The sequence below is a fragment of the Nocardia sp. NPDC006630 genome (assembly GCF_040611495.1).
Classification (GTDB): domain Bacteria; phylum Actinomycetota; class Actinomycetes; order Mycobacteriales; family Mycobacteriaceae; genus Nocardia.
Map to the genome: position 1 here is coordinate 228,914 of NZ_JBEXOK010000004.1, position 57,671 is coordinate 286,584.

The following is a 57,671-nucleotide window of genomic DNA, read 5'->3' on the forward strand; positions in this document are numbered from 1 at the left end:
CAATTTCAAGCCGGTGACCGTCGGGTCGACCACCGTGTACGACCTGTCGGGTTACACGGGCTGATCTGCGGTACCGCGGCGAACCCGTCCACAATGCTGTGGGCGGGTTCGTTGTCGTCCGGGGCGGGTTTACGGCACCGGTGCGACGGCGTGGTCCGCGACCGGCGGCTGTTGCTGTCGTAGCGCCGAATGCCCTCGGCCGTAGGCGAAATAGACGACCATGCCCAGTGCCATCCAGAGGACGAAGCGCAGCCAGGTCTCGATGGAGAGATTGACCATGAGCCACAGACACGACAGCGCGGCCAGGATCGGGACCAGCGGCACCCAGGGGACGCGGAAGCCGCGGGGCAGGTCCGGGCGGGTGCGGCGCAGGATCGGGACGCCGATCGACACCAGTGCGAAGGCCACCAGCGTGCCGATATTGACCATCTCCTCGAGCGTGCCGAAGTCGACGAATCCGGCCAGCAGCGCACAGACGATGCCGACTATGACAGTCAGCCGCACGGGGGTGCCGTGCGGACCGGTGCGGGCCAAGCTCCGGGGCAGCAGGCCGTCGCGGGCCATGGCGAACAGCACCCGGGTCTGACCCAGGAACATGACCATGACCACGGTCGAGAGTCCGGCGAGCGCGCCGATGGAGATGATGTTCTTCACCCAGGTCGCGCCGTTCAGGGCGAAAGCCGTTGCCAGCGTGGCATTTCCGTCGGCGAGCGCGGTGTAGGGCACCATGCCGGTGAGGATCAGCGATACCGCGACGTAGAGCACGGTGACAATGGCCAGTGAGGCGAAGATGCCGCGCGGGACGCTGCGCTGCGGATCGCGGGTCTCCTCGGCGGTGGTGGCGACCACGTCGAATCCGATGAAGGCGAAGAACACCAGGCTGGCCGCGGCCAGCAGTCCGTACCAGCCGAAGCTGGTGCCGCCGGAACCGGTGAGGTAGGCGAACAGCGACTGCCGCAACCCTTCCGCCTTCGCCGACGGCTGGGACGGCGGAATGTAGGGCGTCAGATTCGAGGCCTTGAAGTAGGTGGCACCGACCACCAGCACCAGGGCGACCACCGCGAGTTTGATGGCCACCGCGATGGCCGACACCCGGGAGGACAGTTTGGTGCCGGTGGCCAGCAGGATGCCGACCACGGCGATGATGAGTACTGCGCCCCAGTCGAAATGGATCGAGCCCAGGGTGATGATCGGCGCGTGCGAGCCGAGCACCTCGCCCAGGTATTGCGACCAGCCCTTGGCCACCACGGAGACCGCGAGGGCGAATTCCAGGATCAGATCCCAGCCGATGATCCACGCGATGATCTCGCCGAAGGTGGCGTATGCGAAGGTGTACGCGCTGCCCGCCACCGGCACAGTGGAGGCGAATTCGGCGTAGCAGAGCGCCGTCAGCCCGCACGCGACCGCCGCGAAGACGAAGGCGAGCGATACCGACGGCCCCGCGACCGTGCCCGCGGTGCGGGCGGTGAGGGTGAAGATGCCCGCGCCGATGACGACCGCGACACCGAAGACGGTGAGATCCTTCGCCGTCAGATCCTTGCGCAACTTGGAATCCGGGTCATCGGTGTCCCGGATCGACTGTTCGACTGATTTGGTGCGGAACAAACCGCTTCTTATCGCCACTCTGGGGTCTCCTCTTTGAAACTGGGGCGTCGCTGTCAGATCGACCGCGGGATGGCATCGAGGCGGCGCTCGGCGAACCTGTTTGCCGCAGCGCCGGTTCCGATGCCCTCGGCCTTGGCGGCGCCGATGATGTCGCGGCAGCGGTCGAAGATGCGGGTCACATCCGATTCGATCTCGGCCGGATCGGCGGCGCGCAGCTCTCCGGCAACCTGCATGAGCCCGCCCGCATTGGCGACGAAGTCGGGCACCCAGGTGATACCGCGCTCACTGAGCGCATGCTCCACTTCCGGTTGTGCCAGTTGGTTATTGGCCGCGCCGCATACGAGTTTGGCCTCGATGACCTCGGCGCCGGCCGCGGTGAGGGTGCCGCCGAGGGCACAGGGTGCGTAGACGTCGACGGGTGCGGTGGCGACCGCGCTCAGCAGTCGCACGGCGGGATGCTGCTGCGAAATCCTGTGCAGTGCCGCATCGTTGACATCGGTGACGCAGACTTCCGCGCCGTCGGCGAGCAGCAGCGTGATGAGTTCGCGGCCGACCTTGCCGACACCCTCGACACCCACCGTGCGGTTGGCCAGCGATGCTGTGCCCCAGACGGATTCGGCGCCGGCGCGCATGGAGTGGAAGACGCCGAGCGCGGTCAGCCGGGCACTGTCGCCGGACCCGCCCGCCGCCGTGCTGCGACCGGTGACATAGCGGGTGTGCTTGCCGATCACATCGAGGTCATCGGTATCGGTGCCGACATCGCCGGCGGTGATGTACCGCCCGCCGAGGGTTTCGACGAAGCGTGCGTAGGCGGCGAGCAGCGCCTCGGTCTTGACAGCGGCCGGATCGCCGATGATGACGGCCTTGCCGCCACCCAGATCGACGCCGGAAGCCGCTGCCTTGTAGGTCATTCCCCAGGAAAGCCGCAGGACGTCCTCCAACGCCGCGGACTCGTCCGCGTACGGATAGAAGCGGGTGCCGCCGAGGGCAGGGCCGAGCGTGGTCGAATGGATCGCGATAATGGCCTTCAGCCCGGTCCTGTCGTCCTCGCAGAACACGACCTGCTCGTGGCGTCGCGCGCTCAACTCGTGCGAGCGTCCGAAAACGCCTGCCTCGGTGTGCATTACGGGCATGGATGATCCTTTCCGATGCCATCGTCACGGCGGCCTGGTGAGCCTTCGCGCTGTCATGGCTGATGTGTGCCGCTGTTGCGGCTGGGTGGGGCTGTGCTGGATGCGGCAAGGTTTTCCGGCCGCCCCTCATTCGCGGCCGGATGATTCCTTGCTCGGGGATGTGCGCGAGCGCTGGATCAGTGCTCGATGCCGAGCTCGCGCAGTCCTGATCGGTACAGCTCGACATTGGCGAGCTTGATGTCCTCGTAGCCGCGGACCAGGTCGGGGAGTGTGGCGGCCTTTGTTGCCGTGTCGTAGTTTTCGGTGCTCAGTGTGGTGGCCAGTCGTCGCATCAGATCGGTGTAGTGGGCGAGCAACTCCCGCTCCACCTTTCGGACGCGGGCGTAGCCGAAGGGGTCCAGCCGGGTGCCGCGCAGCGCCTTGCCCTTGGCGAGAACCTTCAGCGCCACATGTGATTTCGGTGCGAGGCCGATCTTCTTCTTGCGTCCCAAGGCGCGGAGCATCGGCGGGTGCAATTTGTAGGTGAGTCGTTCGCCGCCGGGCACCTGCGACTGCACCTCGGCGAGGAAGGCCGGATCGACCAGCAGGCGGGCGACTTCGTATTCGTCCTTGTAGGCGGTGAACTTGTGCAGTCCGCGCGCGACGGCCTCGCTGAATTCGGTGCGGGAGGTGACCGTTCGCTCCGCTGACCACACGGCCTGGACGGTGTCGAGGTATCGGCGGGCGACCTTGGCGTTCTGGTATTCGATCAGTTCAGCGGCGCGCAGTTCCACCAATCGCCGGACTTCGCCGTCGAAAGTGGTGCCTGCCAGCAGATCTGCAGGAACAGCGCGGATATGCGGCCGCGCCGCTGCGGTGGCTGCGGCGAAAGCGGCGGAATCGGCGATGGCTACGCGCCCCCAGCGGAACGCCGCGATATTGGCCGCGACCGCGACACCGTTGATGCCGATGGCCTCTTCGATGGCTGCGGCGGGCAGGCGTAGTCCGCCGGTTTGGAAGGCCGCGCCGACCATCAGGAAATTCGCCGCGGCGGTAGTGCCGAACAACTTCTCCGCCGCTGCCAGTGCGTCGAAGTGGCTCAGCGAATCCGCTACCGACACAAGGCGATCCAGCAGTGACTCGGTCTCCGGGTACGGGACCGACTTGTCGTACACCATGTCTCCGGTCGGCGTCCGGCTGGTCGAGGCGATAACCACGGTCCCGGCGGGGTTGCCGTACTGGAGGTTCTTGGCATCGGTCGCGGTGAGCAGATCGATCGCGATGACGCAGTCCGCGCTGCCCGGGGTGAGCCGGTTGGACGGCTCCAATTCGGTTGCCGAGAAACGCAGATGGGAGATGACGGGTCCGGCCTTCTGACTCAGCCCGATCTGATCCAGGCTTTCCACGTCGTATCCGGCGCGCAGGGCGGCGGTGGCCAGCACCTGATTGACCGTCACGATGCCGGTGCCGCCGATCCCGGCGAGCAGCACGTTCTGCGTGCCCTCCGGTGCACCGAGGCCCGGATCGGCCACTACGGGCGGCTCGACGGTCTTCCGAGTCTTCTTGCGGCCCTTCCTATCCGGTGTCAGCTCCACAGTCACGAACGATGGGCAGTCACCGTCCAGGCAGCTGTAGTCGGTATTGCACGAGGTCTGATCGATCCGGGTCTTGCGCCCGAATTCGGTCTCGACCGGTTGCACGGACAGGCAATTGGATTTCGCGCCGCAGTCGCCGCAGCCCTCGCATACGGCTTCATTGATCACGACCCGGGTGTTGCGGACGGGCAGGGTGCCGCGCTTGCGCTGCCGGCGCGCATCGGCCGCACAGTGCTGGTCGTAGATCAGGACGGTGACGCCCTTGATCTCCCGCAATGTCTGCTGCGCTTCGTCGAGCCGGTCGCGATGCCACAGCACCGTGCCCTTGGCCAGTGCCCGCCTATCGTGCCGCTTCGGTTCGTCGGCGCAGATGATGATCTGCCGCACGCCCTCGACGGTGAGCTTGTGCGTCAGCTGCGCGACGGTGAGCCCGCCCTCCACATCCTGCGCGCCGGTCATGGCGACCACTTCGTTCCAGAGCAGCTTGTAGGTGATGTTCACCCCGGCGGCGACGCAGGCCTGCACGGCGAGCTGTCCGGAGTGGAAGAAGGTCCCGTCGCCGATGTTCTGAAACAGGTGCGGCACATCGGTGAACGGCGCCTGGCCGATCCACTGACTGCCCTCACCGCCCATCTGGGTCAGTCCGGTGACCGCGCTGTCGCTGCGACCGGACATGGTCACCAGGGTGTGGCAGCCGATACCGCCGCCGCCGATCGATCCCTCGGGCAGTGCGGTGGAGCGATTGTGCGGGCATCCGCTGCAGAAGTACGGTGTGCGTTTGGCGGACAGCACCTCCAGTGGAAGTGGCGGCGGCGCAGCCTTTTTCAGTTCGACGTGGTCGCGCAGCACCCGCCGCAGCGGCCCGAGCAGCCGGCCGGGGGTCAGCTCGCCGTCGGCCGGCATGAGCAGCGCTCCGCGTCCGTCCTGCTTGCCCAGGATCCGGGGTGCGCCGACCGCGCCGTAGAGGATTTCGCGGATCTGGGTTTCGAGGAAGGCGGTCTTGTCCTCCACCACGATGATCTGCTCGAGGCCCCGGGCGAATTCGGTGACCTGATGCGCCCCAACGGGATACGGCATTCCGATGCGCAGCAGGCGAATACCGGCGCGGTGCATGACCGCCTCGTCGACACCGAGGTCGAGCAGGGTCTGGCGGACCGCGTCGAAAGTCGTTCCGGTGGCCGCGATACCGATCTTCGCCTCGGCCGGGTTCACCTCGATGACGTCGAGATCGTTTGCGGCGCCGAAGGTGCGGACCATCGCCCAGCGCGGACCGTACAGATCGGCCTCGGCGAGCACCGCGTCGGTCGGGGCCGCCATGGGCCGCTGCCGGTAGGCGAAAGGTTTTCCCTCCCAGTGCATCTCGGGTACCACGAGCGGGAGATCGGCCACCGAGGCATCGACCGTCCAGGCTCCGTCCGCGACATCGGCGACGATCTTCATGGCGACCACGCAGCCCGACGCGCGGGAGAGTGCGATCCCGGCCATGCCCAGGGTGATGATCTCCTCGGCATTGCGCGGGAACAGCACCGGTACACCCATGGCGGCCAGCGAGCGCTCACTCACCGCGGGGACCGTCGACGACTTCGATGCCGGATCGTCTCCGACCAGCAGCAATACCCCGCCGCGCGCATTGACCCCGTACATGTTGGCGTGCCGAATGGCATCGGTCGCCCGATCGACGCCGGGCCCCTTGCCGTACCAGACGCCGACCACCCCGTCGTGGGTCGGCCGCCCGGCGGGCAGATCGGCCTGGCTGCCCCAGACCGAGGTGGCCGCGAGCTCCTCATTGACCCCGGGCACGAAGGTGATGTCATGTTCGGCAAGCACATTCGGCATGCCGAGCAGCATCTTGTCGACTCCGCCGAGCGGGCTGCCCTGATAGCCGGAGACGAAGGTGGCGACCCGCCGTCCGGCCCGCATATCGCGGACGTGCTGCTCGACCAGCAGCCGGGCAATGGCCTGAACACCGGTGAGCAGGACCGGGCCCGCCCCGGAGCGATAGCGGTCGGCGAGATCGTACGGGGCGGCGGCCGGCTCGGCCTGCTGAGCTGAGGGGCAGGCAACGCTGGTCATGAACAGTCACCACACTTTCCACAACTCAGATCGTGAGCTGCAAACGAAAGGAATAGCTATCGGTGCTGCGCAATTTGCCGTGAATGTGTGATCTGTGTCAACAGACGGCCGAAATATTGATCAGACTGCTCAAAAGTGACCTGGGACACTCCGGCGCGCGCATCAGTCTGCTCGAGCTCCGCCGGATCCGTGGTCATCTCATGGTGTGTCCGGGTTGTCCGTCAGATGTTCGACAAGCGGGAGCGACCGGTACTGGATCGGAGTGGCCAGTGCCAGCATGGTTTCCGTGTGCTTCACGCCGCGGATGGCATGCACCCGCTGAATGATTCCGAGCAGATCCTGCTGCGATTGCGCCGCGATCCGCACGAGCAGATCCGCCCGCCCGGTCGTCGCATGCACCTCGAGCACATTCGGGAACTCCCGCAGCGCCTCGACAATGCTGTCCATCTTGTTCTGATCGAGCTCGATGCCCAGAAACGCGTGCACCGCGAACCCGATCGCCTGCAGATCCACATCCGGCGGATACCCGCGCACCGCCCCGGACGCTTCGAGCCGCTTCATCCTGGCCTGCACCGTATTGCGCGCAATCCGCAACCGCGCCGCCAGCTCCAGAATCGGCGCTCGCGGATCAGCTGCCAATACCTTCAGTAGCGCAGCATCGAGAGCGTCGATCTTGATGGTCATGCCGCATTATATTCGGCGGGGTCAGCGGGGCCCGGTGGTCCCGCGTGGGTGCAGCGTCGCGACGATTTCCGGTGGCGCCCCGGGGAGCGTGCGGCCGTCGGCCGCGTGCAGGGCCAGGTGTGCCAGATAGGCGGCGAGGCCCGCGATATCCAGATCGACACTCGTGATGGCGGGGCGGAAGAGTGCCGCCATGGGCGAGTTGTCGTGACCGATAATCGAAAAAGACTCGGGGACAGCTAGTTTCGCATCCAGCGCGGCGCCGACCACGGTGGCGGCAATATCGTCGTTGAAGCAGACCACCCCCGTGATGCCCGCATCCCGCCACTGTCGAACGGCGGCGGTCGCGGAGTCGTCGAGATGGTTCACGGCGCGAATATCGGGTGGCTCCAGCCCGAGTTCCGCCGCGCTGTGGCATGCGGCCCGGGCCCGGTTCGCCCCTAGCGCCGCGACTCGCGGATTGGTCGGAGACGCCACTGCGAGCCGGCGATGGCCCAGATCGTAGAGATGCTGAACCTGAACCCGCGTCGTATCCCCGACCGAGGGCACTTCCGCCGTCAGCCGCTGGTGCTGCGGCGACGGGACGATCGGGCCGATTCCCCACTCCCGCATGGTCGCGAGTTCGGCGGGCTGGAACAGTCCGAGGCAGAGGATGACGGCGGGATCCAGGGCTTCCCAGGCGCGGCGGGTGCGTTCGTCGGGGTGGAAGGTGTAGACGATCGGGCAGTATCCGGCCTGGTCGATGACCTGGCTCGCGGCATTCAGGCCGCTGGTCATGCTGAACGAGGTCAGCGGCCAATCGGGGACGGCCAGCAGGATGAATCGGCTGCGGCCGCGCGCCAGCGCCTGGGCGGCGAGATTGGGCCGGTAGCCCTGCCGGGCGGCCTCGCCGAGCACCCGCTCACGGGTGGGCTGCGAAATCGTCTGTCCCGGAGTGTTGTTCAGGACATAGCCCACGGTTGCCCGAGAGATGCCGAGGGATCGGGCGATATCGGCAGCGGTGACGCGTTTGGTCCCCACGAGCCTCGCCACCGCCTCTCGGTTCGATTCTTCTGGTACCTGCGTACCGGTTCCTGCAGTTCTCAGAACTTTATCAATCTCCTCGGGGGTGATTCGACGCTACGATCGATCCTACTTGCGCGCGCAAGTGACTTGTCCTCCGCTTCATCCGATCGACCGTGAGTAGGTTGTGCATGCCCGTCAACAGAAGACGATTCCTGTCCGCCGGTGCGGCCGTCGCCGCGGGTGCGGCGGTCGGCGCCCGTCCGGCCGCTGCCCGCGCAGGCAGTGCCGACCGGCCGAACATTCTGGTTGTCATCGTCGACGAAATGCGTGCGCCACAATGGTTTCCGGACACCCGGGAGCTGGACCGGCTGCTGCCGAATATTGCCAGGATCCGGCAGCGCGCGGTGTCCTTCGACCGGTACTACACCGCGTCCAATGCCTGCACTCCCGCGCGCGGCACCATGCTGACGGGCCTGTATTCCCATCAGACGGGCGTCATGCTGACGGCCGGGAACTCGGTGTCGACGCTGTCCCCGGGCTTTCCGACCTGGGGAACCATGCTGCGCGACCAGGGCTACGCCACCAACTGGTACGGCAAATGGCATCTGTCCGATCAGGCCGACACCGTGCCCGGCGGTATGGAGACCTACGGATTCGACGGCGGCACCTACCCGTCGCCGAACGGTGGGGCGGGTGTCGGGTTGAAGGCGGATCCGGGCACGGCGACCCAGTTCGTGGAGTGGCTGGACGGCAATGCCGGGGGCAGCCCGTGGTGCACGACCGTATCCTTCCTGAACCCGCACGACATTCTGTACTGGAACTCGGTTGTGCATGCGGGCGTGGATCTTCCGACGGTGTTCACCGGACTGCCGCCGAATTTCCAGACGGCGGAAGACATTCGGCGCACCCGCCCGGCACATCAGACGGCCTTCATCGAGTTGAGCAAGTTCGCCTTCGGGACCCCGCAGTGGGATGCCGCTGCGATGCCGGAGTGGGTACGTCTGCAGAACACCTACCTGTGGTACCAGCAGCAGGTCGACATCCAGATCGGCCGAGTCCTCGACGCCTTGCAGGCCCGTCCCGAGGTGGCCGCCAATACCGTGGTGATCTTCACCGCCGATCACGGCGATTACGCGGGATCACACGGTCTGCATGGAAAGGGCGGCGCGGCATACGAAGAGGGCATTCGCGTGCCCCTGCTGATACACGATCCGCGCGGGCTGCTGGGTAGCGGCTCCGCGTCCACCCGACCGCAGCTGGTCTCGAGTGTCGATCTCGCCCCGCTACTACTCACTGTGGCATCCGGCGGTAATCAATGGCGAGCGGACCCGCGCTACGCCCACCTGTCCGGTCGCGCCGATATCGCGGCGATCTGCTCCAATGCCTCGGCCCCCGGCCGACCGTGGGTCCTGCACGCGACCGACGAATTCTCTATCGAGGAGAGCACGCGCCCCTTCGACCTGGCCCCACCTGCCCACATCCTGGCCCTGATCACCCCCGACGCGAAGCTCGTCACCTACTCCCACTTCACCGACGGCACAGTCGATGCCGATACCACCCGCCCCCAGGAATTCGAACTCTACGACTACTCCACCGACCGCGGCCGCCTCGAGCTCGACAACCTCGCCGGAGACAACCCCCTCCAGCACCACCTGCAAGATCTCCTGACCAACGTGGCCATCCCCACCGAGGTCCAGGCCTCACTACCCGCCAACCTCCAAACTGCACACGAACAGGGTCTAGCCGACTTCCGCGCCCACTCCAACATCATCGCGAACCTCGCCGGAGGCGGAATGCGGTAGTCGCGCAACCGTTGTCCGGATCGGCACCGGTACGCTCAGCCCGAAATCGTTGTGCCTTGTGTGGGGGAGTGACTGCTCGGATGTGTTCGCCTCGGATTGTTCGGGTTGCTCATGAGGCTGCTGCGGGGGGAGTGAGTCGGCGGGCGTGGTTGGGGGCGGCCGGGCTGGGGGCGCTGGCTGCGATCGTGGGACCCGCTATGGCGAGTGCGGTTCCGGATTCGGGTGGGGCGGTGGTGGATCTGACGCATACGCTGAGTGCGGATTTGCCGGTGTGGCCGGGGAATTTGCCGTTTGCCTCGGTGCCGGTGGCCTGGCATGAGAACGGCGGGTTCGAGCAGCATGCGCTGGCGTTCTGGGAGCATACGGGGACGCATATCGATGCGCCGCTGCATCGGGTGGCGGGCGGGACCTCCGTTGATCGGATCGCCGCGGAGGATTTGGTGGCGCCGCTGGTGGTCATCGATATTTCGGCCCGGGCTGCTGCCGATGCTGATGCGGCGGTCACTGTTTCGGATATCGAGCAGTGGGAGGCGGCGCACGGGCGGATTCCGGATCGGGCGTTTGTCGCCATGTATTCGGGGTGGGAGGGGCGGCTGGCGAATGCGGGGGCGTTTCTCAATCTGGACGGCGAGGGGCGGCCGCACGCGCCGGGGTTCGGGGCGGCTGCCGCGCAATTCCTGGTGTCGCAGCGCAGCATTGTCGGCGCGGGGGTCGATACGCTGAGTTTGGACCTGGCCGCGGGTAAGGACTACGGCGCGCACACCGCGTTTCTCGGCGCGGGGCGGTACGGGGTGGAGATGCTCGCGAATTTGGCGCAGGTGCCGCCGACGGGTGCGCGGCTGGTGGTGGGCGCACCCAAGCACGCGGGCGGCACCGGTGGTCCGTGCCGGGTGCTCGCGCTGACCTGACGAGGATTCACCAGTCCGGACGATCCAGCGAAAGGCTGTGCCGGAAAAGGGTATTGGGGTCCCACTGCGCCTTGGCCGCCAGCAGCCGTGCGTGATTGGCGCCGTAGTAGAAGGTGTGCCACGGTACGCCCGACGTATTCCATTGCGCGTCGGCCAGATCCGGATCCGGGTAGTTGATGTAGCTGCCGCCGTTGGACTCGTCCGGCACCGGTGTTCCGCCGGTTTCGGCGTAGACATCGCGGTACATTTCGCGCGCCCAGGCGACATACCGTTCGTCGTCCCAGGGCAGCCGCCAGGCGGCGTGGATGAGCATCTTCATGAACGAGTCACGCGCCGGTACGGCGGTCGCGTCGGCGGCCACGGCATTGGTCGCGCCGCCGAAAGGCAGGAATTCCACCTGTGATTCGCCCACGAAGCGGATATCGGTGAGATAGCGGTAAAGGACTCGCAGCTGATCGGTCGAATACGCCTTGCGCAGATAGGCGGATTTGACCTTCACCCGGAACCCGGGCATCCCCTTCGCGTAGTAGACGCGGGCCACGGTATCGGCATAGGAGGCCTGTTCGAGCGGTAGCTGAATCGGTCCGGGCGTCACGCCCTCCCAGACGGCGGCGACAAATTCGTCGAACATCGATCGGGCATCGGGGACATCCGCATTCAGCAGCACCTGTATCTCGGATCCGGTGATGCCCGGCCGCAGCAGCAGCGGTGCGTACAGTGCGTTGAACGGATCGCCTGGCGCGCTGTGCTTTTCGAAGAAGCCGATGAAGTTGCCGACGAGCCGCAGGAACGATGTCTCGTCCGCGAAGGGCAGTACCAATCGGGTATTGAACATGCTGCCCGGCGCCTTCGGCAGCGCCCGCGCCGGATCGGATCCGTCGGAATCCTTGGAGCGCAGCAGAAATCGCGTCACCACACCGAAGTTTCCGCCCCCGCCGCCGGTATGCGCCCAGAACAGATCGGCGTTCGGGCCGTCCGCGGTCGCCAGTACGGTGCTTGCCGCACCACTTTTGTCGACGGTGACAACCTCCACGCCGTGCAGATGGTCGGCCACCAGTCCGAGCTGTCGCGACAGCGGCCCGTATCCACCCCCACTGGCATGGCCACCGATGCCGACGCCCTTGCAGATGCCCGCCGGAATCGTCACGCCCCAGGCGAGCAGTCGTTCGTACACGGTGCCCAGATCGGTTCCGGCATCGATCGAGAACGCCCGCTGGGTGTCATCCCATCCCACCGTGCCCAGCCGGCCGATATCGATAATCGACTGCGTCCGTTCATTATCGACAAAATTGTCGAACCCGTGCCCGCCCGCCCGCACCGCGATCCGCAATCCGTCACGCACCGATCGCTCGACCGCCGTACGCACTTCTTCGGCATCGGCGGGCAGATAGATCCGCTGCGGCCGCGCGGTGAATCGGCGGTTGTAGCCCCGCTGGGTGAGCGTGTCGTATTGCGGGTCGCCGATGCCGATCACCGCCGGTTCAGCGGCGCCGGCCGTCGGCAGTCGCAGGGTTGTCGCCGCCGCACCCATGGTGGACGCGGCAAGAAAACGGCGACGAGACAGCAGCATGGAACTTCCCCCAGTAGAGCACCGCCGGTTCCGGATTTCCCGGTGGCATAGTGATCGATTATGGGGGATGCGCGCTATTCGCTCTGCGCGGGGATCAATTCCTTCTCGGTGAGACCGATGCGCACGTGCACCGCGCGCAATGGTCGTGGCGCCCACCAGTTCCAGCGACCCATCAGGCGCATGAGAGCCGGGACCAGCAGGCATCGGACGAGCGTGGCGTCGGCCAGCACGGTAATGGCCAGCCCCAGACCCATGAGCTGGATGAAGGACAACCGCGAGAAGACCAGTGCGCCGAGGACGATGGCCATGAGCACGGCGGCGGCGGTGAAGATGCGCCCGGTGCGGGCCAAGCCCATGGCGACCGCATGGGTGTTGTCCTCGGTGGTGCCGCCGGAGGCCAGCCACTCCTCGCGAATGCGGGAGAGCAGGAAGACCTCGTAGTCCATGGACATGCCGAAAGCCAAGCAGAACATCATGATCGGGACATTGGCGACCAGATAGCCGGTGGGTGTGAATCCGAGCGGTCCGGCCAGATGCCCGTCCTGGAACACCCACACCATGGCGCCGAAGGCGGCGGTGAGGGAGAGCATGTTCATCAGCAGCGCCTTGAGCGGGAGCACCACACTGCCGGTGAACAGGAACAGCACGGTGAACATGGCGAGCACGATCCAGATCGCGGCAATGGGGACCTTCGCGCCGATGGCGTGCAGAGCGTCGAGGTTCTCCGCCGCCGCGCCGGCGAACATGGACGGCACCGGCGGGGGGACCGCGCGTAGGCGATCCAATTGTTGTTCTCCCGCAGTCGAATACGGATCCAGAGCGGTGCCTACGGCGAGAACCGCACCGGCATCGCCGAGCATCCCCGGTGGTGCGGATGCCAGCCGCTGTCCGCCGGCATAGGTTCCCGCCGCGGACAGCACCGCGGAAGCGTGTGGGACCTTGGACAATTCGGCAGCGTAGGCGCCGAGGGCCTCGGTGGTGCCGTGAAAGCCGGGCAGCACCACGGTGACGGCATCGGCGGGATTCTGTGTGAACTCGGTGCGCAGAATATCGCCGACCTCGCGGCTGGAGGTCGCGCCCGCGCGGATGGCCCGATCATCCGGTGCGCCGAATCTGATTCCGAGGAAGGGGGATCCGAGCAGCAGCAGAATCGCCAGCACCGCGAGCGAGATCGGCACCGCGCGCCGGGTGACGGCGGTGACCATGCGATACCAGACGCTCTCCTGCGGCGGCACCGTGCGCACCGGCCCGAGCCGCAGCCAGCGGCGCACGGGCTTGCGCAGATCCAGGGCATTGACCCGGTTCCCGAGCAGCGCCAGGATGGCGGGCAGCACCACGATCGAGGCGACCGCGGCCGCACCCACCACGGCGAGCCCGCTGTAGGCGAACGAGCGCAGGAAGAACATGGGGAACACGATCAGCGCCGCCAGCGAAAGCACCACCACCAGTGCGGAATACAGCACGGTGCGACCCGCGGTGCAGACCGCGCGCACCGCCGCCTCCTCCAGGCTGTTTCCGGCGTCGATCTCCTCGCGATATCGGGACACGATGAACAGGCTGTAGTCGATCGCGAGCGCCAGCCCCAGGGCGGTGGTGGTGTTCAGGGCGAAGACCGAGACATCGGTCAGTTCGGTGAGAATGCGCAGCAGGGCCATTGTGGTCAGGATGGACACCAGTCCGATGGCCACCGGCAGCAGCGCGGCCACCAGGGAACCGAAGACCAGTACCAGCACGATCGCCGACAGCGGAACGGCGATGGCCTCGGCCAGCGCCAGATCCTGGATGCTGACATTGTTGAGATCACGCAGGGTTGTCGCGTAACCGCCCGCCTTGACCGTCACACCGGAGAATTGCGGTAACGCACGGACGATTTCGTCGGCCGAGCGCTGCTGGGCGGTGTCGTCTCCGACGATGCGGGCGAGCACCAGCGCGATATGACCGTTCGAACTGCGCAGTGCGGTGCGCAGATCCGGCGCTGTGGTCCAATACGACTGCACCACAGCGATATCCGATCGTGCGTGCAATCGGTCGGACAGTGCGGCCCCGGCCGCCTTCGCCTGGTCGCTGTCCGCACCGCCGGCCGCATCGACGGTGAGAACGAAATTGGGTGCCGCGCCGCCGAATTCGGATCCGAGCAGTGCCGTCGCCCGCGTGGACTCGGCATCGGGGGGTGCGAAGCCGCCCGCCTTCACATGGCTCGCGACGGTGCTGCCGAGAATTCCGCACACAATGAGCGCCAGGAATGTCGCGGCGAGCACCGCCCGCGGCCGAGTGACCGCGAAGCGCGCGATCCGTTCCAACAGCGAACTCCCCATGGTCGCTACCTTTCTCGTCGTCGAGGCGGCGAGCCCCTAGCGCACCCGGGTGATCAGATCGATGCCGTCATCGATCGGCAGGGCCGTGCGCACGTACCGCTCCGGCCGCGCCGCCAGATACCGGTGGAAGTCGCCGATCTTGTCCGCATGCTTGGAGACATTGTCCGAGACAATCACCGCCCCCGGGGCCAATATGGGTTCGAGGATTCGAAATATGGGCAGGTGCAAGGGAATCCAGCCGTCCAGCAGCAGCAGTCCGACGGGCTCGGTGAGTTCGCGCAGGGTTTCCCGGGCATCGCCTACCAGAATGCGCGCCCGGTCCGCCAGGCCCGCGGCCGCCAGATTGGCGGCGGCCGTGGCGGCCTTGTGCGGGCTGAGCTCGGTGCCGATCACCTGTGCGCCGGTCTGCTGCGCCGCCGCGGCCAGGTACACCGCCGACATGCCGTACGAGGTCCCGTACTCGACAATGGTCTTGGCTCCGGTCGCCAGGGCGAGTTGATAGAGCAGCCGCCCAACCGGGCGGGCGACCGGCAGCAGCGCCTCCTCGGCAACGGTCGTAATCGTCTGCAGCGCAGTGCTGTCCGGTGTCGCACCGAGGTGCCCGAGCTCGGCGCCCACCGCACCGAGCAGCGCACCGTCGGTGCGCGCGTCCCCCTCCAGCCGCTCGAGCACGTCGACAACGCGCGCATCGAGGAAGTCCAGCCGGAGGTCGTCGGCGGTATCGATCATGAATGTCCTCCTGGAGATCCGTTGCCGGAGCCGATGAGCGTGGTCGCGGCCTCCGCGGCGATCCACTCGGCGGCGACGGCGGGTGCCACACCCGCATTGCGCAGCCGTTCGATGAGGGCTGCGGGCGGTGCGCCGCGACCCAGTGCCTCGCGAATCATCGGCGCGAAGCGGGCGCGCTCGACGGCTTCCCGGCGTTCGTCGAGCAGGGTGGTGGCCGCGGCCGCGGTGCCGGCCCGCAGTAGCGCGCCGAACTGTTCCAGTGCGACGGTGACCAGCGCCCGGACCGCCGCATCGGTGATCTCGGTGCTCCCGTCACCGCTGCGCAGCAGACTCGGCGCCGAGGCCAGCACGACCTCCGGCTGGTACAGCACGGAATTGCCCAGATAGGACAGCACCCGATTGAGATCGGCCAGTCCGCGCGAACCATTGCCGCGCGAGAGCGTGACCACCACCGGCAGTACCGCTTTCCCGCGCAGCGCGCCGCCGCCGTGCGGTCTCGACAGCCAGTCGAGCGCGTTCTTCAGCACTCCGGGTATCGACTGGTTGTACTCCGGCGAGGCGATGATCACCCCGTCCGCGGCGTCGACCGCCGCGCGCAGGGCGGCCACCCCGGGGTGATCCGGGTAGATGTCGATGTCCTCGTTGAACATCGGTACGTCGGCGAGATCCTCGAATACCCGATAGCGGCACGGGAACGGCAGCAGTGCGGGCACGGCGTCGAGGAACGCGCGATTGAAGGACCGGCTGCGCAGTGAGCCGGGTAGCGCGAGCACGCTGGGTATCGCCATGTCTCACCCGCCCGGCGGTTCGTAGCGCAGCTGGGTGAACTGCTCGATGTCGTACTTCTCCCGCAGTGCGACCACCGCCGCCGGATCGACCTTGTCCCCGGTCCGGAAGATCTCGATCAGTCCGTCGAAGTAGTGCTCGTGATCCGGTGGCGGGGAGGCCTGGAAGAACATCTTCGCGGGCTTGTCGGACACATTGCGGAAGGCGTGCGGGCAGCCGGGCGGGACGAAGAGCACGCTGCCCGCCTTCGCGGTGATGACGTGGTGATCGTCCTCCGAGGTCCATTCGGACCAGTGGCCCTCCTTGGACACCGGATCGAAGGCGAGGAATTCCAGCTCGCCCTCCACAATGTAGAACAGCTCCTCGGAGTGCGCGTGCCGGTGCGCTCCGACATCGAAGCCCGGCGGTACCAGCACCTCGAAACTCGATGCGGCGGTGGAGTGTTCGCCGGTGACCTTGAAGACCACCTCGTGCGCCGCGCTGATGAGTCGCTTACCCTCGCCCGGGGCGACATACAGACCCTGAACCGACATTAGACGTACCACTCTCCCAGCGAGATCTCGGCGGTGATGCCCGGACCGAATCCGGCGATGATGCCGCGCCCGATCTTCGGATTGTCGGTGTCCTCGAACAGCCGCCGCATGGCGTCCAGCACCACCGCGCTGGCGATATTGCCGTGCTTGGTGAGGGTTTCGCGGCTGTAGCGGAATTGGTTCGGCGCCACATCGAGGAACTTCGACAGGTCGTCGAGGATGCGCGGCCCCCCGGCGTGCACGATGTAGAAGTCGAGCATGCCGGCGTCCCAGCCCTCCGCCTCGGAGACCTGGCGCAGTACCGGGGCCAGCGGTTCCATGGTGCCGGGCACCCGCTTGTCCAGCTGGAAGTGGAAACCGGTGGCGCGCACGGCGTAGGAGATCCATTCGGCGGTGCCGGGAATCAGGTAGGAAGCATTGCGCCGCAACTCGATTCCCACATCGCCGGTGCTCGCGGTATCGGAGACCACCACCGCCGCCACGGCATCGCCGAAGAGCCCATTGGACAGCAGGGTGCCGACCGCGATATCCGTCGGCTGATAGCACAGCGAGCAGAACTCGCAGGCCACGATGAGCGCATTGGACCCGGGATGCGCCCGGCAGAAGTCGAGCGCCCGGGCGATCGCGGCACCGCCTGCGGCACAACCCAATTGGGCGATGGGCAACTGCGAGGTAGAGGGCCGGAAGCCGAGCTCGTTGATCATCCAGGCGGTCAGCGAGGGCATCGAGAACCCGGTGCACGACACATAGATGATGACGTCGATATCGCTCGCGGTCTTGCCGGCATTGGCCAGCGCCTCGGCGACGACGATCGGGACGTAGTGCTTGGCCTCGCGGTTGTGCACCAGATTGCGCTCCTCGAAGCCCGGATGCCGCAGCGTGAGTTCCAAGGGCTGCACGATATTCCGGGTCTCGACCCCGGTATTGCGGATCAGGCGCAGCGCCAGTTCCAGATCCGGGTTATCGGCGTGCATGCGCTCGGCGATGGTGAGCGTCTGCTCGAGGGTGACAACTTCCTCCGGGAAGATCACGGCGGGTTTGTGCAGGATCGCCATCCGACGATCTCCTTACTGGTTGTGCGATGGGCGGACGGCTCAGCGGGTCGCGAAGACCAGGGCGGCGAGCAGGACGGTCGTCCACCCCACCAGAACCGTGTGCGGGGGAGCGAGTTTCGACCGGAGGCGCAGCGCGACGATGCCGTCCTCGAGTGATTTGCCGCGGACCGCGAGTGCGGTCTTGCCGACAAATCGCACGCCCAGCAGGCACGCGATCAGATAGGGCACCAGGCCCCAGTTGGGTCCGGCCATGACCAGAATCGAGGCGGTCACCAGACTCGCACCGACACAAAGCATGACGACACCGAGGGTGAGCGCGCGGGTCAGTCCGAGCGCCCGCACGTAGGTACGGATCGAGTACAGCACGTCCTCGGGGAAGTCCTCGGCGTGGTTGATGACGATGATGCCGATATTGGTGCAGGCGAAACCGCAGATCACCCCGACCGCCGCCCAGGAGACGGGTTCGTCGAAGGCGCGCAGGACGAACAGCCCCGGCAGGATGAAGTACACCGCCAGCAGGACCGGCAGCTGCCAGATGCCGCGCCCGTTGAGATGCAGCGGCGGCAGTGAGTAGCCCATGCCCAGCAGCGCCCAGAGTCCGCCGATGAGCAGCAGATCCAGATGCCCGGTGCGGTAGGTCAGATAACCCTCGATCAGAGCCACCGCCAGGCTGGTGACCGCGATCTGCCGGACCACCGACCCGACGCCGAGGCCGTAGACCGCCTGCGACAGCCGGGTCTTGTAGATGGCGTCCATCTCCCGATCGGCCAGGCAGTTCGCCATATTCCCGACCTGAATCGAAAGAATCACCACCACTGTCGCCAGCAACATGTTCAGTGACAACAGTTCCCGCGCGGAATGGGAGACCAGCAGTGCCGGCACCAAGGGCACGGTCAGCGTCAACGGCAGGAATTCGACGCGGCGGATGCGCAGCCCGTAGATCAGCCACGTTCGGGCAGTCGGTTTTTCGGGCGCTTCGGCACCGTCGTCGGTCAATATCTTGACCCATTGTGCCGAAAGCGTTTGTGTTGCGGGATCAATATCCGTCATTTCGACTTTTCTCCGTATAGCAAGATTCTGTCATGCCGGGCGCCGGCCTCCAGAAATCGCCACGTAGCGGGCGGAAACCTGATATGGGCACGAAAAGGCAAGTACCAGAGAGTGTTTCAGAGAATCGGCCGGGAGCTGCGTGAGCGCTGAACCGGCTCGGATGAGCACAGGAGTGCCGCGAAATCAGCGTGACACACGATCTGCGTTTCCGTCAATAGAAACGGATTCTGTTGACGGCGTCCGCCGAGTGTGTCACGCTGAATTTGCGCCATTCGTGCGTACATTCGCCGATTCGCATCAAATCCTGGAACAGGCAACCGATTTCACCGGGCCGTTCCATTTCCTCGATTCAGCTCTCGCCCACCGGCCACAGTTCGGCTGCGGGATTCCCGCACGACCGCGCGGTTCCGCGACAGCGACGGAATGGAGACCAATGACCGTCGAAACAATGCTCCCGGCACCCGGCGACCTGGGTTCCCTCGTCCAGAAGGCGGTGGACTCGGTCGAGATCGATCCGGGCCGAACCAGATTCCCGCGCCCGGTGCTGGAGCACCTGGGCGAGGCCGGTGTGCTGCGCCGGCGCTGGACGCCCCTCGGCAACGGCGCGGGTGATGTGCTGTTCGGCGTCCGCATGGGTGAGGAACTGGCGGGGCGGGCCCCGGCCGGTATCGCCATCGGCGTCTCACTGCATACCGAGACCGTGCTGTCCATGCTGCATCGCTTCGGTACGTCGGATTACCTTGCGGGACTGCGGGAGCGGGCCCTCGACGGGCAGGCGGTGGGCTGCATCGCGGCCAGCGAGCCCCGGGGCGGCAGTGATCTCTCGGCGGTGTCCTGCCTGGCCACACCGACCGGCTCGGGCTGGTCCATCTCCGGCCGCAAGAAGTACGTATCCCTCGGCGCCGTAGCGGATTTCGCGATTGTGCTGTGCCGGATCGCGACCGCCGCGGGCGTCCCGACCGAGCGGCACGCGACCATCGCGGTGCCGCTGAAGGATGTCGAAATCGTGCGCGAGCACGAGAAATTGGGCACTCACGCGCTCGACACCGTCGTGGTGGACTTCGATCACGTGGAGGTGGACCGCGAGGCCACCGTCGGCCGCGCCGGGCTCGGGGTGCTCAATCTGAATTACGGCCTGTCCTTCGAGCGGCTGGCGATCTCCGCCCAGGTGGCCGGGGGCTGTGCCACCGCCATCTGCCTCGCCGTCGAACATGCCGAGCGGCGTGAGCAATTCGGCAAGCGGCTGCGCGAACATCAGTACATCGCCTTCCGGCTCGCAGAGCTGAAGGCCGAGACCGAAGTGCTCTCCGGCGCGGTGCAGACGCTGGCCCGCGATGTGATGTCCGGACCGCTCGATCGCCAGCTCATGAGCCGCATCGCCGCGGTGAAACTGTGTGCCGCCCGGGCGGGCGAACGCCTGATCAGCGAGGCCATGCAGGTCTTCGGCGGCCCCGGCTATCTGCCCCGGGAGACGCCGTTCGGGCAGTTCTGGAACGACATCCGGGTGTCCCGCATCGGCGCGGGCACCGACGAGATGATGCTGGCCATCATCACCGATTCGCTGCGCGGCAATCCCGACCTCTACGACCGGCTGGTGAGTATCTCGCAATGACTGTCATGATTTCGGAAAGTATTCCGCACCAAGGTATTTCCGCACCCAGACTGCTGGCTGCCGGGCTGAGCGGCCAGGTCGGCCGGGGACTGTCCGAGGCCGTCGCCCAGGCGGTCGCGCCCATGCGCACCACCGCGCTGGTGCGCCGCCGCGTGCGCGCCGATCTGGCGCGCCCCGGGGGCGTGAATGCCCAGGTGGTCGGTGACATCACCGAAAACTACTGGGCGCTGGGCGATTCCGACCTGGAGGCGCTCGGCGACGTGGACGCCGTGGTGAACCTGGCCGGCATCGTCGACTGGACCGCATCGCAGGCCGCGATGGATCGGGTCAACTATCTCGGTGCGATGAACGGTCTGGCCCTGGCGCGCAAGCTCTCCGAACGACTCGGGCGCCCGGTGCCGTATGTCTATGTGAGCACCGCGTATGTGGCGGGCACCATGTCCGGCTATATCGCCGAGGACCTGCATCCCCCGCACGAGGACCGCACGCCCTACGAACTGAGCAAGTGGTTCGCGGAGAACCATCTGATGCGCGAGGCCGCCGCGGACGACCACCCCGTACTGATCGTCCGGATCGGTGGAGTCATCGGTGGTTCCCAGTCGCATTCGACGACCCGCTGGAGTTCGCTGTATCAGCTGGTGGCGCCCATGTCCTCGGGCCAGCTGCCGGTACTGCCGGTGCGCCCGGGCGCCCGGGTCGACATTCTGCCGCGCGATGTCATCGGCGAGGGCATGATCCGGCTGCTGAGTCACGGCGCCGCAACCGGATTCCAGGCCTGGCGGGGCGGCGCGATCGTGCAGCTGTGCGCCGGTGAGTACGCGCCCACCATGGCCGCGCTGCTGGCCCTGCTGCAGTCCAAGGATGTCGAGGGCCGCTACGACCCGCCCCGGCTGATCACCGCCCCCGACCGCGCACTGCGCATGGCCGAGAACATGGGCCTCAAATACGCCAGGTGGAACCGGGAGATGGGCAATCGCCTGTTCGGCCTGCGCTACGTGTCGATCGACCGCATTTTCGAGAGGACCCGATTGATGGAACTGACCGACGGCTGGTGCCCGGCCACTTCGGTGGAGGACATCATCGATATCGCCTTCGGCCTCGGGGCCGCGGCCGAACCCGAGGTGCTGCCGTACCTGCCCCTGGGGAGGTTCGCATGAAGGTCCTGGTTATCGGCGCCTCGGGATATCTCGGCCGCGCGGTCGGGCGGGTGCTGGCCGCCGACGGGCATCGGATCATCGAGCTCAGCCGCGGCGGAAAGGCCTGCCACGGCACGGCTGTCACGGGCGATGTGAACTCGCCCGGTCTCGGCCTGAGCGCCGAGACGCTCGGCGAGCTAGGTGATATCGAGGTCGTGGTGTGCTGCTTCGGCTCGGTGAATATGGGGGCCGATCCGGCCGGCGTGGTGAACGTCCACGTCAACGGCACCCGCAATGTCATGGACTTCGCCGCGTCCGTCGATTCGGTGCGGCGGGTGGTGTACGTGTCCTCGGTGCTGGCGCTGGGCCGGGCGAGCGGACTGATCACCAATCGGGATCTCAGCCGCGGCCAGACCTTCCGCAACTGGTACGAGTACGCCAAGTATCGCGGTGAGCTCATCGCCCGCCGGGAGCGCCGGGTGCCGGTGAGCATTCTGCGGCTGGGCACACTGCTCGGTTCCGCGCCGTCCGAGGTGATTCCGCGGCACGGCGGGCCGGTCTCGGTGCTGCCGCACGTGCTCAGCGGTCTGCCGGTGCCGCTCGAGAACTGCGGTCGCTTCCCGGTCTATGCCGCCGATGTCGATATCGCGGCGGCGGTGATCCGCGATCTCGTGGTGAGCGCCGAACATCGCAGTGCCTGTACCTATTTCGATCCGGAACGACCGACCCTGGCCGCGGTGCTGGAGCGGCTGTGCCGCCCGTGGGGCGTACTGCCCAGGGTTGTCGACTCGTTCGGCCCCACCTGGATGCAGCGCGCGCTGACCCGGCGCTTCGGGGTGGAGGAGGAAGTCATGGACTATGCCCGCCCGCTGTTCGAATTCGATCCGTCGATCTTCGATTCGCTGCCGAATCCGGATATCGCGTCGAGGTCCGACTACATTGTGGAAACAGGTGTGGCCCTGCGTGATTCGGGGGTGCTGCGCTCACCATCCGCACTGGGTGAACTGCGACCCGCCGTGCTCGCCGCGCTGCCGTCAGCAGGGATGGGAGTACTGCGATGACCTTCCAGCACTGCCGGGTCGATACCTATGCGCATCCGAGTCTGCGGGTGTACTCGGCCGGCAACTTCGGTGAGATCGCGCCCAAGCGGCTCTCGCCCATGTCGTGGTCGCTGGTCGGCCGGCCGATGGAACTGGGCACCCGCCAGTTCATCCGGGACATCCTCGGCGCCCAGCGCTGGGCCACCGGCTCGAACTACGTCTTCACCGGCTACTTCAACTGCCGCCCGTACCACAATCTCACCGCCTACTGCCATATCGCCGAACACGTGAATCTGCTGACGCCCGAGGACGTTACGGCCGCCTACTTCGAGGGCATCGCACCACCGGTATCCGCGCTGGCGCATCGGCCCGGCGCGCTGCGGCGCAATGGCGCGACCGCCCGCATGCTGCGTGAACTGGTCGAGCTGCGGCCACGCGTGATCGAGCTGGAACAGCAGGTGTTCGACTACGAGCAGGAGGTCGACGCCGTCCTGGACGCCGACGCCGCCTGGCGCATAGGCGAATTGGCCGCGCGCGGCAACACCCTGCTCGAGCGGGCCTGGCATCTGCACATCATCGGCACTTCCGGATCGATCGCCGCGGAAGTATTGCAGCGCAATGTTGTCGGTCGGCTGGTGCGCGGCGGTAATCGAATCACCAACTGGCTCAAGGAACCCGCGGAGCTGCCATGGGGGCGCATCACCGAACTGGCCCCGATTCCGGACGGCCCGTCGCGCTTCGTCGAGCGGCCCTTCTACGAGATCGCCGACGACGCGCTGCCGTGGGCGGATTTCGTGATTCCGCCCATGGGGCACAGTGCTTCCGCGGTGCGCGACGAACCGGATCTCTCACCGCGTGAGGCGCTCATCGGTATGAGCGGGCGCTGGCGCGGCGCCGGAATCGACGCCACCGTCCTGTTCCTCGGCGATGTGATGGCGCTGCGAGAGCACAGCAAGTCGCTGGCCATGCGGCTGCTGCACGCGCATCGCCGCTTCGTCCCCGCCCTCGCGGCGCTGCGCGGCGTCGGCGCGGCCGATTGGCCGTACCTCACCATGAGCGAGCTGCGCGGTACTCCGCCGGACCGCGCCGAGATCGAGGCTCGCCGCGAAGCCTGTGAGGACGCGCTGGCCGTGGAAATGCCCGACTACCTGGATCTTTCGCCCGGCGCGCCCGCGGAATTCCAGCCCGCTCGCGAGCCGCGCGGCGTCTCGGCCGGGGTGTGCGACGGCATTGCCATCGGGCTCGGCGAGATGCCGACCATGAAGGGCGCGGTGCTGGCGTGCGAGAGCGCCGACGCCAATGTCATTCCCATCCTGCCGTTCGTCGGCGCGGTCGTGACGGCCCGCGGCAGTCAGTACTCACATATCGCCATCATCTGCCGCGAGCTCGGCATACCGGCGGTCGTATCCCATCCGCTGGCCGCAGACATCAAGCCGGGACAACGGGTGTACGTGAACGGAGACACAGGAGAGGTGCGAATTGTCCACTGAGAATGAAACTTTCGTCCTGATCGCCGATCCCGAGCAGGTGCTCGCGATCATCGAGGACAAGCTGGCCATCGGCCGGCCGCGCCTGGATCTGCGACTGACCGATTCCATCCGCGACGATATCGACATCGACTCGCTCTCGCTCATGGAGGCCATGACCCGGGTCGAGGAGGAGTACGGGATCGAGCTCATCGACAACGAGGAGATCCAGAATGTGGTCACCGTAGGCGATCTGGTGGCGCTCATCCAGCGGGTCTATCGGGCGCAACACAATCCGGATCCGGTCGGGGAGGCGCTGTGAGATCCATTGTCGACTGGATCGGCGAACGCGAGAACGAGGGCATCCTGCGCTTCTACACCGGGCGCGAATGGGAGGGCCAGACCTACGACGACATGGCGGGCGCCGCCCTGGGCGTCGCGGACTACCTGCGGGATCTCGGCGTCGTGCGCGGTGACCGGATCGCACTGGTACTGCCGACCTGCCGGGAATTCCCGAAGTTCTTCTTCGGGGCGCTGATCGTCGGGGCCATTCCCACCGTGGTCGCACCGGCAGGGCTGCCCGATAGCGGAGTGACCGGGCAGCTGTCCCGGCTGCGGGTGCTGGACCCGGTCGCGGTGGTGGCCGAGTCGACTACCCTTGCCGCGCTGCGGGAATCGGGCGTGCCGCTGCCACGACTGCTGATCGACTCGACCGCCGAGATGCCGATCGGCGGCAGTGCGACACTGAATCCGCCGATCGACGACGAGACGGCGATCATCCAGTTCACCTCCGGATCCAGCAGTCTGCCGCGCGCGGTCCGGATCAGCTCCCGGGCGGTGATCGCGCACGCGCAGATGCTCCGGACCGTGTTCCACGACCGCACCGCGCACAAGACCGCGAGCTTCGGCTCCTGGCTACCGCTGCACCACGATATGGGCCTGATCGGCACCTTCCTCTCACCGCTGCTCTGGGAGCAGGACACCTGGCTCATGCGGCCCGAGCACTTCGTGCGGCGACCGCTGCTCTATCTGGAATTGTTCGGCAAGCACGGCGTCAACAACTCCGCCATGCCGAACTTCGCGCTCGAGCGCATTACGCGACTGGTCGGCCGGGACAGCCTGCAGGGCATGGACTTCTCGAACTGGCGCACGCTGATCGTCGGCTCGGACCGGATCAATTTCACCGCGGTGCGCGCGTTCCACGAACTGCTGGCCCCGCACGGACTCTCGGCGCTGACCGTGAAGCCGGGCTACGGCATGGCCGAAACCACCTTGGCCATCACGGTTTCCGATCTCGACGATATGCCGACCGCATTGGCCGTTGACCACCGGACGCTCACCGATCACGCCGAGGTCGACGTGCTGGCGCGGCGCACCCTCACCGACGGCGAACCGCTGCCGCAGGGGGCGCACCTGGTGGTGTCCTGCGGGCGGGAACTGCCCGGCGCCCGCGTCACCGTCGTCGACTCCGATCGGCTGGCGCTGCCCGACGGGCAGGTGGGCGAGCTGGCGGTGCAGTCGCCCGGCCTGTTCAGCGGCTACCTCGACGAGCAGCAGCCCGGCGAGGCCGACGAGGCGCCCGACATCCACTACACCGGCGATCTCGGTTTCCGCAGCGGTGACGAGATCTACGTGCTGGGCCGAATGGGCAATGCGGTCAAGGTGAACGGCACCTTCATCACTGCGGAGGACATCGAACTGCTGATCGCCGAGCGGCTGAAAATTCACCACGACAAGATCAGCGTGGTGCTGCGCGATATGGAGATGACGGGCAAGGTCTCCAGTCTGGTCGTCTTCCAGCAGCGGGTGCCCGCGGACGGTGTGGACGCGGCCCTGGGCGTGCTGCGCCGGATGGGCCTGGAGTCGAACGGCGCGGCGCTGATCACCATGAAGCCCTTGGCGATTCCGCGCACCACCAGTGGCAAACCCCGCCGCGTCGAGCTCTGGAACGACCTCGTCACCGGCGTGAGTACCGGTAAGGAACTGTTCGTCGGCGTGGGTTCCCCACTGTTCGGCCTGAACCCCGTGGATGGTCATGCGCCAAGTCGTTGAGCGATTCGAGACACCGGAGAGTTCCCGGGCCCGCTTCGGCGGCAAGGGCTTCTTCCTGACCAAACTGCGCGATATGCATTACGCCGTACCGCCGTTCCGGATTCTGGAGAGCGCGGTACTGGATCGGCACGATATTCCGGAACGGGAGGTCGAGGAGCTGCTCGCAGCGCTGCGGGCCGAGGCCGCCGAGGTCATGGGCGTCGACCCGGCCTCGGTGGCCTTCGCGGTGCGCTCCAGCGCGCCGGTGAGTATGCCCGGAATGATGGATACGCTACTGGGCGTGGGTATTTCGCCCGCCGACGTACCCGCCCTGGCGGAACGGCTGGGCGGCGCGGATACGGCGTGGGACATGGTGATCACCGGAGCCCGCGGGCTCTGCCGCCATATCGCGGGCATCGAGACCGACGAGGCGGAGCAGGCGACCTTCGATGTGTACGCCCGGTTGGTCGCTGCCTTCGAGGGGGCTACCGGCCGGGAGTTTCCCGGCACCCCCGTCGCGCAGGTGAAGCTCGCGGTGGATGCCGTCGCGGCCTCGTGGAACAACCAGCGGGCCCGGGAATACCGTGCCGTGCACGGGATTTCGGAGCAGGACCGGCCCTCGGTGGTGATCCAGGCGATGGCCTACGGCACGGCGGGCAGCAGTAGCGGCAGCGGTGTGGTGTTCAGTCACGATCCGCTGACGGGGGTGCGCGGGCTGCACGGTGAGTTCCTGGGGGAGCGGACCGGTGAGTCGCTGGTCGCCGGCACCGCCACACCCGCCGCCGTGCAGCAGCTCGCCGCCGCCGTCCCCACCGCGCACGCCGAACTCACCGCCTACACCGATGAGCTGTTCAGCTGGCTCAGCGTCATGGTCGAGGTCGAATTCGTCGTCGAGCACGGCACCCTGTGGCTGGTCCAGGTGCGTCCGGCGATCGCCGCGGATCAGGTGCACAACACCGTCGCGGTCGACGCCTGGCGGGCCGGAATCCTCGATCGCGCCGAGGCCCTGCGGCGACTGCGGCTCGACGCGCTGTTCGCCGAGGCGCCGCCGTGCGCCGTCGCGGGCCACGCCCCACTGCTCGCCACCGGTATCGCCGCCTCGACCGGTGTCGCCACCGGCCGGCTGGTGCGGGACTCCGCCGCCGCGCTCGACGGTGGCCCGGAGGCGACCGTACTGCTTCGTCCCCGGACCGAACCGGAGGACTTCATGGGCATGGTGCACGCGGTGGCGGTGGTGACCCTGGAGGGCGGCTCGGGTTCGCATGCCGCCGTGGTGGCCCGGGAATTGGGGCGGCCCGCCGTGGTCGGTGCGGTCTTCACCGATCCGGACTGGCTCGCGCGGGCGGGTGCGGCGACGGTCACCGTCTGCGGCACCACCGGCCGGGTCTGGCTCGGCGCGGTGCCGCTCGCCGAGGGCGGCATGGCGGGCTGGCCCGGTGACCTCATCGGCGCACCGGAGGACACCGAGGTCCTCGGGTCGGCCGAGGACCTGTTCGGGGCGGAACCTGAAGCGGTACAGCTGGATCCGGCGACGGACCCGGCCCGGATACCCGCCTCGGCGATCGTGGTCACCGATGACCCGCAGCTGGCCGTGGCTGCGGCCCGCTATGCCGGAGTCGCCTTCGTCTGTCCACCCGGAGCCACCGAAACACCTTGGCGGACAGTTCTCCCCGAGGTCCCACTGCGCTATGTCATCGCCGCGCCGGCGCAGCAGCGGTACGTGCGGGCCGTACTGGCGCTGCGCGAAACCATCACATCCCGATCGGAGGCATCCCGATGACCATCGTGAACAACAGCGACGTCCTGATACCCGACCGCACGCGCGCACTGCACGCTCTGCGCGTCGCCGGATGGATCGGCCTGGACCGCTTTTCGTACGAGGTCACCCCGGCGGGGGCGGCCCTGTTCAAGATTGTCGATACGCCCCGCGGCGAGCTGGCCGGACTCACCCCGGCGGGGGAGCAGGCCGCCCAGGTCGAATTGGCGGCGGTCTGCCGTCAGGTGGATGCCGCCGGGCGGGCCCGCATTCTCGAATTGCTCGGCCTGTTCGAGCAGGCCGACGGCCGGATGAAGGATGTGGTCACCGGATTCCAGCGGGATCGGTCGGCCGCGAAGGCCGCGCCGCTGGTGACCCTGTTCGGTGAGTTCGCGGGTGTGATCGACGCGATCGCCGCCGCCTTCCCGCTGTGGGACGGCTATCCGGCGCGGCTGCGCACCGCGGTGCAGCGTCTGGAAGGCGGTGAACTCGACTACGTCGCCTCACCGCTGCTGGACAGTTTCCACACCGTCTGGCATCTGCTGCACCGCGATATGCGGCTGGTCACCGAATCCTGGTGACCGTCAACCGGTTTGCGTACGGGGACCGGCCGCCAGCAGTGCGGCCAATTCCGTAATATCGAATTCCGCACGATGCGCGGGGCCGTATCGGGTCAGTTTGCCACGGCGCACCCATTGCCTGATGGTGGCTTCGGATACCTTCAGCGCAATGGCCGCGGCTTTTGTCGGCACCATTCTCCGCTGTCCGTCGCACAGTTGCGCCAGTGCCGGTTCCGTGGTCAGGGCGAGCCATTGTCCGGCCTCCCAGGAATGGCCGAACTCGCAATCGAGCAAAGGGTTTTCGCCATCGCCGGAGACCGTCAGGCTGCCGGTGCATCCGGGCATCGCGCACGCCCGCGGCGTCACCGCGTAGCGGTCGGTGTCCACGGCGTCGACGGCCCGCGCGGTGAGTTCCGCTATCTCCGCCGCGAAGTCGGCGGCGGCCGGATGTGCGATCAGCCAGTCCAGGTGCGCGGCAAGGAATCTGGTGAGCGCTACGACATCGCGGGTGGCGGGCGGCCGCACCGCGCGCTCATACGTCACCAGGGCCGCCCAGGAATCCAGGATCTGGGTGATATCGGTCCGGGCCTCCAGGACCTCGAAATCGACGCTGGCATCCCGGGCGCGGGTCCGTGTCACGCGTTCGCCCGCCCGGCGCCGCCTGGCGGCGGCCAGCGACATGGTGCTCTCGTCGAACAATCCGGCAATGCGGTCCAGCTGTGCTCGCGCGGCGGAGAAATCGGCAACGATCATCATCGGGTTTCCTAAACTTCGAAATCCATGGATCACGAAAACGAGCGGCGCCGTTGCCGGGGCGTAGTCATGTCCGTTCCGCTGAATAGTTGCTTCGCGCAAGGTATTACAACTATCTTCGGATATTAAGATCGCATCGGTTCGGGTCCCTGTCAAAACGGTGATCAGCGATTTCGTAAGATGACAAGTTCTTGTCAGCGTTCGGTGAATTGCCGCGCGGGCGGTGCGAAATCCGTTTTGGGCCCGGTGGACTCGGGCGGCTCGGGACTGCTGTCGGATCCGGCGTCCCGCTCCACCACGAGGGCGATGTGCAGACGGGACGGGCACTCCAGCTTGATCATGATGTGGCGCACGTGGTTCACCACGGTCCACTCCGAGATGCGCAGGTGCGTCGCGATCATCCGGTTGGTCATGCCGGTCGCGACCAGCAGTGCGATTTCGCGCTGGCGCGCGGTGAGTGCGGTGAGCGGTGAGCTGTCGGGCGGGACCGGCGTCGGCGCCGCACGGATATAGGCCGCCGCCTCCGTCAATCCCAGATGTGCCGCGACCACCGTGGCGGCGTGGAAAGCGTGTTCCCCGAGTGCGATCCGGTAGTCATCGATGGGCAGTTCCGGATCCTCCGCATCGAGCGGTGGAATCTGGTGTGCCACACGGAGATTACGGGCGGCCAGGGCGAGTGTGGCGGCATATTCGACATATTCGGGTCCGGCGGCGTCGTACACGACCGCGCAACCCTCGACCGCGACGACAGCGGCGAGCAGATGGTCGGCGAGGTCCTCGTAACCGAGCACCTCGCGGAAGAGCTCCAGCGCCCGATCGGTGGTCTCGGCGCTGATCTGACTGCGGGCCAGGGTGTTCAGCGCCGCCGGCCGGATCGAGGTATCACTCTGCCGGACCCGGTCGCGTACCGCGGTCCAGGTGGTGTCCGCCCGGCGTGGGGGCTGCGGAAGTTCCATGATCGCCTTCGCGATCGGCAGCCAGGCCACCGATCGCTCGGGTAGTCGGCTCAGTAGCGGCAGGGCGGCGCGCAGATGCCGTTTCGCGCCACGGGAATTGCCGAGCGCGTTCAGCGCGGACGCCAGCGGCATGCCGACCCGGAGCGCCCGGACTTCCTCGCCGGCCGTCCGGTAGGCGGTCGCGGCCTCGGCCAGAATGCGCGCCGCACGGCGCGGCCGCTCGGTGCGCAGCGCCCACAGTCCCAGCAGTTCCAGGCACAGCGGTCCGGAGAGCCCGCTCAGGGTGTCGCGGCGGTCGGTGAGCACCTCGATCAGCACCGACTCCAATTCCCGCACGTGCCCGTGCTGGAACCAGACCGAATCCAGCATGGCCACGGTTTCGATGGCCTGTTCGGGCTGGCCGAGATCGATCAGGTGGTGGACCGCGGTGAGTAGCCCGACCACCGGGCCGGTGGTCTCACCGGCCCGATCTCGCCGATTCAAGCGGGGGCCGATCTGCTCGGCCGCGAGCAGCAGGCGATCGGTGTGCTCACGGCGCAATTGATCGGCGCGGGCCGGTTCGGCCTCACACACCCGCCGGCAATAGCCGCGCACGGTGCCGCTGACCCGGTAGGCCCCGGCATCGGCGCCCGATTCGATGCGATCGAGCAGTCCGCGCTCGGACAGCGTGGTCAGGGCGGCGGTGGTCGATTCCCGCGGCAGGTCGCTGACCTGGTGTGCGAGTTCGATATCGAAGGGCGACTCGAACAGGGAAAGCCGCAGCAGCAGATCGACGACGGGTGCGTCGAGATCGGCCACGGTCCAATCCACCGCATCGTGCATGGTGCGGTGCCGGGCGGGTCCGGGGCGAGAGAACGGTGAGGGCAGGTCCACGCCCGCTTTGATCCGGCGCAGCGTGCGGATCGGCCCGATCCGGGCGATTTCGGTGGCCGCCAATTCCAGTGCCAGCGGCACTCCGTCCAGTTCCCGCACGATTTCGTCCAGGACCAGCCGGTCGGCGAGTGAATGCTGGCCGCGGTAATAGCTGTCGATACTGTCGAGCAGGAGTTGTGAGGCGGGCGATGACGCGGGATCGTAGGAGATATCCGCACCTCCGTCCACGGCCAGCGGGCGCACCAGCATTCCCTGCTCGCCGGGTAATCGCAGCGGCACCCGGCTGGTCACCACGACCATGGTGCCGGGATACCGCTCGAGTAGTCGTCCCACGTCCGGGGCGATATCGGCGGCGACTCGATCGCAGTTGTCCAGCAGGAGAATTCGGTCGTGGTCCGCGGTGATACTCGCGAAGAGCGGCGCCCCCGTATCGAACGGGGTGCCGGGTCGCGCGGCCGGGCCGCTGGGCAGTGCCGCCTCGACCGCCTGTGCGGCGCCCGCCCGGTCCATTGCCTCCGCCAGTTCGACTACGATTGTCGTATCGCGGAATTCGTTGCCGGACAATACTTCCCGAATCAGCCGACTCTTGCCCACCCCGGCCGGTCCGGTCAGAGTGAGCAACCGCACCGATCGGCAGGCGAGCAACTCGCGCAATTCCGCCAGTTCGGAGTCGCGGCCGATGAGTGTCGGGTTCAGTGGTGTGGCGCTGCCGTCGATGGACAGCGGTGGTCGTGTCTCGTTTTCGCGGTCAACCATGGGGAATCCTCCTCGTACCGCATACCCGAGATGACTCGGGCCCTCGATCACGTTGTGCACCATTGCATCCGGTGACAGTGTCGCGGCATGATCGTAGCGACTCGAGACCGATCTCACATTGGTGATCTTGGTTCTTTGTAGGACACGACAGCCGTTGAACGAGAACACGCCCCGGTTAAGAGCGAAGAAGGCTCGCGCGATGCTCCGCGGGAAGCAGCGGGAGAATGCTCTTGCGGGAGTTGATCTCCAGCTTGACGAGGATGGCGGCGACCTGGGAATCCACCGTCCGATTCGAGGTGCCGCGCCGGGCCGCGATCGCGGTGTTGGTGAGTCCCGCGGCGATCAATATCGCCACGTCCTGTTCGGCGGCGGTGAGCGCATCCCAATGCTCCGACGGGTCGTTCCGGTTGTTCGAATCGGTGCCGACGGCCGGGTGCGCAGCCGAGTCCACCGGTGCGCGGCCGCCCGCGGCCATCCGGACCGTCTCTCCCGCCCTTTCGCCTTCGCGGGCAGCGGCTTCGAAGGCGCTGTGACCCACTATGTTTACGGCGACCTCGACCGCCAGGGCCGATCTGTCCGCGAAGGGTCCCAGGTTGGTCAGCTCGATGCCCGACTGCCAGCGGAGCGCCGCCGTGCTGCCGGTCAGCCGGGCAATCTCCATCGCCCACTGCTCGATCCGGTCTTGCCGGACCGGCTGCTCCGAGCCGTGGTTGTCGATCATGCGCGCCAGGATCCACGCTCGAATATGGAGTCCCCACACTCCGCCCCAGTGGTCCCGCATGGGAATCTGCCATTCCAGGGCTGAATCACACAGGGCCATGGCCTCATTCGGATCGGCGTACTCCGACAAGGCGATTGCGCGCGCATAGCGTCCCCAGGAGGTCGCCCATTGCGCCCCGGACGATGCGACACGATCGAGGTGCCTGCCCGTCACCGCCAGTGCCTGCTCGGCTGTTCCGTAGAAAGCGGCTGCCAACGACTCGAACAGCTCGCTCATCGCGGTCCCGCCGGGATCACCGGCCGCGGTGAACTTCACCCGGGCCCGGGCCAGCACCACCATGGCCCGAGGGTCACCCTGCGACAGCATCAGGACACTGCCCCACAGGTATTCGACCGCGCCGGGGAGACCGAGGTCGGCCGCCGGATCCGCCCGCCAGTTGGTCGGCGCCGCTGGTTCGAGGCATGCGGATACGCAGTCGTCCAGCATCTTCTGGGCGTCGCCGGGCATCCCCTGACACAGGCTGAGCCAGCCGATCAGAGCGCGGGCCGATATCTCCAGCTCGGTCGAGCACCTCCCCAGTGCGCGCGCGGCCGACAGACTGCGCTCGGCCAGCCCACGCGATTCCCGTAGCGAGCCACGGAGAAACGGGATGCGCAGGCTGATGAGCCCGGCGGCGATCTCCAGGCCGATCACTGCCTCGTCGGGATCGGACAGGCTGCTCTCGATGGCACACTGCACGTTGTCCCAGCTCGCGCGTGCCCGCGCGAGCAGATCCTGCTCGCGCGGGCTGACCCACTGTGTACAGGCCGCCGCGATCTCATCGCGGTAATAGCGGCGATGACGCCCGGACAACCGGAGCCATTCGCCGTCATCGGTGCTCTGCAGGCGCGCTCGGGCGAATACCTGGAAGCTCTCCAGCAGCGAGTATCGGACATTGTCCGCGCCGAGGTGAATCGACACCATCGACCGATCGGCCAGTTGTTCCAGCAGGCTCTCGATTTCGTGCCGTGCCAGACCGCCGGTGTCGGTGTCGGCGCATACCGCTTCGATCGCGTCCAGGTCGGCGCCGATGTCCGGACCGGCGATCCCGTCGGCATCGACGTCTTCCGGATTGATGTCGTAGCCGGTGGCGAAGACGGACATCCGTTCGAACAGCAGGCGCTCTTTCGGCCCGCACAACTCGAACGACCACCCGATGACCGCATTGATATCGCGATGCCGCTCGTCACCGCCCACCCGGAATCCCGGCGACCAGCGCAATCGGCGATCGGCTGCCGCACCGTCCAGATCCCGCAGGATCATCGGCAGCGGCTGATAACGCAGCCGCGCGGCGGCCAGCCGGATATGCAGCGGATAGTTGTGCAGGTGTCGGCAGATCGACTCCGCCAATGCCTGATCACCCACCGCTACGGGACGCCCGGCCCGCTCCGCGCCCTGCTCGAACAGGGCCAGCGCCTGGGCGCGCGGCAATGGCGGAATCGGCATGATGTGCTCGTCGACCCATCCGATCGCGGTGCGGCTGGTGGCCAGCACTGTCAATCCGGGGATCGCGTTGAGCAATTCGGCGACGACCCGGCCGACCCCGTCCAGCACGTGCTCGCAATTGTCCAGCACCAGCAGCGTCCGTACCGCGCGCCCGGCCGCATCGGACCGGCCGAGCGTGTGCCGCAGTGCCTGCGGTGCCGACCGGCCCGAGAAGTCGCCGTCGATGACTGCCGCCAGGATCGCATCCTCGATCGGCCTGTGGCCCGCATCACGCGGCAGCCGCGCCAGGTGTACCCAATACACCGGCATTCGCCGTGCTTTGCGAATCCTGCGGGCCACTGCTGTTGCGAGACGGGTCTTTCCGATTCCGCCCGGGCCGATCAATGTCACCATGCGCGCCGAGTTGGACAGCAGCGTGGTGAGGCGCTCCAATTCACGCTCGCGACCGGCGAGTCCGCCGGTCTCCATCGGCGCACCAGTGTCGCGGAAACCAGGTCCGACCGGCATAGCCGGAGAGCCTATCGGCTGTGTCGGATCCGCGTGGCTCGGCGACATTCCGGACGATGACACCGTCCAGCAATCCGTTGCCGGACAGTTCATTTGGAAAACAAGAGGCCCCGGTCCAGTGGACCGGGGCCTCTTGCTCGGGGTGACCGACGGGACTCGAACCCGCGACATCCAGGATCACAACCTGGTGCTCTACCAACTGAACTACGGTCACCATTGCCGGTGTGTTTCCGGCGCGGTAGATCGTATCGCGATCCTCCCCGGAGTACCTAATCGGCTGGTTACGCGGTATTTCCGGTCGGTTTCGGGGTGCTGAGCTCGGCGGCCACCGCCGCGATTTCCGCCGTCGACGGGCCGGGTGCGGGCACGAAGGCGGTGCGGCGGTAGTACTGCAGTTCGCGGATGGACTCCTTGATGTCCGCGAGGGCGCGGTGCGACAGACCCTTCTCCGGCTGGCCGAAGTAGATGCGCGGGTACCAGCGGCGGGCCAATTCCTTGATGGAGCTCACATCGATCATGCGGTAGTGCAGGTGTGCGTCGAGGGCGGGCATATCGCGGGCGAGAAAGCCGCGATCGGTGGCGATCGAATTGCCGGCCAGCGGCGCGGTGCGCGGGGCCGGGACGTACTTCTTGATGTATTCGAGGACCTGCTGCTCGGCCTCGGCCATGGTGACGGTCGAGGCGCGAACCTCTTCGGTGAGCCCGGAGCGGGCGTGCATCTCGGTCACCACCGGCGGCATGGCCGCGAGGGCGGCGTCATCGGCGTGGATCACGATGTCCACGCCCTCGCCGAGGATATTGAGCTCACTGTCGGTCACGAGCACGGCCACCTCGATCAGCTTGTCGCTGTCCAGGCGTAGGCCGGTCATCTCGCAATCCATCCACACCACGTATTTGTCTGACACTCGGCAAAGGTTAGTCGTTTCGCTGTCGCCGACCCCCGCACCCGGCCGCGTCGGGCAGCCGTAGCGATCCGACCGGGCAGTATCGTTCTCTGCAGATCCGTGCTCCATGCGGTCGGCGTTGTTGGCAGGGCAGTTCTCGAGAGCAGTCGTAGTTGGCAGAGCAGACGGAGGAATCGCGATGACCACCCCGCAGGACAAAGTAGCGGCGGCACGTAAAGCAGCGGAGGACGCGGCGCGGATCGCTGCGGAAGCGACCGCCGCGGTCGAAGCCGCGGAAAAGGAAGCGGCCGAGCAGGAGGCCGCGGCGCAGGCTGCCGATACGAAGGCCGGTGCGTCGTCGAGCGCGAAACCCGCTGCTGCGAAAGAGGACTCGACGGCCGATGCCGCGACGCCACCGGATGAGCTGGCCGCGCGTGAGATCGCCGCGGGGTACGCGTTCGAGGGCCTGGCGCTGGAGCTCGGCACCGTGATCGTGGACGGCAAGGTGCATCCCGATGCGCGCGTGCGGATTCCGATGAAGACCATGAACCGGCACGGCCTGGTGGCGGGCGCGACGGGTACCGGTAAGACCAAGACGGTGCAGGGCATTGCCGAGCAGTTGTCGGCGGCCGGTGTGCCGGTGGTGGTCGCCGATATCAAGGGCGACCTCTCGGGGTTGCTGCGGCCGGGCGAGTCGAACGACAAGCTGATCGCGCGCGCCCAGGAGACCGGTGCGGTGGATTGGAAGCCCTCCGGCTTCCCGTGCGAGTTCGTCTCGCTGGGCACCGAGGGGATCGGGGTGCCGATTCGCGCCACCATCACCGCATTCGGCCCGATCCTGCTGTCGAAGGTGCTGGGGCTCAACGAGACTCAGGAGTCCACGCTCGGTCTCATCTTCCACTGGGCGGACAAGAACGGGCTGGCGCTCCTGGATCTGAAGGATCTGCGCTCGGTGATCCAGTTCCTCACCAGCCCGGAGGGCAAGGAGGATCTGAAGGGCATCGGCGGCGTCTCCGCGACCACCGCCGGTGTGATCCTGCGGGCCCTGGTCAATCTCGAGGCCGATGGCGGCGACACCTTCTTCGGTGAGCCCGAGATGGATCCGGCCGACCTCATGCGCACCGCCGGCGGGCAGGGTGTGATCACCCTGTTCGAGCTGGGCGCACAGGCCTCGCGGCCGCAGATGTTCTCCACGTTCCTGATGTGGGTGCTGGCCGACCTGTTCCAGACGCTGCCGGAGATCGGCGATATGGACAAGCCGAAGCTGGTCTTCATCTTCGACGAGGCGCATCTGCTCTTCAGCGGGGCGTCGAAGGCGTTCCTGCAGCAGGTGGAGCAGACGGTGAAGCTCATCCGCTCCAAGGGCGTCGGCGTATTCTTCTGCACCCAGCTGCCCACGGATATCCCGAATTCCGTGCTCTCCCAACTGGGTGCGCGTATTCAGCACGCGCTGCGCGCCTTCACGCCGGAGGATCAGGCGGCGCTGTCGAAGACGGTGCGCACCTACCCCAAGACCGCCACCTACGATCTCGAAAAGGCGCTGACCTCACTGGGTATCGGTGAGGCGGTGGTGACTGTGCTGTCGGAGAAGGGCGCTCCCACCCCGGTGGCCTGGGCGCGCATGCAGCCCCCGCGCTCGCTCATGGACACCATCGGCGACGACGGAATCCGTGCCAGCGCAAAACAATCCACGCTGTACAGCAAATACGGCCAGACCATCGACCGGGAATCGGCCTACGAGATCCTGACCGCGAAGGTCGCCGCCTCGGCGGACGAGGCGGCCGCCCAGGCCCCGGCGAAGTCCGGACGTGCGCCGAAGCCTGCCCCGGAGGACGAGTCGATGGCGGAGAAGGTCGTCAACAACCCCGCTTTCAAAAACTTCCTCCGCTCAGCAGCCACCGTCGCCGGCCGCGAAATCAGCCGCAGCATCTTCGGCACCCGCAAGCGGTAGTCACGGAGATCAGTGGCCGATGTCGCGGCGCATGAGGTCCTCGATGGTTTCGCGGCGGACCAGTTCGCGGCTGCTGCCGTCGCGGACGGCGACGATCGGGGGGCGGCCGACGCCGTTGTAGGAGGAGGCCAGGCTGTGGTGGTAGGCCCCGGTGCAGGGCATGGCGAGGACTTCGCCGGGGCGCAGGTCGGCGGGGAGACGGACGTCGGTGGCGAGGATGTCACCGGCTTCGCAGTAGCGGCCGGCGATGCTGGCCGTCATATGCGGGCCGGTGGGATGGCGGTTGGCGACGACGGCCTCGTAGTGCGCGCCGTACAGGGCCACGCGCGGATTGTCGCTCATACCGCCGTCCACGGTGACGAAGGTGCGCCCGCCCTCGACGTGTTTGATGGACAGCACCCGGTAGAGGGTCACGCCGGCGCGCGCGACAATGGCGCGGCCGGGCTCGAGCGCGATGCGGGGGCGCGGGAAGCCGTAGCGCGCGCAGGCCGCGTCCAGTGAGTCCTCGATGATGTCGGCGAGCTCGGCCAGATTCATCTCGGCATCACCGGGGCGGTAGGCCACGGCGTGCCCGCCACCGAGATCGAGCTCGGTGAGGGTGACCCCGTAATCGTCGCGAATGCGCGCCATCTCGGAGATCATCCGCCGCACGGCCTCACCGTAGGGGAAGGTGTCGTAGATCTGTGAGCCGATATGGCAGTGCAGCCCGGCGAACTCCAGATTCGGTTGCCGCACAATCCGTTCCACGGCCTCGGACAGGGCCTGGCTGCCGATGGCGAAGCCGAATTTCTGATCGGTGACACCGGTGCGCACCGCGGGATGGCCGTGCACGTCGATATCGGGGCAGATGCGCAGCAGCACCCGCTGCGGCTTGGTGGCCAGCGCGGACAGCAGCGTGATCTCGGTCAGCGAATCGATGACGACCCGGCCGATACCGCAATTGATCGCGGTCTCCAGTTCGGCGAACGGTTTACCGTTGCCGTGCAGCACGATTCGCTCCGGATCGGTCCAGGAGGACAGTGCCACAGCCAGTTCCCCGGCCGAGCACACATCGATGGACAGGCCCTCGTCGGTGACCCATTCGGCCACCGCGCGGGTCAGCAACGCCTTGCCGGCGTAGATGATCTCGGCTTCCGGAAAGCGCCGCCGGTAGGCCTGGCAGCGGTCGCGCACCTCGCCCTCGTCCAGGACATAGGTAGGAGTGCCGTATTGATCCGCGATATCGGCCAGCGCCACGCCGCCGACGGTAATGCGCCCGTCATTGTCGTAGTGGGTCTCACGCGGCCAGACCGCCGGATCGAGGCGGGGGAGCATGCCTCCCGACCGCAGCGACGGGAAGATCTCGAGCAGCGTCACGGTGTCTCCTGTGTGCGTCCCCGCTATTCCGTATGCGGGGCCGATTTCAGGACTACGCCGATTCGTGTAGCCGGAGACTTCCGGCTACACGGCCTTAACATCCGTACGGCTGATCTTGACGGGATTCCGTCAGTTGCCCATCTTCTTGTACGCCGCTCCGACGACCACCGAGGTGAGCGAGCGCGGCCCGAACTGCCCGGCCAGGCTCATACCCTTGCTGATCAGGCCGGGAACGACGCGCATTTTGTTCCGGGCCAGGGCGTCGATGGTGATCTTGGCGGTGTGCGCGGCGGTGACCCAGATGAACTCCGGAATCTTGGTGCCGACCTCTTCCTGATCCGGATTGTCGGTGCGCACCGGACCGGGGGCCAGCAGCGTGACGTGCACGCCGTACTCCTTGAGCTCACCGCGCAGCGATTCGGAGAAGCTGTTGGTGAAGGCCTTGCTGGCCGCATAGGTGGCATTGTTCGGGATCGGCATATTGCCGGCCGCGGAACCGGTGATGAGAATGCCGCCCGCGCGGCGCTCGATCATGCCCGGCATGACGGCCAGCGAAAGGTCGTGCACCGCGACGGCATTGAGCTCCATGATGTCGCGCTCGAATGCCAGGTCCAGCTTCGCCAGCGGCCCGAAGGTGGCGACACCGGCGTTATTGCACAGAATCGCGATATTCCGCGACGCCAGCTCCTGTGCCAGCGGCGCCCGCTGCTCCCGATTCGACAGATCCACCGCGCGCACCTCGGCGGTGATGCCGTAGCGCTCGGTCAGCCGCTGCGCCAGCTCGGCCAGCAGCTCACCGCGGCGGGCGACGAGAATCAGCGAATAGCCACGCGAGGCGAGTTCCTCGGCCAGGGCGGTTCCGATCCCCGAGGAAGCTCCGGTCACGACGGCACGATTATCAGCGGTAGGCGCAGGCAAGCTCACGACTAGGCAGCCTACCCATGAATCCCGGCGGTGAGCCGGGCGCGGCTCAGTTGCGCGGCTTGGGCTCCATGAAGGCGATGCCCCAGTTGACATGCCCGCGCCAGACGCTGGCGATGCGACCGCCCTGCACCGCCGGTTTGGGGTCGCCGATGGGTCCGCCCGCCGCGCGGATGGCGGCGACGGCGGCATCCAGATCGGGCGTCAGGAAGGCGACGCCGAGCAGCGCGGGCGGACCGCCGTAACTCACCGCCTCGATGAAGGGCTCACCGACGCGATAGAAGGCCATCTCGGGCCCGTCCGGGCCGCGCGGGAAGAAGCGGCGGCGCGGCGGAATGCCCAGCACCGCAGTGAGATCGGTGGCGGCCCGGTCCAGGTCCGGCACCCAGTACACGACGTGGTCGACGATCGTGACCCCATTGGCGTGCGGGCTCGGCTGTTCGGCCAGAGTCGCCGCGCGATTATTGCCCGCCGCATGCATACCGCCCGGATTGCCCGGCGCGCGCCCGGTATCGGACGTCAGATACGGCACGCCGAGTTGCGCTGGGTCGGAACGGGTTTCGTCGAAGCCCCAGCCGGGCTCACCCAGGGTGCAGGTGACATGGCCGATGCGGATCTCACCGCCGGTGCTGGTGAAACCCAGAGCCGCCCAGGCCTGCTCGTTTCCGGGCAGGCCCAGGCGGGTGAGGGTGGGCATCAGAGTGCTGCCGCCAGCCGGGTGCCCTGGTTGATGGCGCGCTTGGCATCGAGCTCGGAGGCGAAGTCGGCGCCGCCGATCAGGTGCGTCTTGACGCCCGCAGCCTGCAGCGGCGCTTCCAGATCCCGGACGGATTCCTGTCCGGCGCAGAGGATTACGTTGTCGCACTCGATGACGGTGGGGCGCTGCCGCTTCTCGCCGAAGCTGATGTGCAGGCCGCGATCGTCGATGCGCTCGTAGTTCACGCCGCCGATCTGCTCCACGCCCTTGGCCTTGACCGCGGCCCGGTGCACCCAGCCGCTGGTCTTGCCGAGGTCCTTGCCGAAGGAGGAGGACTTGCGCTGCAGCAGGACCACCTCGCGGGCGGCAGGGGAGGGCTTGGGGGTGGTGAGGAAGCCGCGCATATTCGGATCGTCCGACACGCCCCACTCCTCTTCCCACTCGTCGAGCTTGAGGCTGGGATGACCTTCGACAGTGAGGAACTCGCTGACATCGAAGCCGATACCGCCGGCGCCGATGACCGCGACCTTCTTGCCGACGGGCTTGCCCTCACGCACCAGTTCAGCGTAGGTGAGTACCTTCGGGTGGTCTACGCCGGGGATGTTCGGGATGCGCGGTTTCACGCCGGTGGCCAGGATGATCTCGTCGTAGCCGCCGTCGATGAGCTGCTGCGCGGTGGCCTTGGTGTTCAGATGCACTCGCACGCCGGTGATTTCGATCTGGCGCGTGTAGTAGCGGAGGGTTTCGCTGAACTCCTCCTTGCCGGGGATGCGGCGGGCGATATCGAACTGGCCGCCGATCTTGTCATCGGCCTCGAACAGGTCCACGACGTGCCCGCGCTGCGCCAGGCTCACCGCGGCCGACAGCCCGGCCGGGCCGGCGCCGACAACGGCGAATTTCCGGGTGCGGCGGGTCGGCAGCAGCTGCAGTTCGGTCTCGTGGCCGGCGCGCGGATTCAGCAGGCAGGACACGGTTTTCATCTGGAAGGCGTGGTCCAGGCAGGCCTGGTTGCAGGCGATGCAGGTATTGATCTCGTCATCGCGTTCCTCCTGGGCCTTGCGAGCCCAGTCCGGATCGGCGAGCAGGGGGCGGGCCAGCGACACCAGATGCGAATCGCCGCGGGTGAGGATCTCCTCCGCGGTCTCCGGCATATTGATGCGGTTGGAGGCGCACACCGGAATGCTCACCTCGTCCTTGACCTTCGCGGTCCACTTGACGAAGGCGCCGCGCGGCACCGAGGTGACGATGGTGGGCACCCGCGCCTCGTGCCAGCCGATATCGGTATTGATAATGGTAGCTCCGGCGGCCTCCACATCCTTTGCGACAGCGGCGATCTCGTCCCAGGTCTGCCCGTTCTCCACGAAATCGGCCATGGACAGGCGGAACACGATGATGAAGTCCGGGCCGACGGCCTTGCGCACCCGGCGCACGATCTCACCGGCGATGCGGCGGCGGTTCTCCGGCGAGCCGCCCCACTTGTCCTTGCGCTTATTGGTGCGCGGCGCCAGGAACTGGTTGATGAAATACCCTTCACCACCCATGATTTCGACGCCGTCGTAGCCGGCGAACTTGGCCAGCGCGGCGCAGCGCGCGTAATCGTCGATGGTCTGCTCGACGCCCTTGGCCGAGAGTGCGCGCGGGCGCAGCGGATTGATCGGCGCCTTGATGGAGGAGGCCGAAACACTGCCTGGCATATAGGAATAGCGGCCCGCGTGCAGGATCTGCAGCGCGATCTTGCCGCCCTCGGCGTGCACCGCCCTGGTGATGACGCGGTGGCGGTACGCCTCGGTCTTATTGGTCATCTTCGCGCCGAACGGCATCAGCCAGCCGGTGCGGTTGGGCGCGTAACCACCGGTGATGATGAGACCGACTCCGCCGCGGGCGCGTTCGGCGAAGTAGGCCGCCAGCCGGTTGGTGTGCCAGGCCCGGTCTTCGAGGCCGGTGTGCATGGAACCCATGACCACGCGATTGCGCAGTGTGGTGAATCCCAGGTCCAGGGGTTCGAACAGATGCGGGTAAGCGCTCATCGCGCAGTGCCTTTCGGGTCGGACGCCTGCGACCGGGCTGGGTCGCGGAGGCCATCGGGATTGTCTTTGCGCAAGCCGGCAAGTACTTCGTCGCACCAGTCGACAAAACCCTCTTCGACGCGGATGCCACCGCGCAGTACGAGGTACTGGTGCAGGGTGCGGCCGGAGAGCTGATCCGGCGCGGGGTAGTCCTTCTTCTCGAAGTTCCGGTAGAGATCGAGGCGGTGGGCGTGTTCGTCGCGGTGCCGCTGGAATTCGGCGGCCAGCGCGGGGACGTCGCCGAGCGAGGCGGCGCGCAGTTTCACGCCGAGTTCATTGCGCATGGGCCCGGCATCGCTGGGTTCGGCGATCCAGCGGGTGAGTTCACCGCGGCCCGCGTCGCTGACGGTGTAGACCCGCTTATCCGGGCGGCCCTCCTGCGCCACGGCCTCGGCGGTCACCCAGCCCTGCTCTTCCATGCGCTTGAGCACGCGATAGATCTGCTGGTGGGTGGCGTTCCAGAAGAAGCCGATGGATTTGTCGAACCGGCGGGCCAGGTCGTAACCCGAGCTCGCGCGTTCGGTCAGCGATACCAATAGCGCGTGTTCGAGGGCCATGCGGCCAGGGTAACTGAGACTCGACGTACTATGCAATTCAGTGCATAGGGAAAGTCGAAAAAAGGGGCGCCCCGGCGGGGGCGCCCCTCAGACTTCCAGAGTCCTGGTGATCTCCGCGGTCAGGTCACCGTGCCGCTCGAGCGGCGAAACCCGCTGCGACCAGCACGGTAATGCCTTCGGCGATGGCCGTGACGCCGACCGCGTGCGAGGCCGACAGTGCGGTCGACCCGGCCAGGCTCAGGAATACCGAGCCGAAACTCGCAATGCCGATCACCACGCCCAGCTGCACATTGGTGACCAGGATGCCACTGGCGTCGGCGGCCAGCGCGACCGGAATCTTGGCGGTGGTGCGGCTCATCAGCGGACTGAACGAGAGCCCGAATCCGACGCCCATGAATCCGAAGACGGTCAGCTCCAGCGGGCCCAGATCCCTGCCGTCACGCAGCAGCAGGCCCATGGTGACCATGGTGATCGCGGCCAGCACCAACCCGGCCGGGATCATGATCGCGTGATAGCGCGCCGGAATGCGCTGCCAATACATGCTGGCGATAGCGAAGGCCACGCCCATGGGAATGAACAGCAGGCCCGCGTGCAGTGCGCTGTATCCGAGGGTGCTCTGCAGATGGATGGCCATGACGAACAGCCAGCCGCCGAAGGTGCACATGACCAGCAGCAGGGTGACGGCGGTGAGCACCAGCCCCGGCGCCCGCAGCACCCGATCGGCGAAGAGCGGTTCCCCGCCGCGCCGGTGCACCCAGCGCTCGACCACTGCGAATCCCGCGAATCCCGCTGCGGCACAGACCAATGCGATCCAGCTCCACACCGGCCAGTGCTGTTCGTGCCCGAGTACCAGCGGTAGTACGAGCAGTAGCACCGCCGTGGTCAGCACCGCCAGCCCGGGCAGGTCGAGTTTGCGGTTCACCCGCGTGGTGATGGCGGGCAGAATCCGCGGTGCGATGGCCAGCAGTGCCAGTCCGATCGGCACATTCACCAGAAACACGCCGCGCCAACTGGTTCCGGCCAGATCCGAGCTGACGATGAGACCGCCGACGATCTGCCCGACAACCATGCCGCCGGAGATGACGGCCGCATAGGCCGAAAGCGCCCGGGCGCGTGTGGTTCCGGTGAACACCCGCTGGATGAGAGTCATCACCTGCGGCACCATGGCCGCCGAGCCGATGCCCTGCAGGAATCGGAAGACGATGAGCGCCTCGGTATTCCACGCCAGCCCGCAGATCAGCGACGCGACGGTGAAGATGCCGAGTCCGGCGAGGAACATATTCCGCTGCCCGAACCGATCACCCAGCCGGGCGCCGGTCACCAGCAGTACGGCGTAGGCGATCACATAGCCGGAGACGATGAGCTGCAGTGCGGAACCCGAAGCGTGCAAAGAGGTTCGAATCGCGGGAATCGCGACATTGACGATGGAGGCATCCAGCACCGCCATGAACTGCCCGAGCAGGATCACGGCCAGTACGGCGAGAGGTCGACGAGTAGCGGAAGCGGATGCCGGAGCCGCCACCGCCGGTGGAGATTGGGTCAGGCTCTGTGTCATGTAAACGAGCCTGCGCCGCACCCCGCCCCGCAAACAGGAGCCTGCTTATGCTGGTACCCACACCACCTGGATACCGGTGCCGGATGCGCCCACTATGGATATGTGAACTCACCAGCCACCAATGGAGCGCCTCAGGCCGGAGAAAGTATTCCCACCCTCCGCCCGGACTCGAGCGTCCTACGGCACCGCCCCACCCAGGTGAGCGCCGTGCAGGCAAGTGCCACCGAGACCGATGCTCCGCGCACAGGCACAGCAGGGGCGAGCGCCGCACGGCCGGATGCGGCGCCGGTGAGTGCCGCCCGAACGGTGGCGCAGGCGGGTGCCGCTCGGACCGATGTGGCGCAGGGGAATGCCGCTCGAACGGATGCAGCGCAGCCCGGTGCAGGGCGGGCGGGAACGGCCAAGGCTGCTGTGGGGCAGGGGGATCGGGCGCGGTCGGTGCGGAAGACGCGGCGGGAGGAGTTGGCGGCGTTTTTGAAGTCGCGGCGGGCGCGGATCGGGCCGGAGGAGGTGGGGTTGCCGGTGGGGACGCGGCGGCGGACGCCTGGGTTGCGGCGGGAGGAGGTGGCGCAGCTCGCGGGGGTCGGGGTGACTTGGTATACGTGGCTGGAGCAGGGGCGCGATATCAATGCGAGTGTGCAGGTGCTGGATGCCATTTCGCGCACGCTGTGTTTGGACGGGGCGGAGCGGGCGCATCTGTATCGACTGGCGGATGTGCAGACCATTCCGTCGCCGCATGCGGATGGACCGGTGCCGGATGAGTTGCAGGTGATTCTGGACCATGTGGATCCGCTGCCGGCCGTACTGCTGTCCGCGCGCTATGACGTGATCGCCCACAATGCGGCGTATGCGGCGCTGTGCCCGCTCTTCACCACGAACAGCAAGAACGTCGTTCGGATGGTGTTCCTCGCGCCGGAGTGCTGCAATCCCTACCCTGGCGATATGGAGCACAAGGCGCGCATGGTGGGTTTCCTGCGCGGCGCCTATGCCAAGAATCTGCAGGATCCCCTGTGGACGGAGTTCATCGACGAATTGGCCGCTGCCAGTCCACTGTTCGCGGAGATGTGGGCGCGCAATGATGTCGCGGTCCCGCGCGGCCGCAGCAAGGTGATCCGCAATATCATCACCGGCGATGTGGACATGGTGGTGACGAGCCTGTCACTGCCCACCATCGCGGGTGCCTGGCTGCAGATCCTGACTCCTTCGGACGAGGCCGGCTGGACGCGGCTGCGCACATTGGTGGCCATGACTCCAGAGGAGCGGCGGCAACCCTGGCTGGCGCATTTCGCGCAAGCCCATCCGGGCGTTTCGATTTCGTAGATCGTGTTCGGCCCGCTGACCGCGGACAGGTCGCCTAGGCTGCGCTGATGGCTGAGGTTTCCGGGCGGGAGACGATCGGATCGGCGGCCGCCCGCGGGCCGGTGGTGGCCTGGGGGCTGTGGGATTGGGCCGGGTCCGCCTTCAATGCGGTGATCCTCACCTTCGTCTTCTCGGTGTATCTCACCGACAAGGTGGGAAAGGATCTGCCGGGCGGTATTTCGTCGAGCGCGTGGCTGGGCTGGGCCCTCGGTATCGCCGGTCTGGTGGTGGCCGTGACCGCCCCGGTGAGCGGGCAGTGGTTCGATGCGACCGCGAAACGCAAACTGTCCCTGGGCGTGCTGACCGCCGTCACGGTGGTGCTCATGGCCGCCATGTTCTTCGTGCACGAGAACTACCACTACCTGTGGCTCGGCCTGCTGCTGCTGGGTATCGGATCGGCGACCTTCGAACTGGCGCATGTGCCCTACAACTCCATGCTGCGGCAGGTGTCCACCCCCGCGAATGTCGGCCGCATCTCCGGATTCGGCTGGGCCATGGGCTATTTCGGCGGCATTGTGCTGTTGCTGATCGTCTACTTCGGCTTCATCTCCGGTAAGGGCGACTATCGCGGACTGCTCGGCGTGCCCATCGACGACGGCCTGAACATCCGCCTGGTGGCGCTGGTGGCCGCAGTCTGGTTCGCGGCGTTCGCCATTCCGCTGTTCCTCTTCGTGCCCGAATTGCCGCGCACCACAGCCGATCCCGGCGCGGCGACACGCAAGATCACCGACGCCTACCGGGTGCTGTGGCGCGATGTGCGCGAGCTCTGGCATGTCGATCGCCGCGCCGTCGGATTCCTGTTCGCCAGCGCCATTTTCCGGGACGGCCTGGCAGGCGTGTTCACCTTCGGCGCGGTACTGGCGGTCCGGGTGTACGGCATCGCCGACTCGGATGTGCTGCTGTTCGGCGTCGCCGCGAATGTTGTTGCGGCACTAGGTGCTATCACCGCCGGCCGCTTCGATGACCGCATCGGCCCGAAACCGGTGATCGTACTGTCGCTGGCCGCCATGATCGTCTGCGGCCTGATCCTGCTGGTCGTGTCCGGACCGATCATGTTCTGGATCTTCGGCCTGCTGCTCACCGTCTTCGTCGGCCCCGCGCAGTCCTCCGCCCGCACCTTTCTGGTCCGGCTCGCGCCGCCCGGACGCGAGGGCCAGATGTTCGGCCTCTACGCCACCACGGGCCGCGCGGTATCTTTCCTGGCGCCGATACTTTTCGGGTTCTTCGTCTGGTCGTTCGATTCCGAGCGCGCGGGCATCATCGGCATCGTGCTGGTGCTGGCGCTCGGACTCGCCGCCCTGGTCCCGGTGCGCGCGGACGATCTGGGCGGCCGCTGATCCTCAGCGCTCGTGCACCACGGCATCGGGATCCCAGGCGCCCATGCCGAGCGAGATGAGCCGCACGTGCAGAACCACGCGATCGACAATGCGCGGGCGATCGCGAGGTTCCGCCACGACGAAGTCCGCGATGCGATCGGCGACCGTGGCCACGATGAGGTCGGCGGCGAACTCGAGATCGTCGGGCGACCAGTGGTCGAGGGTGCGGATCCGAGACAGATCCACGACCAGTTCCCGGACGATGAGTTGCATTTCCACGGCAATCGCGCCACGAAGCGCTGCGGAACCACCGTGTCGTTCCCGAATGAGGAAGCCCCACAGATCGCGTTTGCCGTCGACCTGTTCGAAAACGAAGCGGACGCTGTCGGCCAGGCGGGCGTTAGGGGTCCGGCGCACTTCGCGCAGGGCCAGTCGTAATTGCCGCACGCCCTCCTCGACCAGTGAGGTGCCGAGTTCGTCGAGGGAGGTGAAGTGCCGGTAGAAGGCGGTCGGCACAATGCCGGCCGAGCGTGCGATCTCGCGCAGGCTCAGGGCGGCGAAGCCGCGGTCGGCGGCCAGGGCGAGGGTGCCGTCCAGTAGTGCCGCGCGGGTGCGTTCCTTGCGTTCACCCCTGGTTGCTGCCTGCTCGCTCACGTCGATGAGCATACATTCGTTCACATTCGTTCCATTCGCGAGATGTCGTGTGGGTCACACGAACTGCCGGTTGAACTGGATGGCCTCCACCCGGCACACTAGTTGAGTGTACAGATGTGCACCGAAATTAGTGCCCATCGGAGAGCACGGTGCTCATCGCAAGCGACAGTCGCCCACAGCCCCGGGCGACGTAACAGGAGGCCCGCATGGTTGGACTCATCGACCTCGTGGAAAGGCTGACCACCCCGCACCCGCTGGACCGCTACCTGGAACTGGTCCGGCCCACGCTCACTCTGCGCCAGATGCGCGCCGAGATCACCCACGTGCGACGCAGCGCGGTGGGCTCGGTGACGCTGACGCTGCGGCCGACCCGGCAGTGGACCGGACATCTGGCCGGGCAGTACGTGCAGATCGGCGTCGTCATCGACGGTGTGCGCCATACCCGCTGCTATTCGCCGGTGAATACGCAGACCCGCCGCGATCGGCACATCGAACTCACCATCAAGGCGCACCCGCACGGCCTGGTGTCGAACTACCTGCACGAGAACGCGATTCCCGGCATGGTGGTGGACCTGGCGCCGGCCGCAGGCGTCTTTCACCTGCCCGAGCAGCGACCCGACCGGATTGTGCTGATCACCGGTGGTAGCGGCATCACCCCGGCGCTGTCCATGCTGCGCACCCTCGCCACCGAGGGGTACCAGGGCAAGGTGCTGTTCCTGCACTACAACCGTTCACCGGAATGGGTGCCGCACCGCGCCGAACTGCAGGCGCTGGCGCTGCAGCACACCAACTTCCGCGTGGAAATGCTCTACCCGGAGCTGGGACAGGATCCGAACTTTAGCTACGACGAGCTGGAGCGGCTCGCCCCGTGGTTCGCCGCGGCGCAGACCTACCTGTGCGGCCCGCCCGGACTCATGAAGGCGGTACGCACCGTCTACGAGGCCGAGCAGCTCAGCGACCGGCTGCACCTGGAGGAGTTCGTCCTCACCGTCGCACCGGCCGATCCGGCCACGGCGGAAGGCTCGGTGACCTTCTCCGGCAGTGACATCACCACCGAGAACACCGGCGCCAGCCTGCTCGAGCAGGCCGAATCCGCCGGTCTCACACCGGAATACGGCTGCCGGATGGGAATCTGCTTCACCTGCACCGCGGTCAAGCGCAGCGGCTGCACCCGCAATCTGCGCACCGGAGAGGTCGACGCCGACCCCGATCAGCCCATTCAACTCTGCATCAACGCCCCCGTCGGGGACGTCGACATCGCTATCTGAAGGAGGGATCGTCATGGCGATTCTCACCGAAACACCCGCGGGCCCCGTGGTTCTCAGTGCCGAGCAGGTCGAGGAGATCGGCCGCGAGCTCGACGCACTGCGTGCCCGCGTCGTCGAAGATCTGGGCGAGCGCGACCGCGAATACATCTACTCGATCATCAAGGCGCAGCGTGGTTTCGAGGTCGCGGGCCGCGGCCTGATGTACCTCGGCTTCCTGCCGCCGTTCTGGCTGGCGGGCGTGGCCTCGCTGACCGTGTCGAAGATTCTCGACAATATGGAGATCGGCCACAATGTCATGCACGGCCAGTACGACTGGATGCGTGAGCCCGGCCTGAACTCCCGCGAGTTCGAGTGGGACACGGTGTGCCCGGCCGATCAGTGGCGGCACTCGCACAACTACATGCACCACACCTTCACCAATATTCATGGCAAAGACCGGGATATCGGCTACGGCATCCTGCGCGTGGACGAGGCCCAGGCCTGGAATCCGCTGCGGCTTGGCAATCCGCTGTACGCGTTCTTCCTGATGGTGGCCTTCGAGTGGGGCGTGATGGGCCACGACCTCGAGGTGGAGAACATCGTCCGCGGCAAGCGCTCGTGGTCGGATATCAAGTCGCTGGTCAAGGGGCAGGTCCGTAAGGCCGGCAAGCAGGTGCTCAAGGACTATGTGATCTTCCCCGCGCTGACCGGTCCGCTGTTCCTGTCCACACTGGCGGGGAACTTCACCGCCAATATCGCGCGCAATCTGTGGACCTTCTCCATCATCTTCTGCGGTCACTTCCCCTCGGGCGTACAGACGTTCACCGAGGAGGAGACGGCGGAGGAGACCCAGGGCGAGTGGTATGTGCGCCAGATGCTGGGCTCGGCCAATATCGAGGGCGGCCGGACCTTCCACATCATGTCGGGCAATCTCTCGCATCAGATCGAGCACCACCTGTTCCCGGATCTGCCGGCGAACCGGTATCCGGAGATCGCCCCCGAGGTGAAGGCGCTGGCCGAGAAGCACGGCCTGCCGTACAACACGGGCAGCTTCAGCCAGCAGATCGGTTCGGTCTGGGCGAAGCTGTTCAAGCTGGCACTGCCTCCGGCGCTCGTGAAATCGCAGCCGACCGGTGTTATTGTGATGCGCCGGGGGACGGCTAGCGAAGTGGGCGTGTGAATGATCGGGAAATTCGAAAGCAATAAGGATCTGATCCAGGAATTGACGGCGACCGGGGCACGGCACGTCGGCAATATCGCAACGATCATTACCGGAACCGTCGCGGAAGTGACCCGGGAGATCGGCGAATGGGTCACCGACGCCATCGAAATGCGGGAGGCCGCGGTCGCCGCCCAGCGCGATGCCGCCGCCCAGCGCACCGCTGCCGCCGATTCCGGCTACGACCCGGATTTCGACGACGAAGACCTCGAACCCGTTGTCGCACACGATGATTCCTTGAAGCCGACGGTAACCACCGCCGAGCCCGAGTTCATCGACGCCGAGGTCGTAGACCCCCGCTGATCAACACTCGGGGCTGCTCAGCCCCCGGGCCGTCGGGGGTTCGGGGGCGAAGCCCTGAGAGCTCCGAGAGTTGGTCTCTACCAGACGGGTAACCGTCTGCGGTGCTGTGCCACGTCCGTGATCAGATCCTTGTAGCCGTCGGCGAGTTCGGCGAGGCGATACCACTGCAGGTGCGCCTCGCTGTCCGCGCGTCGCGGCGTCTCTCGTAGTCCATTGCGCCGTCGTCGTCCGTCGGCGCTTTTGGCGCGCGGCGGCTCCGGTGTCGCTGTTCCCAATGCCTGTTGTGCCGCAACCCATTTCGCGGCCATGCGGTCGATCACCGCGCCGAGTGTCTCGGTGTGCAGCGAGGCCCCGGCCCGATGCGGAATATTGATCGCCACCCAGTCGTCGATGCGCGCTACCAGTTCTGTGCGTCGTTCGTCGATGTCCTCCACCGATCGGCTGCACTCGGCCACCCGTCGTGGGGTGGCCTCGGCGGCGTGCGCCTCCGCATGCGCGTGGTGCCGTCGCTCATGGCATTGCACCAGGTCATGGGCCGCTTCGAGGATCTCGCGGTCACGGCGGAGGGGATCGGCGGGGTCGGTGAGCAGATCGGTGACGGGTTCCCGGAAGGCGCGCAGCAGCAGGGTTGGCGATGGTAGCTCGGCTCCGAATCCCGTTCCGGTGTAATCGGTTGCCATGTTTCCGCCCTTAGCCATTGCAGTTCTGGATGCGCCAGGGCCGAGGGGGTTTCGGGGGAGGGGCTCCCCTCGGCTCCGGCGCAGACCCACACTCCTGGACGCACAGCCCACCACGAACGGCACGGTGAAGAAACCGGGAAATTCGCGACGATGCGATGGGGAGACTGTCCGCACAATGTGGGACATATTCAGGAAAGCGCGATAGTCGAAGGGGCGCAACCATTCGGCGCGTTCTCAGGGAAGCTGCCGGAGAATCGTTATACAGCATTACGGCACGGTTACACGGGTGCTGCGTTTGGTGGCAGATCGACACCTGCGAGCGGGCTCGCGGTGGACAGGCTGGTCGGTCGCTTCCAGGCCGCCGCCGCGTGGCGGCTTCCCGAGCCCCTTACTGAGGCTTATGAATAGCTATCGACGCGGCGTGCCGGGGGCCCTGTGCGTCGCGGTCGATTAGCCTGGGTATTTGTGCCCGCCTACGCATCCTCTCCCGAGCTGCGCTTCGGTTTCATGTTCGCGCTGGAAGACCCGGAGCGAATCGCCGAAGTCGTGCGGACCCTCATTGTTCGCCGGCGGGTGTCGGTGTTCCGGCTGGCGCACCTTTCCGGCGATGACGGTCCCCCTCAGCGCTATGTCGTCAACTGGGCTGCGGTACCGCAGGTTTCGGTCACGACCGCCGCTCCGACCCCTGAAGAGCTTCGATCCAGTGGAACGATGCTGGTCAACGCGTTCCTGGCGGAAGACGGTGAAGTGAGTCTGTATGCCGCGGACGGCCACGAGCCTCTTTAGTGTGACGGTGGTTACACGCTAACTTAGCAACCTCTCAGCTATCGACCAGGGCGCTGTAAGGCTGGCCCTGCACTGTAGGTCACGTCGCCGACCGGAAATCCCGATCGACGACGTACCTACAGAGAGGTTGAAAAATGATCCCGGTCATCATCGATACTGGTAGTGCGGCTCTCAACGGTCTGTTCAGCACCGGCAGCGCAGCGCTCGGCGGTATTCTCAACACCCTCTTCACCGGCTCCTTCGGCCGCTAAATCTCATCGCGCGAAAGGATTTCGCGTGAGAAAACCCCGGGTGCTTCGGCACCCGGGGTCGTTTTTTACGGTCAGCGGCTGAGAGCGGGTGCGCGCCGGGCCCGCAGGATCTGTTCCAGCAGGGCTACCAGTAGATTCTTGACCGAGTCCCGGTCGCGCGCATCACAATCGAGCATTATGACGGCCGGATCGATATCCAGGGCTTCGCGCACCTCTTCGAGGTCGAAGTTGGGCGCGTCGTCGAAACGGTTCACCCCCACCACGAACGGGGTGCGGCGCTGTTCGAAGTACTCGAGCACGGGGTAGCAGTCCTCGACCCGATCGGTGTCGACCAGGATGATGCCGCCCAGTGCGCCGTCCAGCAGGTCGTCCCAGAGGAATTCGAAGCGCTCCTGGCCGGGTGTGCCGAACAGATAGAGCACCAGGTTCGCGTCCAGGGTGATGCGGCCGAAGTCCAGCGCCACCGTGGTGGTGGTCTTACCGGTATTGCACCCCGGGGTGTCCACACCCCGGGAGACCTCGGTCATGGCCGCTTCGGTTGCCAGCGGCTCGATTTCGGAGATGGCGCCGATGAGGGTGGTCTTGCCGACGCCGAAACCGCCGCTGATCACGATCTTCACCGAGGACGCGAGCGGCGCGGCCGGAACTTCAGAGTGCCCGAACAAGGTCCCGGATCCTTTCGATCGCGGAGATGGACAATTCATCGGACTGGTTCACCGCGACATGGCCGGCGGCGATCAGATCGCTGACCAGTACCCGGGCCACGCCGATCGGTATGCGCAGGGCCGCACCGATTTCGGCAATGGAGTGCGGGCGCTGACACAGCCGCACCACCCGCTCCAGTTCGAAGTGCAGCGGTGCGGACAGCGCGGCGGGGGAGGCGCGGACGAGGGTCTCGATCCGGAGTCCGTCGACCAGTGGCGTGGTGCGCCCGGCAGTCATCATGAAGGGGCGCACCACCTGTGAGTCGGCTTCGTCCTCGGCCGTGACCGTCGTGGGGGGCATGGCTCCGGACCAGCCCTCCGGCTGGTTGACGGCGATCATTCGCGGATCCGGTAGCCGGTGCGAATCATTCATCGGCCCAACGACTCCCGCAGTTCGGTGATGAGCGCGGGGGTGAGCAGCGCGCCGGCGCGCTCGGCCAGCACGGCCATCTGATAGCCGACCAGGCCCACATCGGCATTGTTATCGGCGATCACGCCGACGCAGCTGCCATTGGTCATGGCCGAGACGAGCAGGAAGCCGCGCCCCATCTCGATCATGATGAGCCGAAGTCCGTCGAAAGCATAACTGCGGGAGGCGCTTCGGCCGAGACTGGTCAGCCCGGACACGATCGCCGCGAGCCGGTCGCCGCCGGCCCGGTCCAGCCCCGCGGACATGGCCATCAGCAACCCGTCGGAGGAGACCGCGACGGCATCGCGCACGCCGTCGGTGGTGCGCACGAAATCGGCGAGCAGCCAATTGAACGTGTGCGGATCGGTGTCGGTGTAGTGAGTCGTCACCTGTGGTTCTCCTAGGGATTAGAGCCGGGCCGGGGCGGGGCGCCGAGTTCACCACGCTGGTGCCCGGCCCGGAAGCCGGACAGCATGCTGCGCACCTGTTCCGGTGAGCGGTCGGCGTGCGGAGCGGTCACCGGGGCGGTCGGGGCGGGCTGGGCGCCACCCGGCGTGGCGCCCGAATTCTCGCGAGTCTTCCTGCTGCGCTTGACGAGACCGTTTCGTGTGCGTTGCACCTCTGGGACGGTTCCCGCAATTTCCGGCTCCGGTTCCGGTGCGGTGGGCGCCACCGGCTGTTGCCGCACCGCGGAATCGGCGGACTCGCGCAGCGGTATGAGCCGAACGGTATTGCTTTCCACGGGAGCTCCGTTGGGGTATCCCCGTTCCGGACCACCGGCCGAGAACGCGATGTGTGAGGCGATCCCCGAGTCGGTTACCGGGCCGAATTCACCTGTGCCGAAAGCGAGTTCATGATTGGGCACCGGATTCTGCGACACCGCGGGGAGTGGCCGATGGCGGCCGGTCGAATGTTCTACCATCGCGCCCGACACCGGAAGCTGTACTGTCGCCGCGTGTTTGGGCTCCGCCGCGGGGAGCTCCGGAAGCGCGGGCTGCGGCTGGTCGCCGAGCAGCGCTTCGGGCAGGAACAGCCGGGCCACCACACCGCTGACCGGGGATACGGTGAGTTCCACCTCGATGCCCAGCCGCTGCGCGAGCCGGCCCACCACGAAGTGCCCGAGGAACCGGGTGGGTGCGACCAGGAAGTCGGCCTCACCGCGCAGGCGGGCATTGGCGATCGCCAATTGGTCCGGCGGCATGCCGACGCCGTGGTCGACAATGGCGATGAGATAGCGCGGTCCGAGGCGGCGGCCGTAGATCTCGATCTCGAGATCCGGTGGGGAGAAGGCCAATCCGTTCTCGATGAGTTCGGCGAGCATATGCGCGAGCTCGCTCACCGCCGCACCCGCGATGGCGGCATCGTCGACCCGGCGCAGTACCACCCGCCGGTAGTCGTCCACCTCGGACAGGCCGGCGCGGATCACATCGCTGAGCGGAATGGACTGCGCCCACCGCCGCGGGCTCGACTCGCCGACCAGCACCAGCAGGCTTTCGGCATTGCGTCGCATACGGGTGGCCAGGTGATCGAGCTCGAAGAGATTGGACAGCGCGTTGGGGTCCAGCTCTTCCCGCTCGAACTCGCTGATCAGCCCGAGCTGACGCCGCACCAGGTTCTGATTGCGGCGGGCCAGGTTGGCCAGCGATTCGGTGGTGTTGCGCCGCAATCGCGCCTGGGCCGAGGCGAGTTCGAAGGCGGTGGCCTGCACTCGGTCCAGTGCCGTTGCCACCGAGACGATTTCGGTGCCCGCGCGCTCGTCGGCGCGCACCGGCTCCGGCGGGTCCGGGTCGGTGGTCGAACTGTCGCTCCAGGCGGCGATGAGCTGCGGCAGGCGCTGGGTGGCGACCGCATCGGCCTCCTCGGCCAGCTGCGCGAGCGGTCGCACAATGGCGCGCACGGTGGCCACCACCAGCGAGACCATCGCGGCGATCGCCAGCAGGGCGGCCAGCGCGTAGGCGGCGAGGACCAGCGTCGCCTCGCGCCGCAGTTCCGCTGCGCGAGCATGGATATCGCTGCCGACGGAGCGCTGCACCACGCGCTGGGCATCGATGACGGAGGTCATCTGCCGCCACCAGTCCGGTGCGCTGATCGGTTCCTGCAGCAGCCCGCGCTCGGAGCCGATTGCCACCGATTCGGCCCCGGCGGCCTGCACCGCATCGTCGGAACGCATGACGGCGTCCAGCTGTGCCTGCTGTCCCGAGGTGGCATCGCGCTGGAAAGCCGATATGGCGGCGAGCTTTCCGGCGCGAATATTCAGGAACTGAACGTACTCACCGGCCCCGAACTCACCTGCGGTGAAGACGCCATTGAGGAATCCGCGCTCCTGAGCGGTGAACTCCTTGACATCACCGAGTGCGTACAGCGTCTGCAGGCCGCGCCACAGGGCGGAGTCCTGCGCGTTGGCGAGTCCGGGTCGCGCCTGGTTCAGTGCGAGAATCGCATTGGTATAGAAGTTGAACGAGGTCGGCCGGTCGATATGCCGGGCATCCACACCGGCCCGATTGGCGCTCACGCCCGAGAATTGCGCGAGGGCGGAATGCACCTGATCGGAACCGGGCGCGCCCTTGTCCAGCACGTTATTCAGCGCCTGGAGTGCCGCGTCCACGGCGGTGCGCTCGGCATTGACGGCATTGCGGGCCGATCCGTCGCCGCCGAGCAGACCATTGGTGAGGCCGCGTTCGCGCTGCACCTCGTGCACCAGATCCTGCACTCCCAGTGCGAGATCCACGGCATTGGTGGTCGCGCCGGTATCGCGGTAGCGCCCGATCTCACCGGCGATGATCACGGTGAGCAGCGCCAGCACCAGCGCCACCGACACGATCAGGATCCGGCGCAGTCGCGCTCGAATGGTGCGCGGCCGGGCGAATTCGAGTGCCGGCGTGAGCCTTACGCTACCGCGCGACAGCAGACGTGCGGGACGCAAATTCACACTCACTCCTGAGATTCGGCCACCGTGCCGACCCATACGGAGCACACGGACAATAAAGAGCAACGTGGCACAGACCGGCAGTCGCCGCAATTCGAAACCGAGGCGATGTGGTGCGTGGAACTCCACCAGGTTTGCGCTATTGCAAATGTCCTCACAATCGGTGAGAAGCAGATGTGATCTTGACGTCCAGCGGACGACAAAGGGATGAACAACGGTGGTGCGTACCGATTATGAGAACGGATGCGCCGCGGCTTCGTAGATGCGGCGGACGACATCCTCGATATCGGGTTCTTCGATGGAGAGGTCGCGGACCTCGGCGCGTGCCGATACCGCTGCCAGTAACTGGGCGGCGGTGGTGAGTTCGGTATCGAAGGCCAGGCGCTGGCGGACGCCCCCGCCTTCGCTGTCCAGGAGTTTCGCCCCCGGCAGATCGGTGAGGTCCGGTGCGGGCTCGGCCAGATCGACGGTCAGCACCCGGTGTGCGCCGACGGTGGCGGCCAGTCCGGTCAGGGATCCGTCGTACACCAGCTTGCCGGTGTCGACCACCAGGACGCGTTCGCAGAGGCGCTCGATATCGCCCATATCGTGGGTGGTGAGCAGCAGGGTGGTGCCGCGGGTGGTGCGCTCCAGTCGCAGGAATTCGCGTAATCGCTGCTTGGACAACACATCCAGGCCGATGGTGGGCTCGTCCAGGATTACCAGCTCGGGCGAGTGCAGCAGTGCCGCAGCAACTTCCGCGCGCATGCGCTGACCCAGCGACAGCTGTCGCACCGGGGTGTCGAGGGTGCTGTCCATCTCCAATTGCTCGACCAGTTCCCGGGTGCGCCTGCGTGCTGCCGTCGGCTCCAGGCGATGGATGGCCGCCAGGATCGAAAACGATTCGCGCAGTGGCAGATCCCACCACAGTTGCGATCGCTGCCCGAAGACCACTCCGATGCGCCCGGCCAGTTCGCGGCGCTGCCGCACCGGATCGAGTCCGCAGGTGCGCAGGCGCCCGGCGGTCGGCACCAGAATGCCGGTGATCATTTTGATGGTGGTGGATTTGCCCGCGCCGTTCGCGCCGATGTACCCGACCGCCGTACCGGGTTCGATCTGAAAACTCATATCGTCCACGGCGGTCACCACCTCGCGCCGCCGGCGCCAGCGCCCTTCCTTGCGGCGCAGCACGAAAGTGCGTGTCAGCCCGGCAATATCGATGATCGGATCGCTCACCCGCCGCCTCCTTGATAGTGCCTGGTACCCAGTCGCCACGAATACAGCGCCGCCAGCCACACCCACAGTGCCGCCAGCGGTGACGCCCACGCCAGCCAGGCGGGCAGCAGTGCGGGGCCTCGCAGTCCCAGCAGGGCGATGGCG

48 protein-coding genes and 1 tRNA gene (2 of these 49 running past the window's edge) are annotated in these 57,671 nt (G+C 66.8%); 18 read left to right on the plus strand and 31 right to left on the minus strand.

Translation table 11 applies throughout. The features are described from left to right. Positions 1 to 64, plus strand: partial view of a glycosyltransferase family 39 protein gene (locus ABZX86_RS12815; protein WP_355123004.1) — the 3' portion only. The gene continues 2,114 nt to the left of window position 1, outside the view; the window shows 64 of its 2,178 coding nt (coding positions 2,115-2,178); the start codon falls outside the window, past its left edge; its stop codon occupies positions 62 to 64. Positions 65 to 129: 65 nt separating this feature from the next. On the opposite strand, the gene ABZX86_RS12820 is transcribed toward ABZX86_RS12815, so the two are convergent. The 5 genes from ABZX86_RS12820 to ABZX86_RS12840 form a co-directional block, all read right to left on the minus strand. Beyond that, entirely contained in the window at positions 130 to 1,623 is a 1,494-nt protein-coding gene (locus tag ABZX86_RS12820) for an amino acid permease (RefSeq protein WP_355123006.1), read from the minus strand. A 35-nt stretch (positions 1,624 to 1,658) separates the two neighbouring features. Then, complete coding sequence (locus ABZX86_RS12825; protein WP_355123807.1) at positions 1,659 to 2,729, minus strand: Glu/Leu/Phe/Val dehydrogenase dimerization domain-containing protein; 1,071 nt, start codon at positions 2,727 to 2,729, stop codon at positions 1,659 to 1,661. A 185-nt stretch (positions 2,730 to 2,914) separates the two neighbouring features. Then, positions 2,915 to 6,385: an indolepyruvate ferredoxin oxidoreductase family protein gene (locus ABZX86_RS12830; RefSeq protein ID WP_355123008.1), complete on the minus strand. Its 3,471-nt coding sequence runs from the start codon at positions 6,383 to 6,385 to the stop codon at positions 2,915 to 2,917. A 198-nt stretch (positions 6,386 to 6,583) separates the two neighbouring features. Continuing rightward, complete coding sequence (locus ABZX86_RS12835; RefSeq protein WP_355123010.1) at positions 6,584 to 7,069, minus strand: Lrp/AsnC family transcriptional regulator; 486 nt, start codon at positions 7,067 to 7,069, stop codon at positions 6,584 to 6,586. Positions 7,070 to 7,090: 21 nt separating this feature from the next. Beyond that, entirely contained in the window at positions 7,091 to 8,086 is a 996-nt protein-coding gene (locus tag ABZX86_RS12840; RefSeq protein WP_355123012.1) for a LacI family DNA-binding transcriptional regulator, read from the minus strand. Between the two features lie 173 nt (positions 8,087 to 8,259). On the opposite strand from ABZX86_RS12840, the gene ABZX86_RS12845 reads away from it, so the two are divergent. Together ABZX86_RS12845 and ABZX86_RS12850 are read left to right on the plus strand one after the other, a co-directional pair. Then, a complete protein-coding gene (locus ABZX86_RS12845; protein WP_355123014.1) occupies positions 8,260 to 9,873 on the plus strand; it encodes a sulfatase-like hydrolase/transferase in 1,614 nt (537 codons plus the stop codon). Between the two features lie 80 nt (positions 9,874 to 9,953). Further along, a complete protein-coding gene (locus tag ABZX86_RS12850; protein ID WP_355123016.1) occupies positions 9,954 to 10,781 on the plus strand; it encodes a cyclase family protein in 828 nt (275 codons plus the stop codon). Positions 10,782 to 10,788: 7 nt separating this feature from the next. On the opposite strand, the gene ABZX86_RS12855 is transcribed toward ABZX86_RS12850, so the two are convergent. The 7 genes from ABZX86_RS12855 to ABZX86_RS12885 all read right to left on the minus strand — a co-directional run bounded on the left by ABZX86_RS12855 (position 10,789) and on the right by ABZX86_RS12885 (position 18,819). Beyond that, entirely contained in the window at positions 10,789 to 12,351 is a 1,563-nt protein-coding gene (locus tag ABZX86_RS12855; protein WP_355123018.1) for an FAD-binding protein, read from the minus strand. A 74-nt stretch (positions 12,352 to 12,425) separates the two neighbouring features. Then, entirely contained in the window at positions 12,426 to 14,666 is a 2,241-nt protein-coding gene (locus tag ABZX86_RS12860) for an MMPL family transporter (protein ID WP_355123020.1), read from the minus strand. A 36-nt stretch (positions 14,667 to 14,702) separates the two neighbouring features. Beyond that, positions 14,703 to 15,395: a class I SAM-dependent methyltransferase gene (locus ABZX86_RS12865; protein WP_355123022.1), complete on the minus strand. Its 693-nt coding sequence runs from the start codon at positions 15,393 to 15,395 to the stop codon at positions 14,703 to 14,705. Next, positions 15,392 to 16,183, minus strand: a complete 792-nt coding sequence (locus tag ABZX86_RS12870) for an NADPH-dependent FMN reductase (protein ID WP_355123024.1) — start codon at positions 16,181 to 16,183, stop codon at positions 15,392 to 15,394. The genes ABZX86_RS12865 and ABZX86_RS12870 overlap by 4 nt, the downstream gene beginning before the upstream one ends. Positions 16,184 to 16,186: 3 nt before the next feature. Beyond that, entirely contained in the window at positions 16,187 to 16,714 is a 528-nt protein-coding gene (locus ABZX86_RS12875) for a cupin domain-containing protein (RefSeq protein ID WP_355123026.1), read from the minus strand. Next, entirely contained in the window at positions 16,714 to 17,769 is a 1,056-nt protein-coding gene (locus tag ABZX86_RS12880; protein WP_355123028.1) for a type III polyketide synthase, read from the minus strand. Before ABZX86_RS12880 ends, ABZX86_RS12875 begins: the two co-directional genes overlap by 1 nt. A 39-nt stretch (positions 17,770 to 17,808) precedes the next feature. Then, positions 17,809 to 18,819, minus strand: coding sequence for a UbiA family prenyltransferase (locus ABZX86_RS12885; RefSeq protein ID WP_355123030.1), 1,011 nt, complete (start codon positions 18,817 to 18,819; stop codon positions 17,809 to 17,811). A 433-nt stretch (positions 18,820 to 19,252) separates the two neighbouring features. Here ABZX86_RS12885 and ABZX86_RS12890 point away from each other — a divergent pair, with 433 nt between their 5' ends. From ABZX86_RS12890 to ABZX86_RS12925, 8 genes are read left to right on the plus strand one after another with little or no spacing between them, the layout of a single operon-like run. Next, positions 19,253 to 20,431 carry an acyl-CoA dehydrogenase family protein gene (locus ABZX86_RS12890; protein ID WP_355123032.1) on the plus strand — a complete coding sequence of 393 codons (1,179 nt, stop codon included), beginning with the start codon at positions 19,253 to 19,255 and terminating at the stop codon, positions 20,429 to 20,431. Next, on the plus strand, positions 20,428 to 21,588 hold the full coding sequence (locus tag ABZX86_RS12895) for an SDR family oxidoreductase (RefSeq protein WP_355123034.1): 1,161 nt from the start codon (positions 20,428 to 20,430) through the stop codon (positions 21,586 to 21,588). The genes ABZX86_RS12890 and ABZX86_RS12895 overlap by 4 nt, the downstream gene beginning before the upstream one ends. Further along, the gene (locus ABZX86_RS12900) at positions 21,585 to 22,628 is read left to right on the plus strand and encodes an SDR family oxidoreductase (protein WP_355123036.1); all 1,044 of its coding nucleotides are present in this window, start codon (positions 21,585 to 21,587) and stop codon (positions 22,626 to 22,628) included. Before ABZX86_RS12895 ends, ABZX86_RS12900 begins: the two co-directional genes overlap by 4 nt. After that, positions 22,625 to 24,097 carry a PEP-utilizing enzyme gene (locus ABZX86_RS12905; protein ID WP_355123038.1) on the plus strand — a complete coding sequence of 491 codons (1,473 nt, stop codon included), beginning with the start codon at positions 22,625 to 22,627 and terminating at the stop codon, positions 24,095 to 24,097. Before ABZX86_RS12900 ends, ABZX86_RS12905 begins: the two co-directional genes overlap by 4 nt. Then, entirely contained in the window at positions 24,087 to 24,395 is a 309-nt protein-coding gene (locus ABZX86_RS12910; RefSeq protein ID WP_327144294.1) for a phosphopantetheine-binding protein, read from the plus strand. The genes ABZX86_RS12905 and ABZX86_RS12910 overlap by 11 nt, the downstream gene beginning before the upstream one ends. After that, complete coding sequence (locus ABZX86_RS12915; protein WP_355123040.1) at positions 24,392 to 26,125, plus strand: AMP-binding protein; 1,734 nt, start codon at positions 24,392 to 24,394, stop codon at positions 26,123 to 26,125. The genes ABZX86_RS12910 and ABZX86_RS12915 overlap by 4 nt, the downstream gene beginning before the upstream one ends. After that, positions 26,109 to 27,884 carry a PEP/pyruvate-binding domain-containing protein gene (locus ABZX86_RS12920; protein WP_355123042.1) on the plus strand — a complete coding sequence of 592 codons (1,776 nt, stop codon included), beginning with the start codon at positions 26,109 to 26,111 and terminating at the stop codon, positions 27,882 to 27,884. Before ABZX86_RS12915 ends, ABZX86_RS12920 begins: the two co-directional genes overlap by 17 nt. Then, entirely contained in the window at positions 27,881 to 28,441 is a 561-nt protein-coding gene (locus ABZX86_RS12925; RefSeq protein WP_355123044.1) for a hypothetical protein, read from the plus strand. The genes ABZX86_RS12920 and ABZX86_RS12925 overlap by 4 nt, the downstream gene beginning before the upstream one ends. Positions 28,442 to 28,444: 3 nt before the next feature. Here ABZX86_RS12925 and ABZX86_RS12930 read toward each other — a convergent pair whose 3' ends face one another. The 5 genes from ABZX86_RS12930 to orn all read right to left on the minus strand — a co-directional run bounded on the left by ABZX86_RS12930 (position 28,445) and on the right by orn (position 35,376). Continuing rightward, positions 28,445 to 29,176: a hypothetical protein gene (locus tag ABZX86_RS12930; RefSeq protein WP_355123046.1), complete on the minus strand. Its 732-nt coding sequence runs from the start codon at positions 29,174 to 29,176 to the stop codon at positions 28,445 to 28,447. Between the two features lie 191 nt (positions 29,177 to 29,367). Then, a complete protein-coding gene (locus ABZX86_RS12935) occupies positions 29,368 to 31,758 on the minus strand; it encodes a LuxR C-terminal-related transcriptional regulator (RefSeq protein WP_355123048.1) in 2,391 nt (796 codons plus the stop codon). A 175-nt stretch (positions 31,759 to 31,933) separates the two neighbouring features. After that, on the minus strand, positions 31,934 to 34,471 hold the full coding sequence (locus ABZX86_RS12940; RefSeq protein WP_355123050.1) for an AAA family ATPase: 2,538 nt from the start codon (positions 34,469 to 34,471) through the stop codon (positions 31,934 to 31,936). Between the two features lie 141 nt (positions 34,472 to 34,612). Continuing rightward, a tRNA-His gene (locus ABZX86_RS12945) sits at positions 34,613 to 34,685 on the minus strand. A 67-nt stretch (positions 34,686 to 34,752) separates the two neighbouring features. Then, the gene (gene orn, locus ABZX86_RS12950; RefSeq protein ID WP_355123052.1) at positions 34,753 to 35,376 is read right to left on the minus strand and encodes an oligoribonuclease; all 624 of its coding nucleotides are present in this window, start codon (positions 35,374 to 35,376) and stop codon (positions 34,753 to 34,755) included. A 178-nt stretch (positions 35,377 to 35,554) separates the two neighbouring features. Between orn and ABZX86_RS12955 the strand changes: the two genes are divergently transcribed. Next, positions 35,555 to 37,306: a helicase HerA-like domain-containing protein gene (locus ABZX86_RS12955; RefSeq protein WP_355123054.1), complete on the plus strand. Its 1,752-nt coding sequence runs from the start codon at positions 35,555 to 35,557 to the stop codon at positions 37,304 to 37,306. A 9-nt stretch (positions 37,307 to 37,315) separates the two neighbouring features. On the opposite strand, the gene lysA is transcribed toward ABZX86_RS12955, so the two are convergent. The 6 genes from lysA to ABZX86_RS12985 all read right to left on the minus strand — a co-directional run bounded on the left by lysA (position 37,316) and on the right by ABZX86_RS12985 (position 44,458). Beyond that, positions 37,316 to 38,662, minus strand: a complete 1,347-nt coding sequence (lysA, locus tag ABZX86_RS12960; protein WP_355123056.1) for a diaminopimelate decarboxylase — start codon at positions 38,660 to 38,662, stop codon at positions 37,316 to 37,318. 129 nt (positions 38,663 to 38,791) lie between these two features. Further along, positions 38,792 to 39,586, minus strand: coding sequence for a mycolate reductase (cmrA, locus tag ABZX86_RS12965; protein WP_327144304.1), 795 nt, complete (start codon positions 39,584 to 39,586; stop codon positions 38,792 to 38,794). A gap of 46 nt (positions 39,587 to 39,632) precedes the next feature. Then, a complete protein-coding gene (locus ABZX86_RS12970) occupies positions 39,633 to 40,280 on the minus strand; it encodes a VOC family protein (protein WP_355123058.1) in 648 nt (215 codons plus the stop codon). Further along, on the minus strand, positions 40,280 to 42,307 hold the full coding sequence (locus ABZX86_RS12975) for an NADPH-dependent 2,4-dienoyl-CoA reductase (RefSeq protein ID WP_355123060.1): 2,028 nt from the start codon (positions 42,305 to 42,307) through the stop codon (positions 40,280 to 40,282). Before ABZX86_RS12975 ends, ABZX86_RS12970 begins: the two co-directional genes overlap by 1 nt. Beyond that, complete coding sequence (locus ABZX86_RS12980; RefSeq protein WP_355123062.1) at positions 42,304 to 42,903, minus strand: PadR family transcriptional regulator; 600 nt, start codon at positions 42,901 to 42,903, stop codon at positions 42,304 to 42,306. Before ABZX86_RS12980 ends, ABZX86_RS12975 begins: the two co-directional genes overlap by 4 nt. 124 nt (positions 42,904 to 43,027) lie before the next feature. Next, positions 43,028 to 44,458 carry an MFS transporter gene (locus ABZX86_RS12985; RefSeq protein WP_355123064.1) on the minus strand — a complete coding sequence of 477 codons (1,431 nt, stop codon included), beginning with the start codon at positions 44,456 to 44,458 and terminating at the stop codon, positions 43,028 to 43,030. Positions 44,459 to 44,896: 438 nt separating this feature from the next. On the opposite strand from ABZX86_RS12985, the gene ABZX86_RS12990 reads away from it, so the two are divergent. Together ABZX86_RS12990 and ABZX86_RS12995 are read left to right on the plus strand one after the other, a co-directional pair. Continuing rightward, positions 44,897 to 45,778, plus strand: a complete 882-nt coding sequence (locus ABZX86_RS12990) for a helix-turn-helix transcriptional regulator (protein ID WP_355123066.1) — start codon at positions 44,897 to 44,899, stop codon at positions 45,776 to 45,778. Positions 45,779 to 45,825: 47 nt separating this feature from the next. Beyond that, entirely contained in the window at positions 45,826 to 47,154 is a 1,329-nt protein-coding gene (locus ABZX86_RS12995) for an MFS transporter (protein ID WP_355123068.1), read from the plus strand. A 3-nt stretch (positions 47,155 to 47,157) separates the two neighbouring features. Here ABZX86_RS12995 and ABZX86_RS13000 read toward each other — a convergent pair whose 3' ends face one another. Beyond that, entirely contained in the window at positions 47,158 to 47,799 is a 642-nt protein-coding gene (locus ABZX86_RS13000) for a TetR family transcriptional regulator (RefSeq protein WP_355123809.1), read from the minus strand. Between the two features lie 194 nt (positions 47,800 to 47,993). On the opposite strand from ABZX86_RS13000, the gene ABZX86_RS13005 reads away from it, so the two are divergent. The 3 genes from ABZX86_RS13005 to ABZX86_RS13015 are packed head-to-tail and all read left to right on the plus strand — an operon-like array spanning position 47,994 to position 50,556. Then, positions 47,994 to 49,055: an FAD-binding oxidoreductase gene (locus tag ABZX86_RS13005; RefSeq protein ID WP_355123070.1), complete on the plus strand. Its 1,062-nt coding sequence runs from the start codon at positions 47,994 to 47,996 to the stop codon at positions 49,053 to 49,055. A gap of 13 nt (positions 49,056 to 49,068) precedes the next feature. Beyond that, a complete protein-coding gene (locus ABZX86_RS13010; RefSeq protein ID WP_327144317.1) occupies positions 49,069 to 50,214 on the plus strand; it encodes an acyl-CoA desaturase in 1,146 nt (381 codons plus the stop codon). After that, complete coding sequence (locus ABZX86_RS13015; protein ID WP_355123072.1) at positions 50,215 to 50,556, plus strand: hypothetical protein; 342 nt, start codon at positions 50,215 to 50,217, stop codon at positions 50,554 to 50,556. A gap of 77 nt (positions 50,557 to 50,633) precedes the next feature. On the opposite strand, the gene ABZX86_RS13020 is transcribed toward ABZX86_RS13015, so the two are convergent. Further along, on the minus strand, positions 50,634 to 51,236 hold the full coding sequence (locus ABZX86_RS13020) for a DUF4254 domain-containing protein (RefSeq protein WP_355123074.1): 603 nt from the start codon (positions 51,234 to 51,236) through the stop codon (positions 50,634 to 50,636). Between the two features lie 465 nt (positions 51,237 to 51,701). On the opposite strand from ABZX86_RS13020, the gene ABZX86_RS13025 reads away from it, so the two are divergent. Continuing rightward, positions 51,702 to 52,022 carry a hypothetical protein gene (locus ABZX86_RS13025; RefSeq protein WP_355123076.1) on the plus strand — a complete coding sequence of 107 codons (321 nt, stop codon included), beginning with the start codon at positions 51,702 to 51,704 and terminating at the stop codon, positions 52,020 to 52,022. Positions 52,023 to 52,344: 322 nt separating this feature from the next. Here ABZX86_RS13025 and ABZX86_RS13030 read toward each other — a convergent pair whose 3' ends face one another. The 6 genes from ABZX86_RS13030 to ABZX86_RS13055 all read right to left on the minus strand — a co-directional run. Further along, positions 52,345 to 52,938, minus strand: coding sequence for an ATP/GTP-binding protein (locus ABZX86_RS13030; protein WP_355123078.1), 594 nt, complete (start codon positions 52,936 to 52,938; stop codon positions 52,345 to 52,347). Beyond that, positions 52,922 to 53,350 (minus strand): DUF742 domain-containing protein, encoded by a 429-nt coding sequence (locus ABZX86_RS13035; RefSeq protein WP_355123080.1) that lies wholly within the window; start codon positions 53,348 to 53,350, stop codon positions 52,922 to 52,924. The genes ABZX86_RS13030 and ABZX86_RS13035 overlap by 17 nt, the downstream gene beginning before the upstream one ends. Then, positions 53,347 to 53,775, minus strand: a complete 429-nt coding sequence (locus ABZX86_RS13040; RefSeq protein WP_297615152.1) for a roadblock/LC7 domain-containing protein — start codon at positions 53,773 to 53,775, stop codon at positions 53,347 to 53,349. The genes ABZX86_RS13035 and ABZX86_RS13040 overlap by 4 nt, the downstream gene beginning before the upstream one ends. 11 nt (positions 53,776 to 53,786) lie before the next feature. Next, positions 53,787 to 56,315, minus strand: coding sequence for a nitrate- and nitrite sensing domain-containing protein (locus tag ABZX86_RS13045; RefSeq protein ID WP_355123083.1), 2,529 nt, complete (start codon positions 56,313 to 56,315; stop codon positions 53,787 to 53,789). Between the two features lie 228 nt (positions 56,316 to 56,543). After that, on the minus strand, positions 56,544 to 57,419 hold the full coding sequence (locus ABZX86_RS13050) for an ATP-binding cassette domain-containing protein (protein ID WP_355123811.1): 876 nt from the start codon (positions 57,417 to 57,419) through the stop codon (positions 56,544 to 56,546). A gap of 104 nt (positions 57,420 to 57,523) precedes the next feature. Continuing rightward, a protein-coding gene (locus ABZX86_RS13055) for an ABC-2 family transporter protein (protein WP_355123085.1) crosses the window boundary here: on the minus strand, positions 57,524 to 57,671 show its 3' end. 668 nt of this gene lie beyond the right edge of the window; only the last 148 of its 816 coding nucleotides appear in the window; the start codon falls outside the window, past its right edge; the stop codon is at positions 57,524 to 57,526.

Bases quoted from the DNA above. Each gene is read 5' to 3' on its own strand.
- ABZX86_RS12825 (WP_355123807.1), bottom strand. From the start codon at position 2,729: ATGCACACCGAGGCAGGCGTTTTCGGACGCTCGCACGAGTTGAGCGCG.
- ABZX86_RS12830 (WP_355123008.1), bottom strand. From the start codon at position 6,385: ATGACCAGCGTTGCCTGCCCCTCAGCTCAGCAGGCCGAGCCGGCCGCC.
- ABZX86_RS12835 (WP_355123010.1), bottom strand. From the start codon at position 7,069: ATGACCATCAAGATCGACGCTCTCGATGCTGCGCTACTGAAGGTATTG.
- ABZX86_RS12845 (WP_355123014.1), top strand. From the start codon at position 8,260: ATGCCCGTCAACAGAAGACGATTCCTGTCCGCCGGTGCGGCCGTCGCC.
- ABZX86_RS12850 (WP_355123016.1), top strand. From the start codon at position 9,954: ATGTGTTCGCCTCGGATTGTTCGGGTTGCTCATGAGGCTGCTGCGGGG.
- ABZX86_RS12855 (WP_355123018.1), bottom strand. From the start codon at position 12,351: ATGCTGCTGTCTCGTCGCCGTTTTCTTGCCGCGTCCACCATGGGTGCG.
- ABZX86_RS12860 (WP_355123020.1), bottom strand. From the start codon at position 14,666: ATGGGGAGTTCGCTGTTGGAACGGATCGCGCGCTTCGCGGTCACTCGG.
- ABZX86_RS12865 (WP_355123022.1), bottom strand. From the start codon at position 15,395: ATGATCGATACCGCCGACGACCTCCGGCTGGACTTCCTCGATGCGCGC.
- ABZX86_RS12870 (WP_355123024.1), bottom strand. From the start codon at position 16,183: ATGGCGATACCCAGCGTGCTCGCGCTACCCGGCTCACTGCGCAGCCGG.
- ABZX86_RS12875 (WP_355123026.1), bottom strand. From the start codon at position 16,714: ATGTCGGTTCAGGGTCTGTATGTCGCCCCGGGCGAGGGTAAGCGACTC.
- ABZX86_RS12880 (WP_355123028.1), bottom strand. From the start codon at position 17,769: ATGGCGATCCTGCACAAACCCGCCGTGATCTTCCCGGAGGAAGTTGTC.
- ABZX86_RS12885 (WP_355123030.1), bottom strand. From the start codon at position 18,819: ATGACGGATATTGATCCCGCAACACAAACGCTTTCGGCACAATGGGTC.
- ABZX86_RS12890 (WP_355123032.1), top strand. From the start codon at position 19,253: ATGACCGTCGAAACAATGCTCCCGGCACCCGGCGACCTGGGTTCCCTC.
- ABZX86_RS12895 (WP_355123034.1), top strand. From the start codon at position 20,428: ATGACTGTCATGATTTCGGAAAGTATTCCGCACCAAGGTATTTCCGCA.
- ABZX86_RS12900 (WP_355123036.1), top strand. From the start codon at position 21,585: ATGAAGGTCCTGGTTATCGGCGCCTCGGGATATCTCGGCCGCGCGGTC.
- ABZX86_RS12905 (WP_355123038.1), top strand. From the start codon at position 22,625: ATGACCTTCCAGCACTGCCGGGTCGATACCTATGCGCATCCGAGTCTG.
- ABZX86_RS12920 (WP_355123042.1), top strand. From the start codon at position 26,109: ATGCGCCAAGTCGTTGAGCGATTCGAGACACCGGAGAGTTCCCGGGCC.
- ABZX86_RS12925 (WP_355123044.1), top strand. From the start codon at position 27,881: ATGACCATCGTGAACAACAGCGACGTCCTGATACCCGACCGCACGCGC.
- ABZX86_RS12930 (WP_355123046.1), bottom strand. From the start codon at position 29,176: ATGATGATCGTTGCCGATTTCTCCGCCGCGCGAGCACAGCTGGACCGC.
- ABZX86_RS12935 (WP_355123048.1), bottom strand. From the start codon at position 31,758: ATGGTTGACCGCGAAAACGAGACACGACCACCGCTGTCCATCGACGGC.
- ABZX86_RS12940 (WP_355123050.1), bottom strand. From the start codon at position 34,471: ATGCCGGTCGGACCTGGTTTCCGCGACACTGGTGCGCCGATGGAGACC.
- ABZX86_RS12955 (WP_355123054.1), top strand. From the start codon at position 35,555: ATGACCACCCCGCAGGACAAAGTAGCGGCGGCACGTAAAGCAGCGGAG.
- ABZX86_RS12970 (WP_355123058.1), bottom strand. From the start codon at position 40,280: ATGCCCACCCTCACCCGCCTGGGCCTGCCCGGAAACGAGCAGGCCTGG.
- ABZX86_RS12975 (WP_355123060.1), bottom strand. From the start codon at position 42,307: ATGAGCGCTTACCCGCATCTGTTCGAACCCCTGGACCTGGGATTCACC.
- ABZX86_RS12980 (WP_355123062.1), bottom strand. From the start codon at position 42,903: ATGGCCCTCGAACACGCGCTATTGGTATCGCTGACCGAACGCGCGAGC.
- ABZX86_RS12985 (WP_355123064.1), bottom strand. From the start codon at position 44,458: ATGACACAGAGCCTGACCCAATCTCCACCGGCGGTGGCGGCTCCGGCA.
- ABZX86_RS12995 (WP_355123068.1), top strand. From the start codon at position 45,826: ATGGCTGAGGTTTCCGGGCGGGAGACGATCGGATCGGCGGCCGCCCGC.
- ABZX86_RS13000 (WP_355123809.1), bottom strand. From the start codon at position 47,799: ATGCTCATCGACGTGAGCGAGCAGGCAGCAACCAGGGGTGAACGCAAG.
- ABZX86_RS13005 (WP_355123070.1), top strand. From the start codon at position 47,994: ATGGTTGGACTCATCGACCTCGTGGAAAGGCTGACCACCCCGCACCCG.
- ABZX86_RS13010 (WP_327144317.1), top strand. From the start codon at position 49,069: ATGGCGATTCTCACCGAAACACCCGCGGGCCCCGTGGTTCTCAGTGCC.
- ABZX86_RS13015 (WP_355123072.1), top strand. From the start codon at position 50,215: ATGATCGGGAAATTCGAAAGCAATAAGGATCTGATCCAGGAATTGACG.
- ABZX86_RS13020 (WP_355123074.1), bottom strand. From the start codon at position 51,236: ATGGCAACCGATTACACCGGAACGGGATTCGGAGCCGAGCTACCATCG.
- ABZX86_RS13035 (WP_355123080.1), bottom strand. From the start codon at position 53,350: ATGAATGATTCGCACCGGCTACCGGATCCGCGAATGATCGCCGTCAAC.
- ABZX86_RS13050 (WP_355123811.1), bottom strand. From the start codon at position 57,419: ATGAGTTTTCAGATCGAACCCGGTACGGCGGTCGGGTACATCGGCGCG.